Here is a 43,692-nt window from a genome sequence, read left to right as displayed (position 1 = left end):
TGTTAGACCTCCCCCTTTGAAAATGTCGCGTGATCAAATTTGTCGAACTCTGGTTTCACGTGATTGTAGTAATGGTACAGAATCTCCATCGTCTCCTGGCGAGTGCTGACGAGCTCAGTCGTGACGTCCGTCCGGCCAAGCTTGTCGATGACGCGCCGTTGGCGATTGTGTACTTCGCGGATACACAGCTCGGTTTCTGCCTTTTCGTGGTTCTTGACCCACGGAAGGCGTTTGAGAATGTTCGCGCCGGCAGATCCGATAACCGGGAGCGTACTCAGCTGGTTGAGCACGCTTCCAGTATCCAGGTTTGTCGTGACCTGTGCGGCGTTGACGCGGATGACAATGTAGTAATCACGCGTTTTGATCCCAGAGCCGTCGATGTTGTCCTGGGCCCACTGGATGTAGTAGCGACGTCCGTACTGGAGGATCGGGGACTGTCCTCGTGCAGCAATGCTAGTGCCACCGCGAATGAACTTGTTGTAGTGCTCACCGAGGTCGAACTCCCGGGGATAACAGGGAATAGCGATCGACCAGTCGAGCGCCATCAGAAACGAGATGTAGTCGCTCATCACCTGCCGGCGTTGCTCATAGTTGAGCGTCAGCCAGTTCCGGGGTTTGACTTTCACGAGTCCGATATAGTCTTCGCCGTCGACTGCGATGCCATCATCACGAACGTAGTCAAAGCCAAGCTGGGCTTGTGTCGTCGTTTGCTTGTTGAGTTTGTCTTCGAGGTGGAACTGGTCACGAGCTCGTGCTTCCTCACGAGCCGTTGGGAGGTCCGTGTCAATTGCTTCGAGGGCGGCATCCATCGCTCGGAGGACGTCCAAATCTGATTCAGGCCGTTCCGCATCGGTTTTGGATGCGTGATCGGCTATCCCGAGCGCTGTCCGTACTGTGGGACCGTCAGGGGATGGCTCTGTGGCTGATCCGTCGGTTGCAGTCGTAGAATCAGGTTCGGTCGTCTCGGTTTCGGCTCCGTCTCGACTGGTTGACTGTCCAGTAGTGGCTGTCGAGGTGTCGGTAGCAGGCGGTGGTGAATCCATGGTGATTACTGGTGGGAGTCGTCATCTTCCGCTTCGATCGTCTCGATGTCGAGGCCAGCGTGGCGGACACCAACCACATCTTGGGTTTTCGTCGTTTCCGTGGCGGGTCGCGTTCGGCGATTTCGGTAGGTCGTGGTACCGAAGTAGTAGTGCACACAGGCCCGTGCGTAGCTCAGCGGCCGTTGTGCAGCAGGCGTGATGAGGAGGATCACGACACCGAGGGCAAGCGCAAGGCCGGTCGCGATGAGAAAGAGATCACCTGAAGCGCCGAGACTCTGGGCAATGCCGAGGCCGAGAAACGGAATGACGAGTGCTTCGCCAATGTCGCGGGCGGTCAGACTAAAGATGAGCTTGGTGTTGATAATCTGGCCGGCGATTGGGAACGTTTCCATTTGATATTATCTTATGCCGTGACTAGTTAATAATTACCCCATGTGTCGGCTTTTGTTTCAATTCTCACTAACACTAAGGTATTATGAAAATCAGGATATGGGCCCAGAAGCTATGGCATACTAACGAGATAAACTCGACACGATCGATGTTCTTTCGAGTAGTCGTTGACCCCGTTCGGCAGCAATCTAGATCAATATATTCTCCTAGGGGTCAAATATATACTCTTCGGGCACGAAGGATCGCATATGTCCAATCCCGGTCATCCAGATGATACAGATGCTATTGAGAAGGAGCGACAGCGATGGGATCAGGGATCCTCGACACGTGATCGTGTCTACGACACAGCCATCCAATTGTACGAACCAGCAACCGTTGACGACGTTGCGAGCCGCGCTCACTGTTCAGAAGGAGCTGCGCGAGAACACTTAGAATGGTTGAGCGCCCGCGGAATTGTCGAACCAATTGATGGGCGGCCGAAACAATACCAGAGAAATCACGCCTACTTCGAGTGGGTTCGTGCGAACGAGCTGCGCCGTGAACACACCGATGCTGAACTCGAAACGAAGCTTTCGGGCCTCGTTGCAGAAGAGCAAGCGTATCGTGAGCAGTACGGTGTTGCTGACCCAGGACAGATCGACGCGCTGGCGGAAGCAGACTATGATTCGCTGGAGACGGTCTGGGAAGACATCGGTGACTGGAAAACGATTCGTCGTGACCTTCGGATTCTCGAACGTGCGCGGAAGGACCGAGACGCACTCGGTGGTGCCGGAATCGTTGGGTAGTCTGGATGGACGAAACTGACACTGGTCCCCTTGATGAGGACGTTTTGCGGGCAATTCGAGGGCGATTACTACAGGACGACCGGTTCAAACATGTGACGTTTGAACCGTCTTCAAACCGGGTTCGGAACCTTGGCGCGGAGTATGATCGATCCCTCTTTCCTGATCACATTCAGGGTGCTCGACTCGACATCCGATGGTATATTGGCGGTGATTTTTCCATCCATTATAGTGAAGAGTGGCAAGATGGAACACAATGGGAGTGCCGATGGGACCGACATCCAAAGTCAGTCGGACGAACGCACTTTCAGCCCTCCCCGAATGCAGGACAGGCGACAGCAGCAGACTTTCCGAGCGACTATCGCGATGTCCTCTCAATTGTGCTTGCATATGTCGTTGAACGGATCGAAACCCTCTGGAGTTAGCATCAAAAACGCTCTAGCACTGGCAGAGCATGTGACCACCTTACAAACCTACTCCCGCTTTTTGCACTAAGCAGACGTGGACATACTCGTCCTCAATGCGGTAAATTCTCCACCCGTAAGAACTCGCTCCGCCTGCCTACGCAACGTTGTACACTACAATCTAGCCGTCACTCTGGAAGTCGATGCGATGGCCATCATAGCGAAAGCCAACCCCTCACACCCAATCACGATTCTGGCTCGCGACGTCTGACTCAAAGAACGTGTCTTCGATGTCGGCGGCATCTGCGATCGCAAACATGGGTGTCGTGGGGTCGTCTGTCCAGCGGATGAACGCTGCGCCGTGATCTCGCCGGTCGTAGGGTCGTATCTTATCGCACCTGCTGACCGTTGTCGTCGATGTGGATACTCATGGGACCGTGTGTTTTCGCTGTTCTGTTAGTAGTGAACTCTACTGGTTTCGAGGCGTATTTAGTCATCAAGAGGTATTTTCGACGCATGGTTGAAACCCTAAATTCATCGGTTGCACTTGTGACAGGAAGCAGCCGCGGTATTGGTGCTGCTACGGCACGCGAACTCGCTTCACGTGGTGCGAAAGTCGTGATCAACTACCGAACAAGTGAGAAAGAAGCTGCTGAAGTCGTCGCTGATATCGAGGCTAGTGATGGTGATGCAATGGCAGTACAAGCAGATGTGACCGATACTGATGCCGTCGAACAGATGATCGCTGAAATCGAAGCCGAGTGGGGCAGTGTGGATCTACTCGTCAATAATGCCAATATGCCGTTTGCGACCAAACCAATAGTGGAACTCACATGGGACGAATTTAGCGACAAATTAGATGCGGAACTCAAAGCTGCCTTCACGTGCTCGAAGGCCGTTTTGCCGAAGATGGTTGCATCTGATGGTGGTCAGCTCATATATCTCTCCTCGGGGCTTTCCCAATCGCCACAAAGAGGCTTTGCCGCACATGGCACCGCAAAGGCCGGATTGAACGCATTTGCGAAATACGTTGCTGAAGAGTATGGTAAACACGGGGTTCGTGCAAATGTGGTCTCGCCGGGTCTCGTTGAAACTGACGCCACTGCTGACCGGCTAAATGAAGACGTTCGGACAGGGGTTTCGCGGGCGACACCACTTGGCCGGGTTGCTCAACCCGATGATATTGCAAAGACTGTCGCAGCGATCGCTGGTGAAGGCGCGCAATTCTTGACTGGTACCTATACGCCAGTTAATGGCGGCAACAGTATGGAATAACACTAGTACTCCATATTGGTTGAAGAGGTTCGTTAACGAGTAATATTCAATTTGAGTTCAAGGCTGGATTTTTAATAATTTGTAAAACAAGAACGAGTAAGTTTGGCAATTGGTTACAATTTATTTTCGCGCTCTCTTCTAGCACAGGAAGCCACCGAGGCCATCGCAATCGCAGGTTTCAGGTTCAGCATTGTTGCCATCCTTCGAAGAGAATGCGGTTCGTGGTTTTGTCGTCGGTTGCATTTTCGACGGTTAATGTGCTTACAGAAAGCGGTGCTGTAGGCGTGATGTGGGCACGTCCAGCCTAGTAGGGAAATCAGAATACAGTGGAAGGAACGACCAAGTACGAACCTACCGAACCCTACAAACAACCCGCTAACCCAGAAGGTTAACCTCTGCAAGAACATATTTATCTCCTATGACAATCACCACGGAATTCGTCATCCGTTCGCTCTCGCTTCCGCTTGTCAATCTCGCCGAATCGATTCCCTCGAACCAAGTCGAGTGCGTTCATGGGCTTTGTCGCGAAAGAACTGCTCGAGTCTTTACCGTCTACTTCGATCCGAACGACGATATCTCCGAAGATGAGCTTTCAGCTCTCGACGAAGTCGTAGAAACGACGCCAATCGGACAAACGAGTGGCAAGGATGTCTATCAACTCACCATCGAACTGGAAAAAGTCGTTGCAGATGCATTCGCTCCCGAACGGTTCACTGCGAGCCAAGTCGAACCAACGGTCGTCACGCCTGACGGCTGGTATGAAAAGAAGCTGTTCCAGAACTATAATGCGTTCAATGGGATGCGAACCCGTTGTGAAGAGTATGGAATCGAAGTTGAATTGGTCTCCATCTCGCAGAACCCCCCCGAAGACGATGAGTCGTCACAGTACGGACTGACTCACCGACAAGAAGAGGCACTCCAGTTGGCGATTAGTCGAGGGTACTACGAAAGCCCGCGTCAGGTCAGCACTGAAGAACTCGCTGAAGAGATGGACATCTCACAGCCCTCTCTGTCGAGCCTTCTCCGCCGCGGTGAGCGTCAACTCCTCACCTCGGCGCTCGGTTCACAGCCGCAGATAGACTCCCTCTCGAGATAGTATCAAACTCATATACTTTTTTCGTCGTTGTTATCGTTGATATTCGAAGAGTTGGGCTCGGTCACGAACAGTATTTAAAGAGGCTTTCTGAATAGCATAACTTCGAAACCCGTGACGGACCTCCCTTTAATCGATGTCAAGAGAATTCGGTTCGGAGCTAGATGGACAGGTCGCAATCGTCACCGGGGCATCATCCGGAATCGGGGGTGCGACCGCTGAGTCGCTCGCCTCACGAGGGGCGAGCGTCGTACTCGCTGCCCGGCGAGAAGACGAACTCACGGATCTCGCAGACCAAATCGAGAGCAATGACGGCCAAGCGCTCGTCGTTGCGACTGATATCACGAACGACGATGATATCGACAACTTAGTCGAGACCACACTTGAGGAGTACGGTGGTATCGATATCCTCGTCAACAATGCCGGTCTCATGCCGCTCGCACACATCGCAGAGGCAGACAGAGAAACGCTCCAGACGACAATCGATGTGAACCTCAGTGGGCTCATCAAACTCACGCACGCTGTCGTTCCGACGATGATGGAACAAGAGAGCGGACACATCGTCAACCTTTCCTCTGTCGTCGGTCGGTTCCTCCAGCCAAACAGTTCCCACTACAATGCGACCAAAGCGGGCGTGAAGATGTTCGGTGACTCGCTCCGACTCGACATCGCTGAGGCCGGAATCCACGTCGCCACCATAGAACCGGGTGCGGTCGATACTGAACTCCTCGACCATATTCCGGACGACGAGGTTCAGGCGGGGGTCAAAGAGCACGTCGGTTCGATGGACGCGCTCGCGCCCGAGGACATCGCTCGGACAATCACGTTCGTCGTCACGCAACCGGAGCGCGTCGACATCAACGAAGTTCTGATTCGACCACTCGACCAAGTCCAGCCGTAGTCTCACGTTTCTCTCAATCCTCCTTGTTCGGCTTCTTCCGCTGAGTCGAAGACCGACTGCCCAATACCCCGCTCATCACACAGACTGACTTAAACACGCTCTCTAGATAGGACCAATCCTATGCTCAACGACACCCTTCTATTGGGTAATGTCTTCAACTTCCGAATCCGCGGTCGACAAGCGGGTTTGGTTCATTACAGGCGCGAATCGCGTCATGGGTGTCGAACTCGCAATAGCCGCCTTAGACGCAGGACATGCAGTGGTGGCCACCGGTCGGGAGACTGTCACTGTGGCCGAGGCGACCGGCGAGCGGGATATTCTACTGGTCACGGAGCTAGAATTTACGAGCCTTCATGATGCCGAGTCGGCAACCCAGTTCACTATGGATCGATTCGGTCGAATAAACGTGTTAGTCAACAGAGGAACCTATGGCGCGTGAGCAAGCCATTGACTCTACGCGAAGCTGGGTTCTCGTCGCCCTTGGCGTCTGTATGCTCACTCTCATCTGGGGAACCATCTTCACCTTTACCGTCTACGTGGGACAACTCACCACCGCCTTCGGCCTCTCCGGGTTGCAGGCATCATCAGTTTTTTCGATTACTACTGCAGTATTCATGACCGCGGGTGGACTCTTCGGCGTGATCGCCGTACGATTCCCGCTTCGCCCCGTCGTCGCGGCGGCCGGCGTCGGTCTGGCGGTCGTCGCTGCCGTGTTTCAGGTCGTTAACTCGTACACCGGTATCGTAGTCGCATTCGCACTTCTCGGGATGGCGGGCGGCACCGCGTTCGTCATCGTTGTCTCGCTCGTCCCACAGTGGTTCGATGTCTATCAAGGACGTGCGATGGGTCTCACAATGACGGGCAACGGACTCGGCGTCCTCCTCTTTCCGTTCGTGTGGCTCTGGCTGTTCGACCGCGTGATGCTCCGAACCGCGTTCACCGTCGTCGTCGGCGTGGCCGCGCTCGTCGTTCTTGCGTCGAGTTTCGTCTACCGACGACCGCCAAGCCAGGCGCAGTCCCCGACTACAGTCGACCTCACGAGACTCCGGTCGCGACTCGCTAATGAGTCGTTTTCGGCTACTGTCGTCGGATACGGCGTTCTCTGGGGCTGGTATTACGTCCTCTCCTCCCAGCTCGTCGACATCCTCACTGGGAACGGTATCAGCGTCGATGTCGCCTCGACCGCGTTCGGTATTGTCGGCGGCGTCAGCATCCTCGCCCGCGTCGGTAGTGGATTCATCGGAGATCGGGTCGGGTTGCGTACGGTCTTCGCGACCGCTGTCGCAATCGCTGCCGCGTGCGTCGTTGCACTGCCCGTGGTCCAGTCGCGCCTTTTTCTCTACGTCGTGCTCGTCGGTTTCGGTATCGGGAACGGCACGCTCGCCGCACTCTGGACGCCGATCGTCCTCTCGCGGTTCGGGACTGAGAACGCAACTGCGACCGTCGGTCTCCTTAATCTCGCCGTCGCCGGTGCGGCGTTCCTCTCGCCGCTCTTTGTCAGCGCGCTCCGCGCTCTCACGGGCGGATACACCATCCCTCTAGTCGTGCTCGGTGTCGTCACCGCCGCCGGGGTCGCATTCTTCCATTGGGGGACCGCCCCTGAGAACGACCGTGGATACCTAAATATGCTATTCAGCTAGCACCGATCGTACACTAGCCGTGGTCCAAAGAGCGACTGCACACAAATCTTCTTGGTGGAGGTCCTTCAAGAGATCCAGTTGCAGGGAGCAATGCTGAGGACCCGGGAACGCGACTGCAACCGTCGGGTTGCTCAACATCTCGATGACTATCTCCACATTCCTCGGACCGCTCGCTGTGAGCGTCCTCGACCGTGTGACCGGCGGCTACGTGGTTCCACTCGTCGCACTGAGCGTCGTCACTATCCTCGGGGTAGGTCTTTTCTATCGGGGTACGACACCAGTGGGTCAGTGATTCCAGAACAGCCTCCACAACAACCTCTATTTAAAAAGGCTTTCCAGATAGCACCAAATCAAAGTTGCAGGACGGCCAAATAGGGATGAGGATAATACATGGAAATTACAGATAGCCGTTCTCTACCGTCGACCGAAGGACCCGAAGACTACTTCACTGGCGACGTTCGGATCGACCCCCTGTTCAACCCGGAGGACGATGCCCGCGCGGCCGCCGCGAGCGTGACGTTCGAACCCAGCGCGCGCACCGCGTGGCACACTCACCCGCTGGGACAGCGACTCGTCATTACGAGCGGTTGCGGCCTCGTCCAGCGCGAAGACGGCCCGATCGAGGAAGTCCGTGCAGGCGACGTCGTCTGGTTCCCGGCGGGCGAGAAGCACTGGCACGGGGCGCAACCGGAGAAAGCCATGACGCACATCGCCATCCAGGAACAGCAGGATGGAGAAGCCGTCACGTGGTTGGAGCACGTCACTGACGACGAATACGGAGGAGCCGAATAGTTCGAGCGAACACTGGCCGTGGAACTGAGAGAATCCCTCTTCACACGACCGGTTTCGCTGAGCCTCCAACGAGATGAATTACCGAGTTGACCAATAGGGGGGCAGGATCATGGAAACACGGATACACAGAAGAAAGAGACCCGGAGCGTCGAACATCGAGCAATACCGTACTGACTGGGAGGAGCGACCGTGATTGCATGGTCATGCGACGAACTGAGCGAGATAGCTAAATCTGATGACCTACATATTGCACCGTTCCGGGGGGACAGTGAGACGTACGGCAGTCCGACGTGGATCTGGTCCGTCCGGGTCGGCGATTCCCTTTACGTGCGTGCCTACAACGGACAGAACTCCAGTTGGTATCAGGCCGCAATCCGAGAGAACGCGGGCCGAATCAAGGCCGCCGGCATGACGAAGGAGGTCACCTTCGAGTCGGTCGACGGAGCGATCAACGACCGCATCGACGAGGCTTACCGAGAGAAGTACGAGGGGAGTTCGTATCTGAGCGCGATGATCAGTGACCGCGCACGCTCGGCTACGATTGAGATTATGCCCCGGAACCCCGGTATCTGAGTGCCAAGTACGCTTCGCAATCATGCCGAGTTCCTCCGTTTGTTGGCGGCTAGTTGAGTCACAAATGACACGGAATTCTCACGAGTTGTATTCGGGTCTTTGTTTCTCACAAAATGTCAGCAGATATCAGTCCGTTTCAGCACTCGTTAGCGACGGACTGCTCGTCGCTTGAACGATGAAACTACAAGCAACATCCGTTCTATCGCCCTATTCATTAGTATCACCTATCTCTTTGACTACCAATGAGCTTATACCTCTGTTTGCCATATGGTAAACTACATCCTAGCCGTGGGATGTACGGCCGCCAAACCGGGGGCCAAAGTACATCGTAGTTGAGGGAACCGTGGTAGGCATCACCACTGGCACCTCTTCAAATCTTTTATACCGGCCTGTTGCTCTCAGCGTGTACTGCTGTATACCCCTATCGAAGACACACGTAATGCACTGGTAGAACTACGATGGGGTCACTTTCTCACTTCGTATCTCGGTCATCACGAGAGAGACTGGGTTGACGATTTAATCTACTCGATTTATCCTGAACGTGGGTGATGCCGCCCGAACTAGGCTACTTTCTCCCGTTACTCACTTTCCAACGGGTCGGCCTATGTTTTCCATCTGGCAAATGCTTATCTAGCTCCTCCCCGAAGGCGCAACCACACGATGATTGAGCGAACCGATTTGGCTCGGAGTGATGTCGGATATGTTTGAGACAGATCGTCGCGTCGTCGCGCTCGGAATCGCTCGCATGGCCGATGCAGTCGGAAATTCATTTCTCATCGTCGTTCTCCCACTCTATGTCGCGAGTGGTGCGGTTACAGGGGAAGCATTCGGCTTCACCGAGGCATTCGTCTCAGGACTTGTCCTCGCTCTCTTTGGGCTCGTCAGTAGTGTCGTCCAGCCAATCGCTGGACGTCTATCGGACAGAGCAGGGAAACGAAAGCTGTTCGTCATTGTTGGGCTAAGTATACTCGCGCTCACCGACGTTGCGTTCTCCATTGCTGGGAGCTATGTGAGTCTGATGTTCATTCGAATGGTTCAGGGCGTCGCCGCCGCTCTCACAATCACTGCCAGTATTGCGCTCGTGAACGAGTTGAGCGCATCGAAGAATCGTGGCGGGAACATGGGTATCTACAACGCCTTCCGGCTCACGGGATTCGGTGCAGGACCACTCGCAGCTGGAATCATTGTCGAAGGTGGACCGTATCAACTTCCGATCGGAAACGATATTCAGTTGAGTGGGTTCCATGCCGCGTTTGCAACGGCAGCATTTGCCGCGCTAGTGAGCATTCTGTTGGTCCACGTGTTGGTCTCCGATCCAGAGGAAACTGCCCCGACAAGTGACGACGTTGCTCTCGCCATTCGAGATCCGACAAGTCGTCACCTGCTGGATCCAATTTTCACATTGGGACTGGCTACCCTCGCCATGTCGACATGCATCGCGCTGTTAGCGCCGATACAACCGGAAGTGAATAACCGGCTCGGTCAGGGGCCGATTCTCTTCTCGATACAGTTTGCAGCGTTTATCGGAGCACTGGCGGTCACACAGCCAATCGTCGGGTCGGTCAGTGATCGCGTTGGACGGCGGCTATTCATCATCGCAGGGCTCGCCTTCCTCATTCCAACTACTCTCGTCCAAGGAGTCGTTGTCGAGCCGTGGCAGATGATCGTGGCTCGAATTCTTCAGGGGGTGAGTGGGGCAATGGTCTTTGCACCTGCACTTGCTTTAGCTGGCGACTTGGCTCAAAAGGGGCAATCCGGTGCACAGCTTTCCGTCCTTACGGTTGCGTTCGGACTCGGAATTTCTTTCGGGCAACTCGCGTCCGGGTTTCTCATCAGATACGGATTTATTACTCCATTTGCCTTCGGTGGGGCACTTGCAACGATCGGAGTCGTTCTCGTGTCGACTCAGGTCGAAGAGCCGACGTCAAAATCCACAGTTTCGACCACCGATTAAGCGGACTGGGAACGATCCGGATATTATTGAAATCGAAGCGGACTCGGACGACATTGCACTTCTCAAAGTGGTTTCAACAGGTACTTACACTTGTTTTCCATATGGAAAACCAAGGACTACAATGTACGACAGTTCTCAATTGCACGCCAACAACTGTCGGGGAATCGAATCTCCAGAAAAGGAATGTCGTAACGCCACGCGAAGAGGCCAGAATGACACTCCTACGTCACCAGACTGGGCGACACACCAGTCTCAATGTCGCTCTCCGGAAACATCTTCTCAGGGAAAGGAGACGGAATGGGAGGGGTCGAGACGACGATTCATCGTGGGTGCGAGTAGTCTTACGGTAGTTGGTCTGCTCGCTGGTTGCGCTTCCAACGGTGGGGAGAGCGGCGGTAGTGAGAGTGACAAGTTTGGTGGTTTCTTCGGAAACGTTGGCAACTACGGTGGAGTTACTGACATGACTGGGAAAGACGCGGTAACGATCACAGTCGGTGCCGATGGCAACGGAGGTCCGTATGCTTTCAAACCACCAGCCGTCCGGATTACTCCAGGGACGATTGTGACTTTCAAGTGGGTTTCGAACGCTCACAACGTTCTCCCGACAGACCAACCCGAGGAGGTGAACTGGAAGGGTGAGCCGAAAACGAAGACTTCGGGATACTCGTTCAACTCGACGTTCGACAGTGCAGGGACCTACAAGTACGTCTGTGAGCCCCATCGCTCGATGGGAATGAAAGGAGCTATCGTGGTTTCGAATGACCAAGACCAACAAAACACCGCTTCAAAATAAAACAATGACTTTGTTAGGCCCCAACTCACGTAGCTGTTTCAAAAACAGAAACCACCTTGCAAGTGCCTGTTCAGTCCCCGAAAATAAAGTGTCAGCAGATACTGGCTCTCTCGGTTACCGATTCGAGGTAGTTAAGTAATGACCTCAAGACGAGTCACCGGAGCACGATACGGGTATTTCATTGCCGCAGTCCTCTTCTTTATTGGCGTTCTCGCACAGACGTATATCGCCGGCATGGCCGTGTTCATCGACCCAAGTCACTGGGAACTCCACACGACCTTCGTTCATCTCATCGAAGTTCTCTTCGTCCCGCTGTTCATCTTCGGGTTCGTCGGTCAATTTTCGCGGTTGCTGAAAGGTGCGCCCATCGTCTTGTTTTTGCTCATTGGTATCCAGTATATGACGGCTGAGGCGTTCGGTTCGCTCGTTGCGGCGATCCATCCCGTTAACGCTGTTGTCATCGCACTCCTAACGCTTTGGATGGCGAAGGAGTCCTGGGAATGGAGAGATATCTCAGCGTGAAGGCACATTGACTTCCTCCTGTGCCTAGAGACAGAAGAATCCCATACGGGAAATGCCGACTAATACGCAAAAACACTGGGGAGTGGTGAATTCAGAGGGGTGTAAGACGGAGCTCTGAATAAGTCACGTCTTTCAATTTCTCAGAGAGAAGCAAGTGCGTGGATACCGGCAGGAACGCTCCCCACGTGCTGCCATTCGCCGTCTGTCGTTCGTTGCAAGACGCTTCCGCTCGATCCAGCAGCCGTACTCATATTGACTGTTCGATCAGCCTCCTCTGAGCTGAACACCGTCCCTGCGACCACCTGTCCATCGATGACGGCCCACGCGTCGATTACTTCCTCCGGCCCACCGGGGTACGTCACTTGTGTCAGTGATTCGTAGTCAGACGATTCGTACAGTACCGCGTCCGCACCACCACTCCAGGAAGGTGGTGCATCACGTGCTGCAGATGCGTAAAGGCGGTCGTTGTGAGTGATTGCTTTCCGGAGATACGGTCGGTCACCCGTATCGAGGCGGGACCACTCCTCACCCCAATCTTCCGTGCGATAGAGGCCACCTGATTGCATTCCGTCTAAACCCAGATACCCAGTCGAGACGATGAACTCTTCCGGAGATATCATGTGCACATGGTGGACGTCGTCTGGTACCGGGTCATCCCGCTCAACCCAACTCTCGCCTCCATCTTTGGTTAGATGAAGTTTACCAGCCTCGATGCCGACCACCAGTCTTTCGGAGGTAGTCGGGTGAATTCCGAGCGCACGGAGTCGAGGGGGGATATCACCGGGGGCAGTCCACTTCGACTGTGACGGTTGCTCTTGGAGCGTTTTCACTTCGGACCATGTTTGGCCACGGTCGGTGGATCGATACAGGTGCGCTGGCGCTGTCCCTGCATACACCGCTGTTGCTGTTGCACACACCGACCACACTGACTCGGTTGGGACCTCCAGATCAGTCCACGATTCGCCAGTATCGGGAGAGTGGTACAGCCCCGACGTCGTCGCCGCGAATATTCCATCCGAGGTATCGAAGGCTCGTATCTCGGTAACGAAGCCTGCATCGAGAACCTGCTCTACAGTCTCGAACGGGACAGTACTAGCCCGATAGACGCCATCTGATGTTCCGATTAACACTGTCATGGTACTGGTGATTGGTGGTCGTTTCTAGGGTATTCGTTGGGGGCGTTCTCCTGGAAACGATGTTTTTCGACTTGCTTACTCATTTTGAATACTGGTCGCAGCGACGGATCGTGGCTGTTGCTCACGGTACTTATCGTTCCAGGATATGTCTATTCCGTCCCACGTTTTCCCGGAGTCATTCGATCGATAGAGGCCACGGTTCGTCAGGGCGTAAAACGTACCCGGTTCATCGGGTATCGTCGCGAGAACTGGCACGAAGAGCCCGGATGGGTCCGGAAAGCCATCCATACATCGCTGCCATGGTTCCTCGCCCTGTCGTCGATAGGCTACCGAGTATGGGTCATTGGGTTCGTCGTGCGTTCGAATCGCTTCGTCTTCGATATCATGCGCTCGACCCGCACCTGGTGAGGTCGCTATAACACGTGTGTCTGGGTCGCCAGGATCGACTGCAACGGCCCATCCGTAGTGATGTTCGATGCCTTCCGGGGAATATTTCCATGATTCACCACCATCGGTACTCTCCCTGTATTCGTGGCCCTCCTCTAGCATACCATCTCCCGCAGCGGCATATACTCGATTCGGTGCATCTGGGTGCGTTGCCAGCGTGTGTGCATCAAATGGTCCATCGGGTACTCGATCAACCCATGTCTCACCTCGGTCGCTGGTCCTCACAACCGCTCCAGCTTCGATACTGACGTAGAGTCGCTCGGGATCATTCGGGTCAGGTTCGATCCAACGGACGTGGTGGGTGTCAGGGCGGCCAGGGAACGACCATTCTGTCGCCGAATCGAGATCCGTGAGACCGGGGGACTCACTCCACGTGTCGCCCCCGTCATCTGACCGGTATACCGCACTCGGTTCCGTTCCTGCATAGACCGTTCCGTACTCCTCTGGTCGGTCCTCTGCAGCGACGGCGACCGCCATGACCCGTGACGACGAGAAATCGGAACCGATCTGTGACCAGGAATCGCCACCGTCTACTGTTCGCCACAGTCCATCGTTGAACGTCCCAAGGTACGCGCGCTCGGGAGCGTATGGGTCGACGGCGACAGCGTACGGCCGTTCATCGCCATCAAAGTATTGGTTGACGTCCCAGTTCCCATCTCGTTCTTCGACCACGAGCAATGCGTAGTCCAATGCGGCGTAAATTCGGGTTGTCATGTGATTGTCGTTGTTTCAGTTACTGGGTCTGGTTTACTTCACTCAACATCGCCGAGCTCGCTGGAAGCTTCCGTGGTTGCAGTGAGGAGCGAAGTTGAGGAGGTGAAATCTTCCCCATTGAGCGGATAGTGTGCGCGCGATACTCCAATGTGGGTGGGTTCGTGGATTCGCTATTCGAACAGTTCGACAACTTGTTCGTAGCGGTCAGCGGGCACCTCCCAATCGACGACTTCGAAGAAGTTGTCGATGAAATCACCGCGCGCCGGACCGTAGTCGTAGTAGTACGAGTGTTCCCACACGTCGAGTGCAAGGATCGGGTGGCTCCCCCAAAGTGCACCTTGATCGTGTTTGTCGACGACGACGTTGTGAAGCTGGTTCGAGAACGAGTCGTAGACGAGGAGCGCCCAGCCCGAAGCGTTTTTCGCGGCAGCCTCGAATTCGCCCTTCCACGCCTCGTAGCTGCCGAAGTCTTCGGCGATACGGTCGGCGAGATCGCCAGTTGGCTCTGCACCACCTTCGGGACTCATGCATTGCCAGAACAGAGAGTGGAGGATGTGGCCGGAGCCATTGTGAGTAACGTTTCGGAGCGCGCTGCCGGTCGACCCGAAGTCACCCGACTCGCGGTTGCTCTCTAAGGTTTCTTCCGCGCTATTCCATCCATTAACGTAGCCTTGATGATGGGTGTCGTGGTGCCACGTGAGTACCTGCTCGGAGATGTGCGGTTCAAGTGCATCGTAGTCGTACGGGAGCGGTGGTAGTTCGTGTTCAGTCATGGGTTTGTCCCATCGTTTTCCAAGTGGCAAACGAACTTAAATCCTTGCTGAAATTCAATCCGGTAGACTGACGAACACGAATTCGGGTTAGGGTAGTAGCTGGACGCTGTGAATCATGTGAACCAGAAGGATTCGATCAGAACTCGAATCAATCACATACTGTTACGACTGTTGTTCAGTTCTCGATAATCTCTCGTCGATAAATCAGCTATTGAAGGTCAGACCGTTCCTTCGGCAAAAGTCCACATTCTAGATTCGGAGTTTCATCTGTCAGTACGTTTTTTCGCCCTCAAGCGCTAGAGACTACCTATATGGCGGATCAAATCGATCGCGTATTGGTAGCCGGAGCAAGCGGGGGGACCGGTCGGGAACTGCTTTCGATGTTGCGCGGGCGTGACTACACGGTCGTTGCGCTCACGAGTTCATCCGTAAAGTCCGAGACGCTCAAAGTGATGGGTGCAAACGAAGTCGTAATCGGCGATCTCATGCGTTCAACTGACGCTCGACATGCTGTTGAGGACTGCGATGCAGTTTTGTGTGCGGTCGGTGCCTCACCGCGACCATCGGTCTTTTGGAGCGATCTCGTCGATGGGGTTGGCGTCCGGAACCTTGTCGACGCTGCGAGCGAGGCTGACGTCTCTCGGTTCGTGCTCGCATCCGCGATCGGTGTCGGCTCTTCAAAGTCGGGAGCACCGGGTTGGTTCCGACTAATCCTTGGGCGGATTCTTAACGCCAAAAACGAGGGAGAGCGCCGCCTGATGGCCTCGAACCTCACATACACGATCTTGCGACCTGGCAGATTGACCGATGACCCCGCGACCGGAGATGTCGTCGTAGGGGAGGGCGGGCCGACGGTCGCCGGATCGATCCCGCGTGCTGACGTCGCCCAACTCATGATCGCCGCCCTCGAAACACCCGACGCAACGAACCGGGTCTTCGAAATAGTCGCCCGGACCAAACTGCGCGGACGGACTCGGGGTATCGTCGAAATCGAATGGGACGACAGCAGTTCGTGAGCAATTAGAGATATTGTCAATCTGAGCTACTAGCCGTGCGATATCCTCGAATAGGGCAGCCTGATGCGCGTCGAGTAAATCATCGGGAGAGAGGCGAGCAATGTCTTCTGATCGATGGACGAGATACCATTCGTCTTCGGATAAGTCGAAATTCCGTGATTTCCATCCATAGCGAGCACTTAAAGCGGACCATGCGGTGACAAGGATTGCCCGAACGCCATCAAAAATGGAGATGGCATCGGCCAGCTTTCTTCTCCTGCGTGCATTATAAGGATTCAGACGGTCACAACAGCAACCCCTTCTCGGAGGAACTGGTTATTTTCAAGTTCTTCGACGATGAACTCGGCCAGATCATCCCGGGTTGTTGTGCTACTCTCCGAGAAGCTGTACCCGATTTTTGTCCGATAGTTTCCGGCTCCGTCGTCATCATTAAGCCCAGACGGTCGAACGATCGTCCATTCCAAATCGCTATCTTGTATAATCGCTTCCATGCGCCGCATATCCTGATACTCTCCACGTAAGAGGATGCGCTTGATGAGTACCTCATAAAAAAGGGCGTTATTCCGGTCCCATCCCGGATGCGTACCACCCGACGTTATTGCTATGAGACGTGAGACCCCATGATCCTTCATCGCACGTGTGATGTTCGTGATGCCTTCAGAATAGAGGCTCACGCGACTGAGGTAGCTCTCCTTGCCGATCGTAGAGATGACAGCGTCTTGGCCTTGAAGCAAATCGGCGAAGGATTCGTAGTCGAGGACATCGCCTCGTTTGAGGTCGAGCGATTCGTGTTCCAGATCCAGTTTTGCGGGTGTTCGGGCGATTCCCGTCACCTGATGGCCGTCGTCAAGTGCCCGCTTGACCACCCTCCGTCCTGTTCGCCCCGTGGCTGCGAAGACTACTACCTTCATCATTCAGTTCATCTCACTCGTATTTGTGCATGTTCTGTCCTCAGCACCACTATCTCTTCGGTGGTATCCCTGCTGGTAGAATTGCCGTCCGGTCATAACTGATTTTCCATTCGGAAAACAGACTTATGTACCTTGTGCAAATTCATCGCAACCGTCCAGCTTCGCTCTTTGTTTTCCATATGGAAAATTACTTGGATTCTGGTACCTACAGTACTGGTATGGCAGAACGGTTCTATGCAACAGTGTCCGATCAGCTCATAACGGCGACGCAAAGGGGAGACAAATGGACAGTAGAGACAGCCCTACATGGCAAATATCCACGTGCTGTGGTGGCTGATCCCAAAGACCCAGACCTCGCCTTCTGTGGAACCACGGAAGATGGTCTGTGGCGGACGACAGATGGTGGCGAGACCTGGTCAAGGATAGAAGAGGGAATCGCTCACGAGAGAATCACAGCGGTCTCTCTGGACGAAGCAAAGGGTTCTGAAGGGCAGAGCGGAGTTTGGGTCGGAACGGAACCAACTGCGATCTATTATTCAAAGGATGACGGAAAAACGTGGACCGAGAAGCCAGGATTGACCGACCTCCGCTCTGAACCAGATTGGTCATATCCGCCACGACCCGAGACTCATCACGTTCGCTGGATCGAGACTGACCCGAACGACTACGAACGAGTATATGTCTCGATCGAACAAGGTGCATTCGTTCAGTCGTCTGATTGCGGTGAGACATGGAACGATCGAATTCCTGGTAGTCCTCGTGATGCCCACAAGTTTGCACTGCATGCCGATGCTCCGGGGCGAATCTATGCTGCCGATGGATTAGGGTTTATTTTCCCTGGACAAGGGTACTACGAGAGTGTGGATAGCGGTGAGACATGGGGGACCCCGAATGATGGCCTGAAACATCAGTATTTGTGGGGACTCGCCGTTGATCCCGGAGATCCTGATCGTGTTCTCGTGAGTGCAGCGGAGAGTCCGGAAGCGGCACACGTCCCCAAAATCTCTGAGTCGTACATCTACCGTCGAGACTCCGATGGAGCCTGGACACAGTGTCGCGAAGGCCTGCCGAATGCAGAAGAGACATGTGTTCCAGTTCTCACAACGAATGAAGACGAGCCGGGAGTGTTCTATGCTCTAACAGATCGTGGGATATTCCGGTCGGATGATACGGGAAGAACGTGGGACCGGCTCGATATCGAGTGGGAAGAGATAGCTTCCGAGTTCCCCGGTCGTCGAGGACCCAACGTTGGCCCCACTGGGCTATCTGTAATCTAATAGGTCAGGACTCTCTGAACACCTCATCCGACGGTGTGTCTCACGCTTATCATCATCTAACCCGTAATTTACATATGGCCAATCGATTCGTTCGTGCCCGTCCGATATCTGACCGGCTTTCTGACCTACGAAGGCGGCTAGACAAGGGTGAAATCGAACAGATGAATCCTTTCGGTCACGCAATGACCAAATCTCTGAACAACGTACGTTTCGACCCAGATACGGGAGAGGCTGTGTGGATTGAGGAAGACTATTGCTCTCCACCGCTCGCAATGGAACGCGAAGTCCTGGACCAGTACTTCACCGGCCTCGTGATTGTCGAGGAGGATGTGACTGAGACGGAGGGATGGGAACGAATCGAGAAGTACCCCTTGCTATGGGACGAGTTAAAAGGTGGAGTGTGAGCGCCCGTCTTATCTATCCGATAAGTGATGGTACTGAATATCCCACACCGTTATCAGGGGCAACCACCTCAAGTTATAGTAATTGAATATGACGACGACCAGTAGACCACAGATTCCCGAAGACACCTACGAGGACTTGATGCAAGCGACCGCTCGTGCACTGTGTGAACACGGATATAGTCGTCTCCGGGTACGAGACATCGACGAATATTTCGGGAAGAGCCGTCAGCTCATCAACCACTACTACGACGGAAAAGACGACCTCATCGAAGCTGTCCTCAAGTATCTGCTGGAAGAATATGAGCGTGGTATTGCGGTCGGAGACGATGTCGACCCCGAGCAGCAACTCCACAGCTACATTCAGGAATTTTTCTATGGACCAGACATCGAGGATTTCGATCATTGGGCATTTGTCACGGCGCTCATCGAACTCCGATCACAGGCACATCACTACCCACGCCACCAAGAATTACTTATGGAGAACTACCTCCATCTCAGAGGGATTCTTGTTGCCATCATCGAGACAGGTATCCAAGAGGGTGATTTTCGAGAAGTTGATGCAGACATGTTTGCAAACGCGATTCTTGCTGTCATCTCTACGTCCCGAATGCGAAAGGTATGTCTCGATGATGATGAGGCAGTCGAGAATGGACGTCAAATACTCGATGCCATCATTCTCCCTCAACTCTTTCGCGAACCAGACAGAGATTAACTTACTACCGAAGCTCCGGTGGCAGAGTTTGGTGGTAACATCACTAACGAGAGCTTAACACCTTGCACTAAGCCTCGTCAAAGCAGCCCACACCGCTATCTGGTTTGACGAGTATGTCGGCAATCTCCCCACACGGCTGAAAACATTGAGGGTACCGGGGCAGTTCCACTTCTGCTTATACTGCCCACAGGAAGTCAATCTCCACAATCGAGTGAATTTGAAAAATAGACCTCGCTGCAGTCGTACGTTCTACTTCTGTTATAGAATAAATCACGCATCTTGAAACAGGTGGCACTGTCTAGATAAGGACGAGCAGGTCGAAGAGTTAGTGATTAATGCTCCTCTCAAACCTGCTCAGAGAGAGTTTAGACACGGCTACGCTTGAATGTTGGGAGCGTGAGCGGACGGCAACGCCCGTCAGGGCGTTCGCCGTCCGGCTCCACGCGACCGGTTGTTCACTCAGAGAAACAAAAGCAATTCTTGCACTCCTCGGCGTAAAGCGGTCGCACCAGGCGATTTTTCAATGGGTTCGTCGAGTATCTGACAGCGTTTCTGACCCGCCGTCGGCGACGCCGACGCGGGTCGCGGTGGACGAAACCGCTGTCAAAATTAATGGCGAATGGTCTTGGGTATACGCTGCAATAGACACAGACACAAAATTACTGCTCGATATTAAAGTGTTTGGTCGGCATGGGACCGATCAAGCGGCTGCATTTCTGTCTGGATTGGCCGAGAAACACGATCTCTCTGACACTGTGTTTCTCGTTGATGGCTACGGCTATCGGACTGCCCTCTTTCGAATTGGGTTGAGCGGTCGGCTCGACTACACCGAACGAAACCTGATCGAAAAGTGGTTTCACACGCTCAAACAGCGGATCGACCGCTTCCATACGTCGTGGGTGGGCAGTCGGCCGAGCGTCCAGCGGTGGCTTGAACAGTTTGTGCATTACTATAACCATCAGAGACCGCATCAATCGCTTGAAAACCGAACCCCTGTCGAGGAGGAGCTTAACTAGACAGTGCCAAACAGGTCGAAGTCCTAAAAACTAGACTGCTTTTCGCCTGATCGTTCGGAGCAGTCGAACTCGTGTATCGAATTCAACGACAGCTAGCACGCGATTTTCTTCGTTTAGAGATACGTTTCGCGAGATATAAAGTTAATTGGTTTAATTTAATTGATAGAATATTTGGCTAAGGGGCTCAATGGGGAGATTATGGCCTCAACTCGAAACCAGTTCCGACACAAGAACATAATCCTAATAGACAGTTTCGGAGGTGTAGTAGATGGGACTTGAGTGGTTCCGATACTATACCGCATGGAATACCTTCGCTAACAAAAAAAGGTACGACGTGCCAACGACCCCATGGAAAATGCTTCGGGTGAACCCACTAGACGTGGAATTTTTTAGCGTTATTTCGATGAAATGGGGACTCGGGAGAGTACGAGGGGGCGAGTGGGACGATAAGAGCAATTTGACGCTATTGAGTGAAATCGCAGCCTACAGTGGGTTCAGACAACGATTTGAGGATGGAGCGGACTGGGAGGAAACCGACTACTACGAAATGGCCAAAGATCGAATCAACGAACACGGTGAGTATCGTGGCAGCGAAAGTATTGAAGAGTTCGAGCAGACCAACTGTCACGAGATCGATGAGCTGTTTGAGAATATACGACAGGAAGGGTTTCGACCGAACAAGGGAACGGTCTACACCAATCCAGAAGATGCAGACTATATCCATGATTTAGAACCAATGGTATTGATAGGACGATCTGGTGAAATTTACTGGACTGAGGGATTTCATAGGCTCGTAATTGCACAACTCCTTGGCGTAGAAGAGATTCCGGTGTATGTGCTCCGGCGACACGACGAGTGGCAACGAATCCGTGAGAAAATTCATACTACGCCGATTTCCAACCTCTCTTCGAGAATCAAAGCGCATATCGATCATCCAGATATCGAGAATGCCTTATTCTGAGCTACACACGTCACGAACAGCCATATCGATGGGTTAGTAGATTATACTAACGATTCTCACTGATCGTCGATTATCTCGACCACACTGCGGTTCGTGCATAGATTGATGTGGGGGTCCCGGGGTGTGTCTACTTCCGCTTATCAAATCAGGCAGAAGAGCAGCTACATGATGAATTGAGACATGTCAACTTAATCACCTATTCGCCGTTTTGTAATTATAGGCCGTTCTGAGTCACAACGGTATTTTAGTTAGTATCATATACTAACTCAATGGTCCTATGTGGGGTGTTCGCGAGACTTACCGTCCTCTGTAGTCCTACAACTCTACAAATGTACTCGGTGAGGATAATCGAGAAGTCGCCGTTGCCTTGCGTTCTACACTCATTAGATATTCAAACAATCATACTTCCGACTGACGAGGCCTTCACAAACCGACGTCAGTCACGAATCGATGCATCGGGCTTCCAACGAAGATGTTTCTGAGCAGCCGATGAATGCCGCTACCAACTTCAGAGCGTAAGTTTCTCACACCCTCGTTTCTGTCGAATCGGTCGGATTACGTCGGTACTGAAACACAAAAAGACTGATTCCGATAAGAGTGATTAGTATTCCGGGAATTAAATACACGAGAGTTGGCCCGCAGTTATTCCCAGGACTTAGTACCGCGGCGCACATCTACCGCTGGAATGCGTATCAAACCAGGATACTATTGCTGAAAATCATCTATAAGTAAACGTTTGCATAGGTGAATTTTCTTTTATTTATTCCCAATCTATCACCATTCACTATGCATATATCTAACCATTTCTATCTTTGTACTACCAAAAGCTGAAAGGAGATCTATCCTCTCGAATTCATTTTTCATATTTACATGATCGTGTCCACCATCGTAACAAGCCCCCCGTGCATAACGTTTATCAATTATGTCATTACTTTCTAGTGAACCATCACCCGGCTTCGAGAAAACCGCATTATCTCCCCGTACACCCCACTTGTTCTGATCTAATATACCACCATTATAACCTATAAAGTCAAGCCGATCGTGTCCACCATAATCAAGATCCCCACTAATATCAAACCTCACGTACGTATTATAGTCGCTAGTAATAGTATACACAACTATTTTCTTCACATGTCCATTAAATGTGTATTTATCCACAGCCGTTCCCTCTTTAACTTCACCATGGGCATAATGGGTTCCACCGCTATTATAAACGCCGTCGTTCGATTCAAGACTACCATTAGGCTGAATAGTTCCTGTCGTCCACAACTTGTAATGCATTCTTGCAGGGGAGGATTGATTGCCAAGGGTACCTACAGATACTTTTCGTTTCAACGCACTTACTACACCACTTGCACCGACAGCAGCAGTTCCAAAAACGGTTGCTCCGGCAGCTTTTCGGATGAATTTTCGTCGACTAGTAGTTTGGTTTTCTACCATATAAATTGACTTGTACCTTAACTATATAAACATTATGTATAAACATTTTAATTTTATAACCTGATGGAAGCATATTTATAAATTCATAATGATTAATAGTCCTATATGTGGGTATTAGCTGAGAAACAAAAGATAGTTCCCGATGCATTCCGTGACGAATTCACTGCACCAATAGATCTTTCCGCTGTCCAGAAGGGGAAAACGATGGAAAACGGCCCAAACCTCCAGAATTCTTCTACGGTCAGTGTGATGCGTGGTGGTTAACCATAGGTATTTCAAGTGGTCACTGAACAAATTTGTTCGGACAATCAATAGAAGTAGACTGTTATCAGAGCACGTCTTGCATACCCAGTTACTGATCACCTCGCGTTAACTACGATCGAGCATTCTAACGCTCAATACTGCCGTTCAATAATGAATAGAGCACAGTTGCAGTGCTGCATACATCCTCTTTATTCAGTACGCAGTTCCTATCATATTTCAAGGATTTCAACAAAGCCTCTCTTTTATTTTGCGTGCGGATTGCGGGCGTCACTGCCGCCTGTACTGCCCACAGGAAGTCAATCACCGAAATCGGGCACATTTGAGAAATCAACCTCGCTACCGTCGCACGTTCTACTTTGGTTATAGAACCAATCACGCATCTTGAAACGCGTCGAAACCCCAGAAATCGGACTTCTTCCCCCAGAATTGTTCGGGATAGCCGAACCAAATCGACAATCCAGTGTCTGATTTGTGTACAGGCAAGTGAGAGAACCCAAGCAGTCCTGAATGTTTTTATTACCGTACAGAGAAGTTTGAAATACCATGTCTGGTCCACCAGGACGCACCCCTCGACCAGCAGAGACCAACACCCGACGCTCATTCAGCGGCCATGGCACCCTCACAACTGTCGAAAAAGACGGCCTTGGTCTCCTCATCGACGACACCGTTTATGCATTTGCCGATATCTCCGTTCCCTGCATTCCACTGCTCTATGTCATCATGGTCACTACCGCAGTCGAATTTGGCGGGGTCAAAAGCGCTGCCATGATCGGATGGCTAACAATGGTACTCGGAACAGCTTTGATCCGTGGTGGATGGGTACAGCCGCTCTTTACTGACATCCCCGGCTGGGTTTCGCTAACTCCATTTCTGATCGGTCTCCGGTTCCTCTATTTCAACCTCGTATTAGCAGTCATCGCCTATGGAGGTGATTTCCTCGGCAATACAGTGCAAGTCCCCGTACTCCCTATGGGGTGGGCAGTCGTGATTGGCGGGCTTGCGGTTGGGAGTTTCCCAGCGCTCGCTGGAGCAATTGCGACCCGGCGGCAATTATGACCTTTCACTTTCTTATGCTTCACGCCTAAGGGACTTGAGCAGACTTCTCACAGCGTCAGTGTCTCTCATGGCTATAGTTCTGAGGATAAAGTCATGACGAAAAACATTACTTCCCTTGGCACTAAATATCCATATGCGCTATCGGGTTCGCTGGTTGCCAGCAGTTGTTCTCGCTGTTGTCATTCTCTTGGTGTCTGTCGCTCCACGCGGGCCGGGAGAGGCTATGCTTGGTCCTTTTGGACTTATCGGTCGAGACAAATACGCACACACATTCGCGTATTGCTGTTTAGCTGGAGCAGTAACCTTCGCTCTTGTCCCACGAGACCGGTGGGTAACGACGATAGTTCTTAGCATCGTCGCCGTTTCTCTCTACGGTGGTGGGGTTGAGATTATCCAAGGGTTTGTCGGCCGCGACCTCTCGATTTTTGACTGGGCAGCGGATATCCTGGGTGCGACCGTCGGTGCGTTTCTCGCTACTCGGCTTGACCCATGGCTCACACGATTTCGCTCTACAATATCATAAGTATCGAGCCATCTTTCCCGAGGAATTCGGAGGAACTGAGTGTTGGACTGAGGAAGGTCACTAACCAATTCGCGTTTAACTAGTTCCTTCCGTCGTCAGGCACTCGTCCGAAAACACAATGGAAGTTGGTCGTTTAAAACTCAGGGACCGGAGCCAAATCCAGCGATCGCCAGCTACGTCTGGCCCAACCTTGGCTGGGGAACATACGTTAAATGGTGGCACGACTGGTGCTAAAGAGGAAATAACTTCCCAAGATATCGCTACGTCGCAATGAGATAAAAGAGATCCGTGTTCATTTTTCACTCGCTACTAAATTTTCGTAGTATGGGTCCCCTTTTCCACCGATAAACATGGATCGGGTACAATAGAAATCCAAACAGAAAACCAGAGAAACAGATGACATAGAGGTCACTAAGATACAGTGCACCATATAACGGATTTCCTTCTAAAGGATAGAACGGCTGCATATCTGAGTGCATTATCGCATCGAGTATAAGATGAGTATAAACGCCCACTATACTGGCGGCTAAGATTTTAGATATCGATCGATTCTGTGCTAATCCTACTGGACCAGCAATTAGGTTCCAGTATGGTTTTAATTTGAACATGGCAGCAGCAAGCACGCCAGCTAAGAACGTTCCACCAATTAAGGTGTGCAGTGGACCATGGAGGTTGCCAGTAAATGGTCCAAAATAAATCGCAATTGATCGGGTATCAACAATTACGGTCCCTACACAAAGTGTTGGAAAGTCAAGCCAGCGGTAGCATGCTAAACCAAGGAATAGACCAATCCCGAGATGGAAGGGCGTTAATGGCATATTCAACGGATAGATGACATTGAACTTTATATTTTTGTTTCTATTATTACCACATTATCTATGTCAATCACCCTTATTAGATGGTGAAACACGAGAATACTGATTCCAATGAGAACGGCAAGAATTCTGGGAATAAAATAGTAAAAATTTGGATTGCAGTGACACAGTATATTCTCCGGCTGAAGAGAAAACCAAGTCAAGATAGAACCGCTAAGGATACCGAAAATACCGAATTTTGAGATGTATCACAGTAAATCTCTTGTTTCGACGTAAGATCGATTGATTCAATTCCACTACGAGTTACGCACAGATTGATGTGGGGGTCCCGGGGGTTGGTTACTTCCGCTTATGGATTTAACCGGCAGAAAATCAGGTTCAGTCTTCTTGTTTGTCCTTGTCGATGGAGAGATCGTCTTTCGTGATCGCCTTGGCGTCGCACTCGGCCGCACGCATCGTAGCATCATCGACCATCCCAACGATATCCGCTGCTGCTCATTCCCGCCGCTACCCCGTTATCAGGTACGGTGTGATTCGAGACTCTCGAATATCTTTTTCCCCCTTCGTGTTGCGAGTTCCGACGGTGGGGCAACGCGATACGCGAGTTCGGTTCGGTGCTGCTCATCGGACGGTGAGTCGTTACGAAGAATCGCGACTAACATTCCATCAGACGAGCGCAAGAGGATGCCGTCCTCTGTGACTGACGACCGCAATCCCTTCAATGACTGTTCAACGAGTTCTTGGGCTTCTGCTGGCTCGATTGTGAGTTGCACGGTGTCAAATTCTGGCCGATCGCGAGTCGTTGCTGTCATGCTTCGTTTTCATCGGGTTAGACGATTGTAAACCCATCTCTCTCATTAACCTGTCCCGCGCGTTCTCTCCTGTCCAAACGACGAATCAGCGCGATCCGAAAGCAGTAACATCTTCAACTCTGAAAAATTTCGGACGGAAGCGAACTCATCGGGCACCGAGCGGTCGGTGAGCTATTGATTCTCACTTCATTATCCGTACCGAAGACATCTAGTTGATCGACAGAAGATGCAGATAGTTGCACTCTCGGTAGAATTATTGCACTCCACAACCAATTACCGAGTATGACTGACGCACCGGGAACCGACGTGTGGAGAGAAAACACGAGTGCATTCGACCGTGTTCGCTCGATTGCCGTGACACTCTCCCAACCACGCACCGCCGACTGGATCGCCGAGGAAGCCCTGGTCGCTGGAAATACTGCCCGTGACCATCTCCAGCGACTCGTCGATATGAACGTCCTCCAGACTGTTTCGGGTGAGCAGGCAACGCTCTATCAGCCTGATCCGCTCTACACGCGGATGCGGGCGCTCCGTGACTTGCTGGATGACCGCGATCGCGATGATCTCATCCAGTTGCGTGCTGACCTCCAAGAGCAAATCGAATCATGGCAACATGAGTACGATGCCAATTCCCCAGACAGGCTCCGTGAAATGGCTGCGCAGGTAGAGACAGCTGCCGAGACACGAGAAGTACGGCAGGTCGCGAGTGACTGGGATATCGTCCGGTATCGACTGCGCCTTATCGAGGATGCGATCGAACACTACTCGGATTACTCGGGCACAGCGCCCGCACCTGCCTAACATGATTGCCAATGTTCGCTGCTGACGGTGGGTATGATGCTGGAGAGGCGTCACACGACATACTGCTCGAACTGCGAAGAAACGCTGGCAGACACCCAGGCGTGACTGAGGCACGCGGCGTTCCGGATGGACAGTTCACGCGTGTCCAAGCAACGCTTGATCCAACGGTGTTTGGTGGATCGGCTCGGTCAGGGTCGTTCACAATCCGATGGTTTGCCGGAGAGACTCCAACCGAACGAGCCGAGTTTTCATTTCACTACAGTGAACCCTCGGGATTTGATTGCGGGTGGCATTGCGAGCCAAATCCGCATGTGAATGGCTGGGAGCACTATCAAGAGCGAGAGGCACCTGCTGAGGAGTATATGTATGAGGCAGTGGCATTTGGAAGTGAGCATCCTGTGCGGGTGCTGTGGGAGGTTCTTGATAGGTTAGAGACGGTACTCCAGCATCGGTGAGTTCTGTCAACGACAATCGAGAAGATCGTCTTTCGTGATCGCCTCAGCGTCACGTTCGGCCGCACGCATCGCAGCATCATCGACCATCCCGACGATATCCGCCGCGCTGCGATCTGCTGTCTGTTCAGCAAGCGTCTCATAATCGTCGTCATCGAGATTTGATGGAAGTTCACGAAGTCGTACACGGAAAATCAGTTCCCGTGCCTCTTTGTCAGGCAGACCCACCTCGTACTGCTGATCAAATCGTCCTCGGCGAGTAGCGGCTTCATCAAGCAAATCCGCGCGGTTTGTCGCCGCGATAAGCAGAAAGCTCGGGTCTTCATCGTCCAAGTGTGCGAGAAACTCGTTGACGACTTGAGCATGCTCACGGTGAAGATCGTTCCCACGACCGGCAAGGAGTGCGTCAATCTCGTCGACGAAGATCATACAGCGCTCGAATTGCTCGGCCTCATTGAACAACTGATTGACTTGCTCAGTGGATTCGTTCACCCACCGACTTTTGATATCACCAGCGCTCAACTCGAGGTATGGATGGCCGAGTTCGCCAGCAATCGCCCGGGCGAAGTGTGTTTTTCCGGTACCAGGTGGGCCATGCAAGAGGATGCCGTTTGGTGGCGAGACGTTGAACCGCTCGTAGGCGGCATCGGTGTGTGAGAGCGGGCGAAGAACTGACCGCATTATATTGCGTTTGAGGGTGTCCATCCCCCCAACATCGCGAAACCTCGTGGTGGGTGCTGACTCCCAGCCAAATGTGAAATCAGACTGAATATCCGTCATCGTCTCTTTGTTGTGATTCTGATGCTGACTCTGCTCTTGTCGTTCCGTGGATTGGCTATCCTGTTGGCTACCATCTCGGGATTGTGATCGCTGTTTCACGGTCTCCTTGGAGTGATCCTCATCCGAGCCGAGGACTACTGAAAAGCTCGTTAACTGTATTGGGATGCATGCTATCCAACTAAGACCCATCAACCATGGATCGTCAAGCATGGGAGCAACACGGAAGAGTTGCAAAACACCTGCAAGCTGTGGGGAAAGATGGGTCCAAAGCGGAAGAAACCACACACCAGTTAGTAGAGCTAGTCCAATAACTTCTCCAAGAATCCATCCAGAATCTATGTCTTGGGGATCCAATCGAGCTACCTGGTTCGTGAGGTCATAGATTATAGAGGTTACAAGAGTTGGAATAGTCCAGATAGCAAATACCCCGATAATTGCTGGGATGAGTATACCAACAGTTGAGGCGAGTTCACCTGTGACCAGTAATAATCCAATTGGAACAAGGAAATAACACACCGAGGCAATCAGTGTCGAGAGCGCAATTCTAGTAAGTCTCTTGGGATCGCGTGAGCGATTGTTCTGCGCTGCGGTGGACGTTATCTTTTCTGGACCGTCCATGAGTTATCTTAGTTTTCCCCCGTGATAAGTGCGTTCTGTGAGCCAGGTTATTTGGTTCCCCGTTTCTCCGAAGATGAATCGGTCCATTCGTTCAACCTGCTTTGATCTGCTTTTGATCCATTCTCGGATGGGTCTATAACTGGATTTTCACGATAGTGACCGAGACCAGCTTCTGCCCAGTCAAGGGGTGAGCGATCAAGATTTCGCAATGCAAAATTTGTGCCGACACGAGCATCGTTTGCAGCACGCTTCCCACCGCTCTTTGCTCGCTTTCCCTTTTTCTTCATGAATTCAACCCCTTGCTCTGTTCTGGGCCCTTCAATTTTGGATCCAGCACGACTTTTTGCGCTTCCAACAGTTGAACTGGCTTTACCGACACTTCCCCTAACCGCTCCACCAGTGAGACGCTGGTCAAGAGAGCCCATCTTAGACCCTGCATAGCTACCTGCTTGCTTCCCACCAAAGCGTGCCTGCTTCATGATACTGGCACGGCTCGACTCCTGCGACCCACCTGCTGATGCCGACGACCGACGTCGAGATGTCCGCTTCCGCCGACTGCGGATCCGACCAGGGACAAAACCCGAGGACATGGCTGTTTTCAGCCCATAGACGGCAGGTGCGACCAAGCCAATCAGCCAGAAGAGGAACGACTCGAGCACATCATTGAACGAACCAGGATCCGACCCTGCAGTGGCCGCTGTATGTGTAGCTGTGCCAGATCCAGTGGCACCGATCGCGGCAGCGCCAACATACATGAGGGCAGCCATGAAGATCCCTGCGAGAAACAGCGAGAGCGTCGCGTTAATGAACATCTTCGCGGCTTTCGCTGAATCCTCGAATGGCCCAAAGTCGAGATAGAGCATCACCGCCAAAATCGGCAGCGTCACAAACATCGCGACGAAAAGGAACTCCCGGATCACCAGCATTGCAAACAACAGGAGAATTCCAGCAATGGAGGTTACACTCAAAATTACCATGCCGACTGCGACGACACCTGCTGAAGCGGCTGCACCCTCCATCCCGGTTTTGAGCACTTGCGTCCCGAATGCGCCATAGCTGTTCGGGTAAATGTAGGCGATGACCGCGTTCACGAGCAGCAGGCCGAAATGCATGAGCTGGCGACCAACGGCAACAAAGATAATTGCCTTGAGTGCCTTCCAAACCAGGATGACACTATCGACGTCGGCTTTCTTTGAAAATGGTTGGGAGGCAAAGCCAGCCATTACCACGACCACCAGCAACTGTGGAAAAATACCCAACAGGTGGTCAAACGCCTGGAGGTACTGCGGATCGGTATAGGGGCTATCAAACACCAAGAAGGTGTACACGCCACCCGACATCAACAGGCCCACAAAGCCCATGAGCTTCGTCATGAGCCAGGTGAACAGATCCGCAATCCACCCGGTGAACCCAGCGGCAAGAACGAATGACGTCATCTCTGCCGGGAGATGGCTGGCGTCGACTACGAGCTTGGGAACACTGTGAACGATGGTTGTGCCGTGTGAGTGGAGGGTGGGGATCATTGGGTGTCAAAAAGATGGTGTTTGCTTGTATATCAATACCATCGCGTAAAAATATTTTCTTAGATATTCTGAATTATTATCGACGGAGATAGTGAAATGGGAGATAGAATAGCACGAATGCGATGACAGCTACGAATCCTTTACTCAATGCCACCAGTGCACTATAGATGTTGAACGGAGTCGGCGCAAATCGAATCTGATTGTGCGATGGGGCGTAGTAGAGCCCTCGTGAATCGTTGGCGACACCGCGAAACGTGGCCTCGACAGCACTCTCATCACGCGTGACGACAGCGATCCCGTCACTGTTGGTGGTGACACGTCCCTGGACGGCCCCGTGGAGATAGATCGATTGGTTAGGGACCGGGCTCCCAGTCTGTGCGTCGGTGAGTTTGATCCGAACGTGTTTCTTACCCTGCTTCGTGAGTGTGAGCGAAACCGGGTGTTCGGAGACAGTCCTCGTTTTCAGTTGGATCGCATCGCCATGGATATCGTAGAGCGTGGTAAGTGGCTGATCGACGTTCGTGATGACTACACGAGTGGACGCCCGTGGTGGAACCGATGAGAGGTTGACGGTCGGTCTGAGCGGTGCTGCCTTTGGAGCGAGCGGAACGGTGCGAACGCGACTAACAGTTGCCGTCGACGCAGTCTGTGAATTCTTACGAGCAATCGCTGGCTTGCTTCGAACGGCGATCAGCTGTTTTTCGAGGACGTCCGGTGGCGGGACTGTTCTCTGTGAGGTCGTACTGAGTGGCGAGGAGCGATTGACCGACCTGTTGAGCGGAACTAACGGTTGTGATGTATTGAGTGAGAGCGTCGTGTTGGGACGCTGGGTGCCGATCGTTGCATTCTGATATCGATGCTGGGAGTAGACGCCCCATACGTTCTCGAGGCGCATCTGCCCTGATTTGAACGACGCATAACTCCAGTGTCGACGAGTATTGACGGTCGTTGGCCCGTCGAGGTGGAGAATAATTCGTTTGAGTTCGCCGTTGTCAGTGACGAGTGTTTGCGTTGCGTTGAACTGCTGGTTCGGTGTGATCACGACGGGTGCTGCATCGCGAACAGTATGCGAAAGGAGAGTCGTATTCGAGGTCACATTTGTCCGCTCCCATCCCGAACTCGTCCGGATTGAGACGGTCTTGTGAATGGCCAACTGCGTTGTGATCGTCCCTTTCACGACCATTGTCGTTCGTCCGGTCGCCTGTGCGTTCTTGTATGTGAGCGGCCGCGATGCTTCGGCCTCTTGTAAGGGTTCTCCAGTAGCCCATGTTTGCGAGCCAATTCTGAGTGACCGATTGATAGACTGGCTCGTAACGGAGTAGTCGAGACAGGTTTTCGTGCCATTCGTGACTGTACAGGTTTGATTTGGAATCGCCGTCGAGTAATCGAGCGAGGCGAGAATAGACCCGTTTCGGGGAAGCAAGAAGAGATTTTGTGACGATGTGTTCGTTCGCCCCAGACGGGTTTGGGTGCCGTTCTGCGTCCCGAGGATCGTCACATGCGCATTCGTGACGACAGTGCCGTTCGAGCGATTCGAATCAGGGAACCACACGCTCGTCGAGCGATTGTGCGGAAGGTTCTGGAGATTAGTGCGCCGATACTCGGCAAGCGTCTGATTGTCAGGCCCGACTTTGTGGGATGGCTGGGACGTTGAATACGTGAAATCACGAGCGCGACTGGCATTTGCTGCGGAGATATTCGGAGACTGGAGGATCGTACGGAGGTCTGGTTGAATGAACGGTGGTAGTGCACCGATGTTGGGGTCTGGATCATCAGAGACGAAGACGTCAGTAGCATTGGCGGGTTGGTTGGTGCTGACGCCAGTGGCAAATGAACCGAGTAGCAGAAGCAAGACGACGAGTCCAAGAATGAGTGGCCGAAGACGTGTGTCCGAGAGTGGTGGCATTTGTGGGGAAAGAGCTCAGGGCGATGGTCGGGCGATGATATACAGGAGACGAAACTAGCCCACCGTCGTTAGAAGAACGGGGGGACGATCATCCCCGGAGCGAGGTTTTCGAAGAGCGTGACGAACACATTATAGCTGACCGAGAGCACGATCATGCCAGCACCACCCCACAGAGCACGCCAGCCCCACTGTGTGCGACTCGCGTTCCGCCCTGAGACGAACCATAGCGCTGCGCCAACGAGAAAAACGATGACTCCGATTTGGCCCAGTGTGGTTGCGACGAATTGTTCGATCTCGCTGAGCGAGTTGTTGATCTCGCTTTGTTGCGCGGCGGCGATACCAGTACTGACACCGAATGCGAGCAGGGCAGTGACCAGAGACGTAATTCGATGGCGGAATGGGACGTGCATACACGGTTTCGTTCTTTTCCCCGTGATAAAAACTTTAGCCCTTATGAATAATATACTGAATTTTACCTGGCGTGGAGGAGCAATCTGGACTCATTTTGAAGATGGTTTCGGACGATCACGATAGTCGAGACTCATCTTCTCCCAGCAAAGACAAACGTTGGTCCCGTATTCTTCCGCGCGTTCCACATTGATTATTCACTATATATTATAGTAGGATTTAAGTAGCGGAGATTAGTCACTCCAGTATGACTAATTCAGAACCTGACCAAGACACCTCTGCTGACAGACATGAGAACAAATCCGATCTTGATTTTGCGTCGTATAATCTCCCGACTGATCTCACTGCCTTTCAGGCACACCTCTTGTGTCTCATCTACCGCTTAGGACCTGCTGAGGGCGTCGATTTGCAGGAAGCTCTGGAAGACATCTATCCAGAGCCGATCAATCACGGCCGATTGTATCCTGGTCTCGATCGACTCGTTGAGAAAGGGCTGATCTCGAAGCAGACGAAAGCAAGCGATAAGCGACGAAACGCGTATGCGACTGTCGGTCGTGGTGACTGGGCAGTCGAAGAGTATCACCGATTCATGCACGATATTGTGACGCCGGAGTAGCCATCAAAACACCTCTCACTGCTGATTGTCGCTCTCTCGGTCGGTCACATCACCGTCTACGATAGGGCTTGAGTCAAGACTGATTCTCTTACAGAAAGGCTCCCGCGAACGGAGAGAGTGCGAAGATGACAGTCCCCATCGCGAGTATGCCAAGTAACAAGAAGAAAGTGTTCGCGAGTGTGCTCGCCGAACGAAGGCGTGACAGTGAGATCCGCCGCAGAGAGAACGGGAGGAACGACTGGATACCACTAACGGTAATGATGTCGCCAGCGAGATGCACGCAGACGCCAAGAACTCCGATGACAAACCCGAGTTCAACGAGCGTTCCGGGAGTGAGCGTAGCAAGTTGCTCAGTCGCGATTACAACTACTGTGATATTGGTCGCTGGAAAGACAGCCGTCTGTAACCAATGTGCAAGTGGGACAGTGAGATACCGTCCAAGAAGCCAACCACAACCGGCACACAAGAATCCAACAATGCCAGCGGTCAGCAACGAGTGACTCACTCCACGGTGCGAGAGTCCAGGTATCCAGTGGTCATTATCAGGAAGCGGTTCAACGAAGAGTAGCCAAAAACGAGCAACCCAGCAGTGCGAACTGGTGATGGAAGACTCCAATAAAACATCCTATTGGTTTCCCTGTGAATGACGGTAATGGGAATTCGATCCTATATCACCGCTAATGTATTGCATGAAGAATCGATTAACTCTCCGTGCAATACGTTTGTAATCCGTTACTGATGAGCCGAGTTCAGCTCCGTATGCATCCCAGACCTGTTGTTTACCCCTTTCTGTTGGTTAATAATAGAGGATAGACTACTTTGTTAGGGAGGGGTTTCTATTTACAAATTATCTATATTTTTCTTTTAGACCCATCATAATAATCTGTACGAGCATTATAATTGATCTATATATGAGTAAAACCATTGTGCGAAGAGGGTTTGTAGATGGCACGAGCAATCGGAGAGAAGCCGAGACAGTTCTCGGGAACAAGCAATCGGAAAGTACCGTAGAGATCAGGGAACACTCGAGCAATCAAATCGACTGCAGGAACTCGTCGAAGGAAGGGATGTGAATGCCGACCTACGACATCGTCGAACAAGGAGCGGACGATACCGGGGGGGACGCCATCGATGGCATTCTCGAGAATCTGGTTGACAATGATACGATCATCATCTTTCCGACAGGGACCTACAAACTCAACGAACTCATCGTCCCGTCGGGGACTGACCGGCTCGAACTCATCGCGCCGAACGGTGCACGCCTGGTTCCCGGACGGTCGGGCGACGACCTACCGTGGATCGACGTCTACGCACGAGGCTTCGTATTGGATGGCTTCGAACTCGACATGCGTGACACAGCGGTCCCGCCGTTCGTGCGGATGAACTCCAATTCAGGAAACTGGGAATTGAGACGCCTCATTACGCGCGGGCACGTGCGAGCGGCCACTGACGATAACGTTGGGTCGAACGATTCGGGCGATGCGCGCACGTACTTCCGGTTGTCAGCCGAAGACGGAACACGTGGGCTGCTCCAGGACTGCTACTTTCACGAGGGGTCGTGTGCACCGGATGAGGCGAGCAATCGGCGTGCAATCCTCGTCGAATCTGGGAAGGGATTGCTCACGTTCAACCGCTGTTGGTTCGAACACTGGGGAGAAAACACTATTTACGCAAAGAAGCCGGAAGGGGGCATGAAAATCCTGAACAGCTTCGTCCGAAATTCACAGAGCGGGATGCGACTCGGTGGCAACAGCGAGGTTCGTAACTGCGTCTCGATCAAAGATGCCCGACATCCGATACAGGCGTGGTCGGGTGGGTCGCTCCAACGCGGCGTGAACGTGGAGGCGAACGTACCGGCGGACCCGTCGGACGGCATCAACAGCTACGATGGGAGGATTACTATCGCCGACAGCGACTTCTACCATCGGTATTTGGATAGCAGCTGCGGCGGAGCGATCACGGCGGTAGCACCGTGCCAGGAAATAGATGTCCGGCGGGTCCGAATCAGCTATGATTCGACGAAGAATCACGACGCGATATACACGTACGAGGCCACGACGTACGACGGCACGCCCGCGAACCTCGAGTATCTGCGACTCGAAGACGTGCAAGTCACCAACAACCACAATTCGGAGTATGCCATCTACATCGGCCAGGAGCCGGATATGTGGGGACCGGTATCTGGAGTGTTAGGTGGGAGTGGTCCGCAAACAAACTCCAGTTATGTCGAATCTCAGATGACCATCAATGGCGATCCTGCACAGCCGGATACGACGCCACCGTTGCCGAGTCCACCGCCACTTGGAGAGATACCGATGGAGAATGCACAACTCGTTCGTGTCGATAATAAAGGCAATAACTCACCGGCGACGTTCGAGATTACGGCAGGAGAGTACGTCCTGCCGGCAGGTAACGACGGTGTGACGATAGCGACAGAATGGGGGCCGGACGGCGGGCCGCAACGGCCGCCGAATTCGGAGGTTGCCACTGGAACCGTCCCAGCTGGGAAGGCCTATGCCTTTTATGTGACTGGTGGCATCGTCTCGACGGAGGCGGACGGGCCAGCTATTTGGACAGTTGATGGAGATGTGTACAATCCAGGAACAGAGGGAGTTCTGATGACGGACACGATTACCAGTGGTGTACAGGAAAGCAGAGATCAGTGGAAGCAAGCGGATTCGGTTGTGCAACCGAATAGTGTCGTTATCGCAAAGCCACTGTCATTCAATGGAGGTCAACCAGCGCATGTCCGCCTGCGAAACGTCACCGATGGCAGCTTCGAATTCAAACTCGAAGAATGGGAGTATCTTGATGGCTCGCACGTTAGCGAGACATTCCACACACTCTCAATGGTAGCGAACGAATACAAGTTGGAGTTGGCCAACGGTACTCTATATCGCATGAAAGCTGGAAGTGTATCTGCCCAACATAATTTCATTTCTGTATCACTGGATGACTTTTTTGACACAGAAACCACGATTATACTAACACAATCGCAAACATTCAATGGCCCTGCTCCGATTATCACACGACTACGAAACGTGACGAATGAATCGTTTGAAGTACAACTTCAGGAGGAAGAATCGGGAGGTGGTCATACCTACGAGAATATTGGCTATATTGCCCTACCAAAAGTGACAAGTAAAATGAATGGAATACCCTTCGAAGTGCAACGAACAAGTGATAGAGTCACTACACAATGGACTCATATTAGCTTCAATCAGGAATACGACACACCACATTTTGTTGCTAATATCCAAACTTACAACGGTAGCGATGTTGCAAACCTACGTTATCGAAATCTATCTAAAAGTGGCGTTGAAGTTAAAATTGAAGAAGAAAAGAGTGTCGATGCAGAAGGGGGCCATGTTGCTGAATCTATAGGATACGCTGTTTTCGATGACCTAGTATAAGTCCATTCATATGCGTTTAGGTGTATATTATTTCGCTAAACTAATAGAGGATTAAATTTGAGTGCATTGAGGAGGGAAGGACCATTAAATGTAATTTTTTCATAAATAGCCAAGGTCAGCTAACCTTGCTGCAGTCGCATCATCCACATTAATCTCCCCTGAATCTTGTGCAGCCATTTTTGCGGCTGATTGAATATTTTCCTCAAATATTTCCTCCTTCTCTTTAGGAACCGACACATCACGGTTTGTTATCGATTGCCACGATGGTTGCCTCGCATCGAGATTTATCAATTGACATCGGCCGTTTTCACTCCATTCATATTTCTCTCCCTCCACATAGAGACAGCGTCGAGCTAAATCCCACTTCTCGGCATCGGAGGGCGGTTCCGGTCCTGCGCTCATACCCATGATTTCCGCAGGGACAACTTTACGTTCAATCGCAGCAACCCGATCATCGGCAATAGCGCCAATATACTCTGGTAAATCGAGGTGAGAAATGAATGCTGATTCATTTCCGTTATCGGGTGCATTGACCACTTCAAATGGGACATGTAATAGTGCCTCTGAAAGACTACTTTTATGTTCCCAATTGTTTTCTTCACAATCATAGCCCAAGTTTTCCCCGTGGTCAGAAGTTATAATTATTGTGGTGTCCCCATCTATATCTTTAATATCTTGGATAAAATCGCCAACTATTTTATCAAGATATGCAACGCTCGACTTGTATAGGTTTCTATAATTATGGATATCTTCGGAATGACTATCGCGATTGTAGACATAATCCCAATAATCAATATTCGAGGAGCTCCAAGATAGAGGGACGTTGTCACAGCGCTCCATTCCATGAAAATGACTCATGGGAGCATGTGCTTCCATCATATTTGCAAAGGCGAAGACAGGTTTTTCAGACGTCTTAAGTAATTGGGTTAATTCACGCGTAATAAGCTTAGCACCATCATCAACAGGATCAGGGATGGGTCTTCCTATCGAAGCGGCCTTTGCCAAGGAAAACCCACCATTAACGAGGCTCTTAACAGAATGGTCGTGTGAAAACGCATCTCTTAAAAAAGACAAATACAAATCAAGCCCTGACCCATCACTCTCATGAAAATACGTAGTTGCGTTTAGACCATCGGGATACGGTTGATACCGAGGAGCCTCAATATATTGGTCAAATAGTTCGTCAAAACCGTATGCACTACTTGCATAAATATTGGAGCTAATGCAGATCGAGTGGTAATCGTTCGGAAGGTTGGTTTGGATTCGGTTAGGAATCGAACTCATATCTCGATTATATGTGTGAATACCATGTTCAGATGGTAATTTACCACTAAACATGCTCGCGTGACTCGGAACACTCCATGACGAGGCGGCACGAGCTTGTTGGTAGGATAAGTCAGAATATTTTTGTATTCTTGTAGACCATTCATCAAAAATGTCTTTTCGAACTGCGTCTAGAGTTAGTAGGATAATATTTCGATTAGCCATTTGATTATTAGCTTCTTGAATATTAGTAAAGGGGATGGAGATATGATTTTTTTGGTTTTGAATGCCTCCAATCCACCCGCTTTATTTTAATATTTTTATATATACACAAATATTGATGATGTACAAGAATGGTTTGTACCCATTTATTACAATTATACCACAACCTCATTCGATGGATACAAATATCTGGAGAAAGAATATTAGTAGTATGCCAGAGATTTCTATTTCGGATTCACTGTACTCGAAGTATAAAACATTGGCAGAAAATCTCGATGGGTTTGATAGTGGAAATGAACTAATAGAATATGTCCTATCAGAAACAGCTACTGAACTTCAGGGAAGATCCCCAATGAAAACTAAAGAGTCCGTTGACGATGAGGCAGTTCAAGATAGATTGAAACAACTAGGATACGTTGAATGAGTGGAAAAATTTACACAATTGGCTTGGATGGGGTACCACCTCGGTTGGTTGAGGAAGGAATAGATCGAGGTAATCTCCCAACACTAGAGCAGCTCAAAAAGGAAGGCGTAGATGGTGTTACACGTTCAACACGACCCCCATTGTCCATGATGGCATGGAGTACCTTTGCGACTGGCCAGAATCCGGGAAATCATGGAATCTATAATTTCATTCTAAAGAATGAAAATGACCACGATATTGAATTTGCGACATCAGAACATCTCCGTTCGAACTCCGTGCCAATGTGGGAGTACCTCGATGCAAAAGGCATTGAAACAGGAGTTATGAATGTAATGCCGGGGTATCCTCCATCTAAAACTACCGGCTTTCACATATCAGATCATATAACAACTCCAAATAATGGTCAGTACACCTACCCAAAGGAGTTGCAAGAAGAGATCATTAACCAGGTAGACGCCTTTGAGATAGGACCACCCACTGGATATACACCGGGAGATGGAGCGGACTCTCTTAGTGAATATATCGAAAGGTTTTTTCACATTGAAAAGAACAGAGTCGAGGTTTCTAAACGATTGATCAAGAACCACCCTACGAAAGTAATGATTCTGATTTTTAGTGCCCCAGACATATTCCTACATGAGATTGGCCATCTTCTGAATCAGGACCACCCCAAATATCAAAAGAACCTAGCCGAAGAATATGGAGACTCTCCTTTCAAATTGCTCGAAGTTTATGACCAGTTCATAGGATGGCTTATAGAACAGATGGACGAGGAGGATATGTTAATGGTGTTATCCGACCACGGGCATGGACCAGTATATAATGCAGTGAACCTGAATTCATGGCTATACCAGAATGATTACCTACATTTGAACAGCAATATATTAACAATCGCTAAAAAGATATCATACAACTATGTCTTTGACATCGTTGAACAGGTGCTTAAAAGTACAAATCTATACGATCGAATCAAGTTGTCCGTTGCTCGATCGAATAGTGAGGAAAGTAAATTTGATTTTGCTAAATTTCTCACTATTTCACAAGATGATATTGACTGGTCTACTACTACGGCATTTACCGTCGCAGGTGATGGACAAATATTCATTAATGAGGACATAATTGAAAAAGGTAGATGCGAAGAATTTAGAGAGGAGCTTAAACAGGATCTTTTGTCAATGACAAATCGGAAGCAAGGAGAAAAGATACTTGACGCAGTTCTTTATGGTGAAGACGTATATGATGGGAAATTTACCAAATCGCGACCCGACTTAGTATGTATACCAAAGCCCACCTACCGATTGAAGTTCCCACAGACAATGAAAACGAACCAATTCTTAGTTGAACCTCAAAAATGGTTTAGTCATACGTCCGAAGCGGAAATGAATGGCATTTTTTATATGTGGGGAGCAGCTGCTGGGGACAGTACGAATGTGGAGATTAGTCTTGAGGATTTTGCCCCCACCATCTTCCACCTCCTCGATGTCTCAGTTCCTAATGAGATGGATGGAGATGTTCGTTCCGATTTACTCACTTCCTCAAGGAAATCCAGAACAGACACATATAGGGGGAAAGTCCAAACCAAGCGTGCTATAAGATCAGTCGTTCAAGATATTCCCACCTCGGAATAATACGTCGCAGACAGAGGTGCCAAATTAATGGATTTCTAGTTTAATACCCACCCAATATTTATCATTATGGACGAAACCATACATTGATCAAATGAGGGACTCGTACAGTTCAACATGCTGGTTTGCAATGTTGTCCCATGATAATCTTTCAGCCATCGCTTTCGAATTTTCAGCCATTCTTTTTCTACGCTCATTATTAGACAAGATTTGAATCAGAGCGCGAGCTAATGCAGTTATATCGCCAGGAGGAACTACTATACCAGCTTCAGCCTTTTCTACTAACGAACCAAAATCACCTGCGCTTGTCGTTACCGCAGGCACGCCGAATGAATACGCAATCGTGAGTGTTCCACTATGACCCTTGTTTCCCCCTTGTTCCTTATAGGGCATGGCAGCAACACTTGCTCTTGAGAATAGTTCTCCAACCTTCTTATTAGGGATAAACTCGTTATGGACCTCAAAATTTTGAGGATTATTATCAATAATCTGCTGAGTTTTGGTCGGGATTTTACCATCTCCAGCAATAATAAGTTTAATATCGGGGATTTTTTCCTTTGATTGTATCACCGATTTGACTAACAAATCTAACGCTTTATGGGGGACAATATTCCCGAAAAATAATATTGTATTCTTCTCAGTTGGTTTTTCTTCAAAATCATATTTAGAGAACATATCATACGCACCATGTGGGATCACAGAGATCTCGGTCTCTTTCATTCCCTTTTGGGTGAGGGTCACCTTATTATTATTAGTATGAACAACTGTGTGATCGATGTCTGGGTTTGGAAGAACAAAATTCAGTAAATTCTGTGCGATGACAGGGAAGCGAGCAAGCTCATTTAGGGATGGGTTGGCTGATAATAATTCATGCCGGGTGACGACCGTCGGATAGGATTCTGCGATATCATGATACCACGTGAATAACTTGACGTGCGGAAACATGCCGGTTGGGATATGGACTAAGTCAGGATCAAGATCATGTATTGATTTTATTTCGTTAAAGGAGGCCATACCTGCAATATTTTTCCTCAGTTGAAAATCTCGATTATAGATATTAACCACCGAGAGTTCAGTAGGCTCAAACGCGTTTATAATACTAACCGGTTCATTAAATAGACTATCATCAACTTCTTCTTTAGGTTTTAGAACGGTAACGTTCACATCTTTTGAGACTGCATTGGCTAGTTCCGCGGCGTAATGTGGAAGTCCACCTTTGTTTGAACCAACCAAATAAACAACGTCCATAGTTCACAAATAGATTCTTCGCTCAAAAATTTATTGGTTATAAAGACAGCATCTATTAAATATAATCAAATATAATTTATATTTTGGCACATTATATTCTATATGGATGAGATTATTATTTCATCATGTTTGGTGAAGGATATCTTCCAGCAAATGATGAGACAAACAATCGCTGAGACAGAGCCATTAAAAACCAGATCAAGGAGTGGATTGACAAATGTGCCACGAATAATAAGCATTGTTGCTGCTCCAGCGATAACAACCGGGAAACCATATAATGAATTTTTTGAAAAAGGATTTATATCTAATAAGAAATATAGTTCTATCACGCGAAGCAGATTTAAGACCGACACGGAGATTGTGGTTGCAACTGCGGCACCGAGAATTCCGTAATTCGTGACACCAATCACATTCAGACAGAGATTGAGAATGCTTACCAAGATGACGTTGGTGGTCTCAAGTCGTTCTTGACCGGCCATAGAAAGTAGATAGCCGCACGGTCCAGCTGCTGAAAGAACTACTCTACCGAAGATAAGAACAATCAGTATCTCTGTTGCTGTCTCAAACGATGTCCCAAAGATGGAGAGGATTTCTTGAGCGTATATCCCCATAAACAAGGCCGCAAGCAAAGTCAAGCTCGATACCCATTTCACAATCGACTGGTACGTCTGCTCTAACACATCAAACTCCCTCCTTTGGTAAAGATCAGACACGATACTTGGAAAGATAGCGTTCACCGAGATAAGAGCAAACGACAGAAGAACAGAAGTCTGAAATGCAGCTTCATAATGTCCTACTACGGCATCAGATTTGAACCACCCAATAACGAGAACATCAGTCCAAATCATCACATATTGCGCAATTCCCGCAAACATTACTGTGAATGAGTATTGATATACTTTCTTCATTTCGAATTTTGGAGTGATCGAACGTGCAGTGGGAAGTAAACGATAGAGGTAGTAGATTCCGAGGAAGACACTTAAAACGAGAGCAAAGAGATAACCGAGCGCAAAAGAATACAATGACTGTCGAAGAAGTATTGCAGAGCCACCAATGACAAATGCAGAACCCGCATATCCAATATCACGAATGTATGCGGAATACTTTGTCTCCTTAAACCCTCTCGTCACCGCTTCAAGAATATAAATAAGTGCAAACAAGGGAACACCAAGGAAAAAAATCCGGAGTACATCCCCATTGCTTGTATCTAATTTCGTTATAATCCACGGGTACAAGATATAGAGTGTCCCGGCAACGAATGTCCCAATAACGAGTGGAGTAACAACTGCAAGAACACTTAATCCAAAAAGATGATCTTGATCATCTTCTTGCAAATATTCCGGTATGAATTTGAGGACGGTAACATTCATCCCTAGTTGGGACATACGTCCACCGATTTCAAGAAAGACAAGAGCAAGCGAGTAAACCCCCAGTGCAGCCGCTCCGAGCTCCCGAGCGATGAGCACTAACAATCCGAACTCCCCACATCGACGAAGTAATTTTCCTATGAATGCGATTGATGCAAGTGAGGTAATACTTTTATTCACTGCGTTCAAGTCTCTCAAGCGGCATAATCAATGCTATCTTATTACCAACAATCATCGAATGGTAAAATGTATGGGAGGTGCAGTGATCTTTTGACAATTTGTGGGTATTCGCATATAATTCGTGGTCTAGTTTGCCGCTGTGAGCTAATGGTATATTCACATGTATCCCAAATCATTTAAACGGTTTTCGATTACATCTTGCTCAACCGATGTGCTTCCAGCTGGAGGTTCTGCAAGAACTTCGCGACGAGTTTCAAATGGGTACTCAGCCCATGGGACATCGATCAGTTCTGGAATTGGAAGGCCGTTTGGATGGCCGAACAAGCTCACTGGTAAGGGAGAAACCCGTTCACCTACAAGGTTGCCATGATCAGCTGTAATTACTGACTTACCATTTAATGAAGAAA

41 protein-coding genes (1 of these 41 cut by a window edge) are annotated in these 43,692 nt (G+C 50.7%); 24 read left to right on the top strand and 17 right to left on the bottom strand.

All coding sequences use genetic code 11. The features are described from left to right. Positions 1–2: 2 nt before the first annotated feature. Both V5735_RS22910 and V5735_RS22905 read right to left on the bottom strand, forming a co-directional pair. Positions 3–809, bottom strand: a complete 807-nt coding sequence (locus V5735_RS22910; RefSeq protein ID WP_423746965.1) for a hypothetical protein — start codon at positions 807–809, stop codon at positions 3–5. A 239-nt stretch (positions 810–1,048) separates the two neighbouring features. Beyond that, positions 1,049–1,435 (bottom strand): hypothetical protein, encoded by a 387-nt coding sequence (locus V5735_RS22905; RefSeq protein WP_423746964.1) that lies wholly within the window; start codon positions 1,433–1,435, stop codon positions 1,049–1,051. Between the two features lie 246 nt (positions 1,436–1,681). Here V5735_RS22905 and V5735_RS22900 point away from each other — a divergent pair, with 246 nt between their 5' ends. The 11 genes from V5735_RS22900 (at position 1,682) to V5735_RS22850 (ending at position 12,162) form a co-directional block, all read left to right on the top strand. After that, entirely contained in the window at positions 1,682–2,218 is a 537-nt protein-coding gene (locus V5735_RS22900) for a DUF7342 family protein (RefSeq protein WP_423746963.1), read from the top strand. A gap of 917 nt (positions 2,219–3,135) precedes the next feature. Further along, positions 3,136–3,894: an SDR family NAD(P)-dependent oxidoreductase gene (locus V5735_RS22895; RefSeq protein WP_423746962.1), complete on the top strand. Its 759-nt coding sequence runs from the start codon at positions 3,136–3,138 to the stop codon at positions 3,892–3,894. A 418-nt stretch (positions 3,895–4,312) separates the two neighbouring features. Beyond that, the gene (locus tag V5735_RS22890) at positions 4,313–4,990 is read left to right on the top strand and encodes a helix-turn-helix domain-containing protein (protein WP_423746961.1); all 678 of its coding nucleotides are present in this window, start codon (positions 4,313–4,315) and stop codon (positions 4,988–4,990) included. Between the two features lie 133 nt (positions 4,991–5,123). Then, positions 5,124–5,888: an SDR family oxidoreductase gene (locus V5735_RS22885; RefSeq protein ID WP_264783115.1), complete on the top strand. Its 765-nt coding sequence runs from the start codon at positions 5,124–5,126 to the stop codon at positions 5,886–5,888. Positions 5,889–6,102: 214 nt separating this feature from the next. Beyond that, positions 6,103–6,327 carry a hypothetical protein gene (locus tag V5735_RS22880; RefSeq protein ID WP_423746960.1) on the top strand — a complete coding sequence of 75 codons (225 nt, stop codon included), beginning with the start codon at positions 6,103–6,105 and terminating at the stop codon, positions 6,325–6,327. 52 nt (positions 6,328–6,379) lie between these two features. Continuing rightward, positions 6,380–7,528: an MFS transporter gene (locus V5735_RS22875; RefSeq protein WP_423746959.1), complete on the top strand. Its 1,149-nt coding sequence runs from the start codon at positions 6,380–6,382 to the stop codon at positions 7,526–7,528. Between the two features lie 390 nt (positions 7,529–7,918). Then, on the top strand, positions 7,919–8,320 hold the full coding sequence (locus V5735_RS22870; RefSeq protein ID WP_423746958.1) for a (R)-mandelonitrile lyase: 402 nt from the start codon (positions 7,919–7,921) through the stop codon (positions 8,318–8,320). Positions 8,321–8,512: 192 nt separating this feature from the next. Continuing rightward, positions 8,513–8,893, top strand: a complete 381-nt coding sequence (locus V5735_RS22865) for a DUF2255 family protein (protein WP_423747233.1) — start codon at positions 8,513–8,515, stop codon at positions 8,891–8,893. Between the two features lie 700 nt (positions 8,894–9,593). Further along, positions 9,594–10,847, top strand: coding sequence for an MFS transporter (locus V5735_RS22860; RefSeq protein WP_423746957.1), 1,254 nt, complete (start codon positions 9,594–9,596; stop codon positions 10,845–10,847). Positions 10,848–11,307: 460 nt separating this feature from the next. Continuing rightward, positions 11,308–11,640 carry a halocyanin domain-containing protein gene (locus tag V5735_RS22855; RefSeq protein WP_423746956.1) on the top strand — a complete coding sequence of 111 codons (333 nt, stop codon included), beginning with the start codon at positions 11,308–11,310 and terminating at the stop codon, positions 11,638–11,640. Between the two features lie 138 nt (positions 11,641–11,778). Further along, complete coding sequence (locus tag V5735_RS22850; protein WP_423746955.1) at positions 11,779–12,162, top strand: DUF6220 domain-containing protein; 384 nt, start codon at positions 11,779–11,781, stop codon at positions 12,160–12,162. A 140-nt stretch (positions 12,163–12,302) separates the two neighbouring features. Here the strand turns inward: V5735_RS22850 and V5735_RS22845 are convergent, their stop codons facing one another. The 3 genes from V5735_RS22845 to sod all read right to left on the bottom strand — a co-directional run bounded on the left by V5735_RS22845 (position 12,303) and on the right by sod (position 15,232). Continuing rightward, positions 12,303–13,298 (bottom strand): WD40/YVTN/BNR-like repeat-containing protein, encoded by a 996-nt coding sequence (locus tag V5735_RS22845; protein ID WP_423746954.1) that lies wholly within the window; start codon positions 13,296–13,298, stop codon positions 12,303–12,305. A 75-nt stretch (positions 13,299–13,373) separates the two neighbouring features. After that, complete coding sequence (locus tag V5735_RS22840) at positions 13,374–14,459, bottom strand: WD40/YVTN/BNR-like repeat-containing protein (RefSeq protein WP_423746953.1); 1,086 nt, start codon at positions 14,457–14,459, stop codon at positions 13,374–13,376. Positions 14,460–14,629: 170 nt separating this feature from the next. Beyond that, complete coding sequence (gene sod, locus V5735_RS22835; RefSeq protein WP_264783125.1) at positions 14,630–15,232, bottom strand: superoxide dismutase; 603 nt, start codon at positions 15,230–15,232, stop codon at positions 14,630–14,632. A 311-nt stretch (positions 15,233–15,543) separates the two neighbouring features. On the opposite strand from sod, the gene V5735_RS22830 reads away from it, so the two are divergent. After that, positions 15,544–16,248 (top strand): NAD(P)-binding oxidoreductase, encoded by a 705-nt coding sequence (locus V5735_RS22830; protein WP_423746952.1) that lies wholly within the window; start codon positions 15,544–15,546, stop codon positions 16,246–16,248. Positions 16,249–16,523: 275 nt separating this feature from the next. Here the strand turns inward: V5735_RS22830 and V5735_RS22825 are convergent, their stop codons facing one another. Continuing rightward, positions 16,524–17,162: an NAD(P)-dependent oxidoreductase gene (locus V5735_RS22825; RefSeq protein ID WP_423746951.1), complete on the bottom strand. Its 639-nt coding sequence runs from the start codon at positions 17,160–17,162 to the stop codon at positions 16,524–16,526. A gap of 215 nt (positions 17,163–17,377) precedes the next feature. On the opposite strand from V5735_RS22825, the gene V5735_RS22820 reads away from it, so the two are divergent. From V5735_RS22820 to V5735_RS22800, 5 genes are all read left to right on the top strand, one after another. Continuing rightward, positions 17,378–18,436, top strand: a complete 1,059-nt coding sequence (locus V5735_RS22820) for a WD40/YVTN/BNR-like repeat-containing protein (protein ID WP_423746950.1) — start codon at positions 17,378–17,380, stop codon at positions 18,434–18,436. A gap of 182 nt (positions 18,437–18,618) precedes the next feature. Then, a complete protein-coding gene (locus V5735_RS22815) occupies positions 18,619–18,840 on the top strand; it encodes a hypothetical protein (protein ID WP_423746949.1) in 222 nt (73 codons plus the stop codon). A gap of 139 nt (positions 18,841–18,979) precedes the next feature. Further along, positions 18,980–19,552, top strand: a complete 573-nt coding sequence (locus V5735_RS22810) for a TetR/AcrR family transcriptional regulator (RefSeq protein ID WP_423746948.1) — start codon at positions 18,980–18,982, stop codon at positions 19,550–19,552. A 335-nt stretch (positions 19,553–19,887) separates the two neighbouring features. Further along, a complete protein-coding gene (locus V5735_RS22805) occupies positions 19,888–20,568 on the top strand; it encodes an IS6 family transposase (RefSeq protein WP_423746947.1) in 681 nt (226 codons plus the stop codon). A 268-nt stretch (positions 20,569–20,836) separates the two neighbouring features. Continuing rightward, the gene (locus V5735_RS22800; protein WP_423746946.1) at positions 20,837–21,529 is read left to right on the top strand and encodes a hypothetical protein; all 693 of its coding nucleotides are present in this window, start codon (positions 20,837–20,839) and stop codon (positions 21,527–21,529) included. Between the two features lie 774 nt (positions 21,530–22,303). Here the strand turns inward: V5735_RS22800 and V5735_RS22795 are convergent. Continuing rightward, the gene (locus tag V5735_RS22795; RefSeq protein ID WP_423746945.1) at positions 22,304–22,969 is read right to left on the bottom strand and encodes a hypothetical protein; all 666 of its coding nucleotides are present in this window, start codon (positions 22,967–22,969) and stop codon (positions 22,304–22,306) included. Between the two features lie 807 nt (positions 22,970–23,776). On the opposite strand from V5735_RS22795, the gene V5735_RS22790 reads away from it, so the two are divergent. Together V5735_RS22790 and V5735_RS22785 are read left to right on the top strand one after the other, a co-directional pair. After that, positions 23,777–24,289: a hypothetical protein gene (locus tag V5735_RS22790; RefSeq protein ID WP_423746944.1), complete on the top strand. Its 513-nt coding sequence runs from the start codon at positions 23,777–23,779 to the stop codon at positions 24,287–24,289. A gap of 133 nt (positions 24,290–24,422) precedes the next feature. Continuing rightward, positions 24,423–24,812 (top strand): VanZ family protein, encoded by a 390-nt coding sequence (locus V5735_RS22785; protein WP_423747232.1) that lies wholly within the window; start codon positions 24,423–24,425, stop codon positions 24,810–24,812. 299 nt (positions 24,813–25,111) lie between these two features. Here the strand turns inward: V5735_RS22785 and V5735_RS22780 are convergent, their stop codons facing one another. Beyond that, positions 25,112–25,630, bottom strand: coding sequence for a hypothetical protein (locus V5735_RS22780; protein WP_423746943.1), 519 nt, complete (start codon positions 25,628–25,630; stop codon positions 25,112–25,114). A gap of 1,091 nt (positions 25,631–26,721) precedes the next feature. Between V5735_RS22780 and V5735_RS22775 the strand changes: the two genes are divergently transcribed. Further along, entirely contained in the window at positions 26,722–27,240 is a 519-nt protein-coding gene (locus tag V5735_RS22775; protein ID WP_423746942.1) for a DUF7342 family protein, read from the top strand. A gap of 461 nt (positions 27,241–27,701) precedes the next feature. Here V5735_RS22775 and V5735_RS22770 read toward each other — a convergent pair whose 3' ends face one another. From V5735_RS22770 to V5735_RS22755, 4 genes are all read right to left on the bottom strand, one after another. After that, positions 27,702–29,090 (bottom strand): AAA family ATPase, encoded by a 1,389-nt coding sequence (locus V5735_RS22770; protein WP_423746941.1) that lies wholly within the window; start codon positions 29,088–29,090, stop codon positions 27,702–27,704. Positions 29,091–29,137: 47 nt separating this feature from the next. Beyond that, on the bottom strand, positions 29,138–30,613 hold the full coding sequence (locus V5735_RS22765; protein WP_423746940.1) for a hypothetical protein: 1,476 nt from the start codon (positions 30,611–30,613) through the stop codon (positions 29,138–29,140). A 76-nt stretch (positions 30,614–30,689) separates the two neighbouring features. Next, on the bottom strand, positions 30,690–31,796 hold the full coding sequence (locus tag V5735_RS22760) for a hypothetical protein (protein ID WP_423746939.1): 1,107 nt from the start codon (positions 31,794–31,796) through the stop codon (positions 30,690–30,692). A gap of 791 nt (positions 31,797–32,587) precedes the next feature. Continuing rightward, on the bottom strand, positions 32,588–32,929 hold the full coding sequence (locus V5735_RS22755) for a hypothetical protein (RefSeq protein ID WP_423746938.1): 342 nt from the start codon (positions 32,927–32,929) through the stop codon (positions 32,588–32,590). Positions 32,930–33,174: 245 nt separating this feature from the next. Between V5735_RS22755 and V5735_RS22750 the strand changes: the two genes are divergently transcribed. Next, on the top strand, positions 33,175–33,543 hold the full coding sequence (locus tag V5735_RS22750; RefSeq protein WP_423746937.1) for a helix-turn-helix transcriptional regulator: 369 nt from the start codon (positions 33,175–33,177) through the stop codon (positions 33,541–33,543). Positions 33,544–33,631: 88 nt separating this feature from the next. Here V5735_RS22750 and V5735_RS22745 read toward each other — a convergent pair whose 3' ends face one another. Further along, positions 33,632–34,048 (bottom strand): metal-dependent hydrolase, encoded by a 417-nt coding sequence (locus V5735_RS22745; RefSeq protein WP_423747231.1) that lies wholly within the window; start codon positions 34,046–34,048, stop codon positions 33,632–33,634. Between the two features lie 568 nt (positions 34,049–34,616). On the opposite strand from V5735_RS22745, the gene V5735_RS22740 reads away from it, so the two are divergent. Then, positions 34,617–36,956 carry a hypothetical protein gene (locus V5735_RS22740; RefSeq protein ID WP_423746936.1) on the top strand — a complete coding sequence of 780 codons (2,340 nt, stop codon included), beginning with the start codon at positions 34,617–34,619 and terminating at the stop codon, positions 36,954–36,956. Positions 36,957–37,055: 99 nt separating this feature from the next. On the opposite strand, the gene V5735_RS22735 is transcribed toward V5735_RS22740, so the two are convergent. Next, on the bottom strand, positions 37,056–38,444 hold the full coding sequence (locus V5735_RS22735; RefSeq protein WP_423746935.1) for a sulfatase-like hydrolase/transferase: 1,389 nt from the start codon (positions 38,442–38,444) through the stop codon (positions 37,056–37,058). 172 nt (positions 38,445–38,616) lie between these two features. On the opposite strand from V5735_RS22735, the gene V5735_RS22730 reads away from it, so the two are divergent. Further along, entirely contained in the window at positions 38,617–38,865 is a 249-nt protein-coding gene (locus V5735_RS22730) for a hypothetical protein (protein WP_423746934.1), read from the top strand. Further along, positions 38,862–40,493, top strand: a complete 1,632-nt coding sequence (locus tag V5735_RS22725) for an alkaline phosphatase family protein (protein ID WP_423746933.1) — start codon at positions 38,862–38,864, stop codon at positions 40,491–40,493. Before V5735_RS22730 ends, V5735_RS22725 begins: the two co-directional genes overlap by 4 nt. Before the next feature lie 87 nt (positions 40,494–40,580). Here V5735_RS22725 and V5735_RS22720 read toward each other — a convergent pair whose 3' ends face one another. The 3 genes from V5735_RS22720 to V5735_RS22710 form a co-directional block, all read right to left on the bottom strand. Then, complete coding sequence (locus V5735_RS22720; protein WP_423746932.1) at positions 40,581–41,738, bottom strand: glycosyltransferase family 4 protein; 1,158 nt, start codon at positions 41,736–41,738, stop codon at positions 40,581–40,583. A 98-nt stretch (positions 41,739–41,836) separates the two neighbouring features. Further along, positions 41,837–43,285 (bottom strand): flippase, encoded by a 1,449-nt coding sequence (locus tag V5735_RS22715; protein WP_423746931.1) that lies wholly within the window; start codon positions 43,283–43,285, stop codon positions 41,837–41,839. A gap of 156 nt (positions 43,286–43,441) precedes the next feature. Continuing rightward, on the bottom strand, positions 43,442–43,692 hold the final stretch of the coding sequence (locus tag V5735_RS22710; protein WP_423746930.1) for a hypothetical protein. It continues 565 nt past the right edge of the window; the window shows 251 of its 816 coding nt (coding positions 566–816); its start codon lies off the right edge, out of view — the gene reads right to left on this strand; the stop codon is at positions 43,442–43,444.

The organism is Haladaptatus sp. SPP-AMP-3 (genome assembly GCF_049568665.1).
Classification (GTDB): Archaea; Halobacteriota; Halobacteria; order Halobacteriales; family Haladaptataceae; genus Haladaptatus; species Haladaptatus paucihalophilus.
The sequence above is the reverse complement of the archived record's forward strand: the minus strand, read 5'-3'. Positions and strand labels throughout refer to the sequence as shown.

What these genes read in the sequence shown, in the direction of transcription:
- V5735_RS22910 (WP_423746965.1), bottom strand. Translation starts at nt 809, where the DNA reads ATGGATGCCGCCCTCGAAGCAATTGACACGGACCTCCCAACGGCTCGT.
- V5735_RS22905 (WP_423746964.1), bottom strand. Translation starts at nt 1,435, where the DNA reads ATGGAAACGTTCCCAATCGCCGGCCAGATTATCAACACCAAGCTCATC.
- V5735_RS22900 (WP_423746963.1), top strand. Translation starts at nt 1,682, where the DNA reads ATGTCCAATCCCGGTCATCCAGATGATACAGATGCTATTGAGAAGGAG.
- V5735_RS22895 (WP_423746962.1), top strand. Translation starts at nt 3,136, where the DNA reads ATGGTTGAAACCCTAAATTCATCGGTTGCACTTGTGACAGGAAGCAGC.
- V5735_RS22890 (WP_423746961.1), top strand. Translation starts at nt 4,313, where the DNA reads ATGACAATCACCACGGAATTCGTCATCCGTTCGCTCTCGCTTCCGCTT.
- V5735_RS22885 (WP_264783115.1), top strand. Translation starts at nt 5,124, where the DNA reads ATGTCAAGAGAATTCGGTTCGGAGCTAGATGGACAGGTCGCAATCGTC.
- V5735_RS22880 (WP_423746960.1), top strand. Translation starts at nt 6,103, where the DNA reads ATGGGTGTCGAACTCGCAATAGCCGCCTTAGACGCAGGACATGCAGTG.
- V5735_RS22875 (WP_423746959.1), top strand. Translation starts at nt 6,380, where the DNA reads ATGCTCACTCTCATCTGGGGAACCATCTTCACCTTTACCGTCTACGTG.
- V5735_RS22870 (WP_423746958.1), top strand. Translation starts at nt 7,919, where the DNA reads ATGGAAATTACAGATAGCCGTTCTCTACCGTCGACCGAAGGACCCGAA.
- V5735_RS22860 (WP_423746957.1), top strand. Translation starts at nt 9,594, where the DNA reads ATGTTTGAGACAGATCGTCGCGTCGTCGCGCTCGGAATCGCTCGCATG.
- V5735_RS22855 (WP_423746956.1), top strand. Translation starts at nt 11,308, where the DNA reads ATGACTGGGAAAGACGCGGTAACGATCACAGTCGGTGCCGATGGCAAC.
- V5735_RS22850 (WP_423746955.1), top strand. Translation starts at nt 11,779, where the DNA reads ATGACCTCAAGACGAGTCACCGGAGCACGATACGGGTATTTCATTGCC.
- V5735_RS22845 (WP_423746954.1), bottom strand. Translation starts at nt 13,298, where the DNA reads ATGACAGTGTTAATCGGAACATCAGATGGCGTCTATCGGGCTAGTACT.
- V5735_RS22840 (WP_423746953.1), bottom strand. Translation starts at nt 14,459, where the DNA reads ATGACAACCCGAATTTACGCCGCATTGGACTACGCATTGCTCGTGGTC.
- sod (WP_264783125.1), bottom strand. Translation starts at nt 15,232, where the DNA reads ATGACTGAACACGAACTACCACCGCTCCCGTACGACTACGATGCACTT.
- V5735_RS22830 (WP_423746952.1), top strand. Translation starts at nt 15,544, where the DNA reads ATGGCGGATCAAATCGATCGCGTATTGGTAGCCGGAGCAAGCGGGGGG.
- V5735_RS22825 (WP_423746951.1), bottom strand. Translation starts at nt 17,162, where the DNA reads ATGATGAAGGTAGTAGTCTTCGCAGCCACGGGGCGAACAGGACGGAGG.
- V5735_RS22820 (WP_423746950.1), top strand. Translation starts at nt 17,378, where the DNA reads ATGGCAGAACGGTTCTATGCAACAGTGTCCGATCAGCTCATAACGGCG.
- V5735_RS22815 (WP_423746949.1), top strand. Translation starts at nt 18,619, where the DNA reads ATGACCAAATCTCTGAACAACGTACGTTTCGACCCAGATACGGGAGAG.
- V5735_RS22810 (WP_423746948.1), top strand. Translation starts at nt 18,980, where the DNA reads ATGCAAGCGACCGCTCGTGCACTGTGTGAACACGGATATAGTCGTCTC.
- V5735_RS22805 (WP_423746947.1), top strand. Translation starts at nt 19,888, where the DNA reads ATGCTCCTCTCAAACCTGCTCAGAGAGAGTTTAGACACGGCTACGCTT.
- V5735_RS22800 (WP_423746946.1), top strand. Translation starts at nt 20,837, where the DNA reads ATGGGACTTGAGTGGTTCCGATACTATACCGCATGGAATACCTTCGCT.
- V5735_RS22795 (WP_423746945.1), bottom strand. Translation starts at nt 22,969, where the DNA reads ATGGTAGAAAACCAAACTACTAGTCGACGAAAATTCATCCGAAAAGCT.
- V5735_RS22790 (WP_423746944.1), top strand. Translation starts at nt 23,777, where the DNA reads ATGTCTGGTCCACCAGGACGCACCCCTCGACCAGCAGAGACCAACACC.
- V5735_RS22785 (WP_423747232.1), top strand. Translation starts at nt 24,423, where the DNA reads ATGCGCTATCGGGTTCGCTGGTTGCCAGCAGTTGTTCTCGCTGTTGTC.
- V5735_RS22780 (WP_423746943.1), bottom strand. Translation starts at nt 25,630, where the DNA reads ATGCCATTAACGCCCTTCCATCTCGGGATTGGTCTATTCCTTGGTTTA.
- V5735_RS22775 (WP_423746942.1), top strand. Translation starts at nt 26,722, where the DNA reads ATGACTGACGCACCGGGAACCGACGTGTGGAGAGAAAACACGAGTGCA.
- V5735_RS22770 (WP_423746941.1), bottom strand. Translation starts at nt 29,090, where the DNA reads ATGGACGGTCCAGAAAAGATAACGTCCACCGCAGCGCAGAACAATCGC.
- V5735_RS22765 (WP_423746940.1), bottom strand. Translation starts at nt 30,613, where the DNA reads ATGATCCCCACCCTCCACTCACACGGCACAACCATCGTTCACAGTGTT.
- V5735_RS22760 (WP_423746939.1), bottom strand. Translation starts at nt 31,796, where the DNA reads ATGGTCGTGAAAGGGACGATCACAACGCAGTTGGCCATTCACAAGACC.
- V5735_RS22755 (WP_423746938.1), bottom strand. Translation starts at nt 32,929, where the DNA reads ATGCACGTCCCATTCCGCCATCGAATTACGTCTCTGGTCACTGCCCTG.
- V5735_RS22750 (WP_423746937.1), top strand. Translation starts at nt 33,175, where the DNA reads ATGACTAATTCAGAACCTGACCAAGACACCTCTGCTGACAGACATGAG.
- V5735_RS22740 (WP_423746936.1), top strand. Translation starts at nt 34,617, where the DNA reads ATGCCGACCTACGACATCGTCGAACAAGGAGCGGACGATACCGGGGGG.
- V5735_RS22735 (WP_423746935.1), bottom strand. Translation starts at nt 38,444, where the DNA reads ATGGCTAATCGAAATATTATCCTACTAACTCTAGACGCAGTTCGAAAA.
- V5735_RS22730 (WP_423746934.1), top strand. Translation starts at nt 38,617, where the DNA reads ATGGATACAAATATCTGGAGAAAGAATATTAGTAGTATGCCAGAGATT.
- V5735_RS22725 (WP_423746933.1), top strand. Translation starts at nt 38,862, where the DNA reads ATGAGTGGAAAAATTTACACAATTGGCTTGGATGGGGTACCACCTCGG.
- V5735_RS22720 (WP_423746932.1), bottom strand. Translation starts at nt 41,738, where the DNA reads ATGGACGTTGTTTATTTGGTTGGTTCAAACAAAGGTGGACTTCCACAT.